The organism is Paraglaciecola sp. (genome assembly GCF_051252315.1).
GTDB lineage: Bacteria > Pseudomonadota > Gammaproteobacteria > Enterobacterales > Alteromonadaceae > Paraglaciecola.
The window spans coordinates 1-54,014 of record NZ_JBPOFP010000017.1; the positions used below are offsets into that span (position 1 = coordinate 1).

48 protein-coding genes and 1 pseudogene are annotated in these 54,014 nt (G+C 39.4%); 24 read left to right on the plus strand and 25 right to left on the minus strand.

Going from position 1 to position 54,014, the window contains the following annotated elements:
- Together ACSHXM_RS05120 and folB are read right to left on the minus strand one after the other, a co-directional pair.
- Window positions 1-224: 2-amino-4-hydroxy-6-hydroxymethyldihydropteridine diphosphokinase (locus tag ACSHXM_RS05120; RefSeq protein ID WP_435687661.1), on the minus strand; the 224-nt coding region annotated here is incomplete at its 3' end.
- Window positions 221-580, minus strand: coding sequence for a dihydroneopterin aldolase (gene folB / locus ACSHXM_RS05125; protein ID WP_435687662.1), 360 nt, complete (start codon window positions 578-580; stop codon window positions 221-223). The genes folB and ACSHXM_RS05120, both read right to left, overlap by 4 nt.
- A 370-nt stretch (window positions 581-950) precedes the next feature.
- On the opposite strand from folB, the gene plsY reads away from it, so the two are divergent.
- Window positions 951-1,541 (plus strand): glycerol-3-phosphate 1-O-acyltransferase PlsY, encoded by a 591-nt coding sequence (gene plsY, locus ACSHXM_RS05130; protein ID WP_435687707.1) that lies wholly within the window; start codon window positions 951-953, stop codon window positions 1,539-1,541.
- Here the strand turns inward: plsY and tsaD are convergent.
- Window positions 1,538-2,551, minus strand: a complete 1,014-nt coding sequence (tsaD, locus tag ACSHXM_RS05135) for a tRNA (adenosine(37)-N6)-threonylcarbamoyltransferase complex transferase subunit TsaD (protein WP_435687663.1) — start codon at window positions 2,549-2,551, stop codon at window positions 1,538-1,540. The genes plsY and tsaD overlap by 4 nt on opposite strands.
- Window positions 2,552-2,756: 205 nt before the next feature.
- On the opposite strand from tsaD, the gene rpsU reads away from it, so the two are divergent.
- From rpsU to ACSHXM_RS05170, 7 genes are all read left to right on the plus strand, one after another.
- Complete coding sequence (rpsU, locus tag ACSHXM_RS05140) at window positions 2,757-2,972, plus strand: 30S ribosomal protein S21 (protein ID WP_006991319.1); 216 nt, start codon at window positions 2,757-2,759, stop codon at window positions 2,970-2,972.
- Between the two features lie 99 nt (window positions 2,973-3,071).
- Window positions 3,072-3,518 carry a GatB/YqeY domain-containing protein gene (locus ACSHXM_RS05145; RefSeq protein ID WP_435687664.1) on the plus strand — a complete coding sequence of 149 codons (447 nt, stop codon included), beginning with the start codon at window positions 3,072-3,074 and terminating at the stop codon, window positions 3,516-3,518.
- Window positions 3,519-3,680: 162 nt separating this feature from the next.
- Window positions 3,681-5,447 (plus strand): DNA primase, encoded by a 1,767-nt coding sequence (dnaG, locus tag ACSHXM_RS05150; protein WP_435687665.1) that lies wholly within the window; start codon window positions 3,681-3,683, stop codon window positions 5,445-5,447.
- A gap of 178 nt (window positions 5,448-5,625) precedes the next feature.
- Window positions 5,626-7,458, plus strand: a complete 1,833-nt coding sequence (gene rpoD, locus ACSHXM_RS05155; RefSeq protein ID WP_435687666.1) for an RNA polymerase sigma factor RpoD — start codon at window positions 5,626-5,628, stop codon at window positions 7,456-7,458.
- Window positions 7,459-7,538: 80 nt separating this feature from the next.
- The gene (locus tag ACSHXM_RS05160) at window positions 7,539-8,051 is read left to right on the plus strand and encodes a hypothetical protein (protein WP_435687667.1); all 513 of its coding nucleotides are present in this window, start codon (window positions 7,539-7,541) and stop codon (window positions 8,049-8,051) included.
- Between the two features lie 102 nt (window positions 8,052-8,153).
- On the plus strand, window positions 8,154-10,469 hold the full coding sequence (locus tag ACSHXM_RS05165) for a TonB-dependent receptor (protein WP_435687668.1): 2,316 nt from the start codon (window positions 8,154-8,156) through the stop codon (window positions 10,467-10,469).
- Between the two features lie 21 nt (window positions 10,470-10,490).
- Window positions 10,491-11,171 carry a Fe2+-dependent dioxygenase gene (locus ACSHXM_RS05170; RefSeq protein ID WP_435687669.1) on the plus strand — a complete coding sequence of 227 codons (681 nt, stop codon included), beginning with the start codon at window positions 10,491-10,493 and terminating at the stop codon, window positions 11,169-11,171.
- 135 nt (window positions 11,172-11,306) lie between these two features.
- Here the strand turns inward: ACSHXM_RS05170 and ACSHXM_RS05175 are convergent, their stop codons facing one another.
- The 5 genes from ACSHXM_RS05175 to ACSHXM_RS05195 form a co-directional block, all read right to left on the minus strand.
- Window positions 11,307-11,654 (minus strand): TfoX/Sxy family protein, encoded by a 348-nt coding sequence (locus ACSHXM_RS05175; RefSeq protein ID WP_435687670.1) that lies wholly within the window; start codon window positions 11,652-11,654, stop codon window positions 11,307-11,309.
- A gap of 36 nt (window positions 11,655-11,690) precedes the next feature.
- Window positions 11,691-12,671 carry an alpha/beta hydrolase gene (locus tag ACSHXM_RS05180; protein WP_435687671.1) on the minus strand — a complete coding sequence of 327 codons (981 nt, stop codon included), beginning with the start codon at window positions 12,669-12,671 and terminating at the stop codon, window positions 11,691-11,693.
- Between the two features lie 234 nt (window positions 12,672-12,905).
- Window positions 12,906-15,431 (minus strand): glycoside hydrolase family 3 N-terminal domain-containing protein, encoded by a 2,526-nt coding sequence (locus ACSHXM_RS05185; RefSeq protein ID WP_435687672.1) that lies wholly within the window; start codon window positions 15,429-15,431, stop codon window positions 12,906-12,908.
- A gap of 123 nt (window positions 15,432-15,554) precedes the next feature.
- Entirely contained in the window at window positions 15,555-18,512 is a 2,958-nt protein-coding gene (locus ACSHXM_RS05190; protein ID WP_435687673.1) for a TonB-dependent receptor, read from the minus strand.
- Between the two features lie 72 nt (window positions 18,513-18,584).
- The gene (locus ACSHXM_RS05195) at window positions 18,585-21,755 is read right to left on the minus strand and encodes a family 16 glycosylhydrolase (protein ID WP_435687674.1); all 3,171 of its coding nucleotides are present in this window, start codon (window positions 21,753-21,755) and stop codon (window positions 18,585-18,587) included.
- 1,514 nt (window positions 21,756-23,269) lie between these two features.
- Between ACSHXM_RS05195 and ACSHXM_RS05200 the strand changes: the two genes are divergently transcribed.
- From ACSHXM_RS05200 to ACSHXM_RS05235, 8 genes are all read left to right on the plus strand, one after another.
- Window positions 23,270-23,923: a hypothetical protein gene (locus tag ACSHXM_RS05200; protein ID WP_435687675.1), complete on the plus strand. Its 654-nt coding sequence runs from the start codon at window positions 23,270-23,272 to the stop codon at window positions 23,921-23,923.
- Window positions 23,924-24,025: 102 nt separating this feature from the next.
- Window positions 24,026-24,451 (plus strand): DUF4844 domain-containing protein, encoded by a 426-nt coding sequence (locus tag ACSHXM_RS05205; RefSeq protein ID WP_435687676.1) that lies wholly within the window; start codon window positions 24,026-24,028, stop codon window positions 24,449-24,451.
- Window positions 24,452-24,558: 107 nt separating this feature from the next.
- Window positions 24,559-25,326, plus strand: a complete 768-nt coding sequence (locus ACSHXM_RS05210; protein ID WP_435687677.1) for a hypothetical protein — start codon at window positions 24,559-24,561, stop codon at window positions 25,324-25,326.
- 116 nt (window positions 25,327-25,442) lie between these two features.
- Window positions 25,443-26,192 carry an SIMPL domain-containing protein gene (locus tag ACSHXM_RS05215; RefSeq protein WP_435687678.1) on the plus strand — a complete coding sequence of 250 codons (750 nt, stop codon included), beginning with the start codon at window positions 25,443-25,445 and terminating at the stop codon, window positions 26,190-26,192.
- Window positions 26,193-26,306: 114 nt separating this feature from the next.
- A complete protein-coding gene (locus tag ACSHXM_RS05220) occupies window positions 26,307-26,654 on the plus strand; it encodes a hypothetical protein (protein WP_435687679.1) in 348 nt (115 codons plus the stop codon).
- A 105-nt stretch (window positions 26,655-26,759) separates the two neighbouring features.
- Complete coding sequence (locus ACSHXM_RS05225) at window positions 26,760-27,020, plus strand: hypothetical protein (RefSeq protein ID WP_435687680.1); 261 nt, start codon at window positions 26,760-26,762, stop codon at window positions 27,018-27,020.
- A gap of 110 nt (window positions 27,021-27,130) precedes the next feature.
- Entirely contained in the window at window positions 27,131-27,664 is a 534-nt protein-coding gene (locus tag ACSHXM_RS05230) for a hypothetical protein (protein ID WP_435687681.1), read from the plus strand.
- 17 nt (window positions 27,665-27,681) lie between these two features.
- Window positions 27,682-28,368 (plus strand): hypothetical protein, encoded by a 687-nt coding sequence (locus ACSHXM_RS05235; protein WP_435687682.1) that lies wholly within the window; start codon window positions 27,682-27,684, stop codon window positions 28,366-28,368.
- A gap of 492 nt (window positions 28,369-28,860) precedes the next feature.
- Here ACSHXM_RS05235 and ACSHXM_RS05240 read toward each other — a convergent pair whose 3' ends face one another.
- From ACSHXM_RS05240 to fdx (ACSHXM_RS05270), 7 genes are all read right to left on the minus strand, one after another.
- Complete coding sequence (locus ACSHXM_RS05240) at window positions 28,861-29,694, minus strand: LytR/AlgR family response regulator transcription factor (protein WP_435687683.1); 834 nt, start codon at window positions 29,692-29,694, stop codon at window positions 28,861-28,863.
- Window positions 29,684-30,811, minus strand: a complete 1,128-nt coding sequence (locus tag ACSHXM_RS05245) for a sensor histidine kinase (protein ID WP_435687684.1) — start codon at window positions 30,809-30,811, stop codon at window positions 29,684-29,686. The genes ACSHXM_RS05240 and ACSHXM_RS05245 overlap by 11 nt, the downstream gene beginning before the upstream one ends.
- A gap of 122 nt (window positions 30,812-30,933) precedes the next feature.
- Window positions 30,934-32,115 carry a GGDEF domain-containing protein gene (locus tag ACSHXM_RS05250; RefSeq protein ID WP_435687685.1) on the minus strand — a complete coding sequence of 394 codons (1,182 nt, stop codon included), beginning with the start codon at window positions 32,113-32,115 and terminating at the stop codon, window positions 30,934-30,936.
- Window positions 32,116-32,329: 214 nt separating this feature from the next.
- Window positions 32,330-32,647, minus strand: a complete 318-nt coding sequence (locus ACSHXM_RS05255) for an AzlD domain-containing protein (protein WP_435687686.1) — start codon at window positions 32,645-32,647, stop codon at window positions 32,330-32,332.
- Window positions 32,640-33,368 (minus strand): AzlC family ABC transporter permease, encoded by a 729-nt coding sequence (locus ACSHXM_RS05260; RefSeq protein WP_435687687.1) that lies wholly within the window; start codon window positions 33,366-33,368, stop codon window positions 32,640-32,642. Before ACSHXM_RS05260 ends, ACSHXM_RS05255 begins: the two co-directional genes overlap by 8 nt.
- A 46-nt stretch (window positions 33,369-33,414) precedes the next feature.
- Window positions 33,415-34,257: an AraC family transcriptional regulator gene (locus ACSHXM_RS05265; protein ID WP_435687688.1), complete on the minus strand. Its 843-nt coding sequence runs from the start codon at window positions 34,255-34,257 to the stop codon at window positions 33,415-33,417.
- A 130-nt stretch (window positions 34,258-34,387) separates the two neighbouring features.
- Window positions 34,388-34,717, minus strand: coding sequence for an ISC system 2Fe-2S type ferredoxin (gene fdx / locus ACSHXM_RS05270; RefSeq protein ID WP_435687689.1), 330 nt, complete (start codon window positions 34,715-34,717; stop codon window positions 34,388-34,390).
- A gap of 240 nt (window positions 34,718-34,957) precedes the next feature.
- Here fdx (ACSHXM_RS05270) and ACSHXM_RS05275 point away from each other — a divergent pair, with 240 nt between their 5' ends.
- The 6 genes from ACSHXM_RS05275 to ACSHXM_RS05300 all read left to right on the plus strand — a co-directional run bounded on the left by ACSHXM_RS05275 (window position 34,958) and on the right by ACSHXM_RS05300 (window position 41,745).
- A complete protein-coding gene (locus tag ACSHXM_RS05275) occupies window positions 34,958-36,349 on the plus strand; it encodes an ATP-binding protein (RefSeq protein WP_435687690.1) in 1,392 nt (463 codons plus the stop codon).
- A gap of 3 nt (window positions 36,350-36,352) precedes the next feature.
- Window positions 36,353-37,039 carry a response regulator transcription factor gene (locus tag ACSHXM_RS05280; RefSeq protein WP_435687691.1) on the plus strand — a complete coding sequence of 229 codons (687 nt, stop codon included), beginning with the start codon at window positions 36,353-36,355 and terminating at the stop codon, window positions 37,037-37,039.
- Window positions 37,040-37,301: 262 nt separating this feature from the next.
- Window positions 37,302-39,203: a CotH kinase family protein gene (locus tag ACSHXM_RS05285; RefSeq protein WP_435687692.1), complete on the plus strand. Its 1,902-nt coding sequence runs from the start codon at window positions 37,302-37,304 to the stop codon at window positions 39,201-39,203.
- Window positions 39,191-39,979, plus strand: coding sequence for a polyphosphate polymerase domain-containing protein (locus ACSHXM_RS05290; protein WP_435687693.1), 789 nt, complete (start codon window positions 39,191-39,193; stop codon window positions 39,977-39,979). The genes ACSHXM_RS05285 and ACSHXM_RS05290 overlap by 13 nt, the downstream gene beginning before the upstream one ends.
- Window positions 39,980-39,987: 8 nt before the next feature.
- Complete coding sequence (locus ACSHXM_RS05295; RefSeq protein WP_435687694.1) at window positions 39,988-40,641, plus strand: DUF4956 domain-containing protein; 654 nt, start codon at window positions 39,988-39,990, stop codon at window positions 40,639-40,641.
- Window positions 40,642-40,644: 3 nt separating this feature from the next.
- Window positions 40,645-41,745: an OprO/OprP family phosphate-selective porin gene (locus ACSHXM_RS05300; protein WP_435687695.1), complete on the plus strand. Its 1,101-nt coding sequence runs from the start codon at window positions 40,645-40,647 to the stop codon at window positions 41,743-41,745.
- A 90-nt stretch (window positions 41,746-41,835) separates the two neighbouring features.
- Here ACSHXM_RS05300 and ACSHXM_RS05305 read toward each other — a convergent pair.
- Window positions 41,836-41,967: pseudogene (locus tag ACSHXM_RS05305) on the minus strand (ISC system 2Fe-2S type ferredoxin); the annotation flags it as partial.
- Between the two features lie 372 nt (window positions 41,968-42,339).
- Here ACSHXM_RS05305 and ACSHXM_RS05310 point away from each other — a divergent pair.
- Window positions 42,340-45,483, plus strand: a complete 3,144-nt coding sequence (locus ACSHXM_RS05310; protein WP_435687696.1) for a G8 domain-containing protein — start codon at window positions 42,340-42,342, stop codon at window positions 45,481-45,483.
- Window positions 45,484-45,574: 91 nt separating this feature from the next.
- On the opposite strand, the gene fdx (ACSHXM_RS05315) is transcribed toward ACSHXM_RS05310, so the two are convergent.
- From fdx (ACSHXM_RS05315) to trmJ, 9 genes are all read right to left on the minus strand, one after another.
- On the minus strand, window positions 45,575-45,913 hold the full coding sequence (gene fdx, locus ACSHXM_RS05315) for an ISC system 2Fe-2S type ferredoxin (RefSeq protein ID WP_435687697.1): 339 nt from the start codon (window positions 45,911-45,913) through the stop codon (window positions 45,575-45,577).
- Window positions 45,914-45,947: 34 nt separating this feature from the next.
- Entirely contained in the window at window positions 45,948-47,807 is a 1,860-nt protein-coding gene (hscA, locus tag ACSHXM_RS05320; protein ID WP_435687698.1) for a Fe-S protein assembly chaperone HscA, read from the minus strand.
- Between the two features lie 47 nt (window positions 47,808-47,854).
- Window positions 47,855-48,382 carry a co-chaperone HscB gene (gene hscB, locus ACSHXM_RS05325; RefSeq protein ID WP_435687699.1) on the minus strand — a complete coding sequence of 176 codons (528 nt, stop codon included), beginning with the start codon at window positions 48,380-48,382 and terminating at the stop codon, window positions 47,855-47,857.
- Window positions 48,383-48,403: 21 nt separating this feature from the next.
- A complete protein-coding gene (iscA, locus tag ACSHXM_RS05330; RefSeq protein ID WP_435687700.1) occupies window positions 48,404-48,727 on the minus strand; it encodes an iron-sulfur cluster assembly protein IscA in 324 nt (107 codons plus the stop codon).
- Between the two features lie 23 nt (window positions 48,728-48,750).
- Entirely contained in the window at window positions 48,751-49,131 is a 381-nt protein-coding gene (gene iscU / locus ACSHXM_RS05335; protein WP_435687701.1) for a Fe-S cluster assembly scaffold IscU, read from the minus strand.
- 76 nt (window positions 49,132-49,207) lie between these two features.
- Window positions 49,208-50,431, minus strand: a complete 1,224-nt coding sequence (locus ACSHXM_RS05340; RefSeq protein ID WP_435687702.1) for an IscS subfamily cysteine desulfurase — start codon at window positions 50,429-50,431, stop codon at window positions 49,208-49,210.
- 12 nt (window positions 50,432-50,443) lie between these two features.
- Window positions 50,444-50,932, minus strand: a complete 489-nt coding sequence (iscR, locus tag ACSHXM_RS05345) for a Fe-S cluster assembly transcriptional regulator IscR (protein ID WP_435687703.1) — start codon at window positions 50,930-50,932, stop codon at window positions 50,444-50,446.
- 111 nt (window positions 50,933-51,043) lie between these two features.
- Window positions 51,044-51,853 (minus strand): serine O-acetyltransferase, encoded by an 810-nt coding sequence (cysE, locus tag ACSHXM_RS05350; protein WP_435687704.1) that lies wholly within the window; start codon window positions 51,851-51,853, stop codon window positions 51,044-51,046.
- A gap of 2 nt (window positions 51,854-51,855) precedes the next feature.
- Complete coding sequence (gene trmJ / locus ACSHXM_RS05355) at window positions 51,856-52,590, minus strand: tRNA (cytosine(32)/uridine(32)-2'-O)-methyltransferase TrmJ (protein ID WP_435687705.1); 735 nt, start codon at window positions 52,588-52,590, stop codon at window positions 51,856-51,858.
- A gap of 248 nt (window positions 52,591-52,838) precedes the next feature.
- Between trmJ and suhB the strand changes: the two genes are divergently transcribed.
- Window positions 52,839-53,615, plus strand: coding sequence for an inositol-1-monophosphatase (suhB, locus tag ACSHXM_RS05360; RefSeq protein WP_435687706.1), 777 nt, complete (start codon window positions 52,839-52,841; stop codon window positions 53,613-53,615).
- Window positions 53,616-54,014: the final 399 nt, after the last annotated feature.

Here is a 54,014-nt window from a genome sequence, read left to right on the forward strand (position 1 = left end):
GTTTTGCATACTTCTTCGATACTCAATGAGGTGGAAGCCTTTACTACCATATTATAAAAGTTATCACCTTCAAACCCGACAGATTCACTTTCATAAACTGAAGATAAAACTAACTCTCCGAAAACTTGATACATTCCTTGTAGGCCAGATTTTGTATGTTTTTCCCGATCAATATTACTGCCAACACTGATATATATTTGATGATGGTTAGTCAATGAGCTCAACCTACTTGTCCTTTGCAAAATTCCACTGCAACATTTTTTGCATTGGCTAAGATATCTGGTTTACTCAATTTTAGTTTAACCACTGAAATTGAGGGAAATTGCTCTAAAATACTATCGATTAAGTAATTAGCTAGCGATTCTATAAGCTTAAATTTTGATTGTTCTGCTGCATGAATGACGGCTGATGCAATTTGTGCATAATTAAGCGTATCTTCGACATTATCAGATTGAGCAGCAATACTAAGATCAGCTTCAATTTCAATATCGAACAATAACCTTTGCTTATTTTCTCTCTCCCAATCGTACACGCCAATCAGCGAATAAGCTTCGAGTTGTTCGATATAAATTTTTTGCATAAGAGATCCGCGCAGTAATTTGTGGAGGATTGTTATATTCTGCACAGATTGTAACTCATTCTATTCTAACGAAACAATTAAGATGTGAAGAGTTATCAAAGTTAAATTAACCTGAACTTGGGATAAGAAGAGTCGCCTAGGTTCAGTTTTCATATAAAATTCATATACTTATAAATTAGCACTTGTTTACGATTACTTTTAGCTCACTCGATGACGAAATTTTTATCGTATAGCAAGGCGGCTTTTCGTGCGCAATAGCTGGCTATTGTTAGAAAACCCAACGCCGCTAGGCGCAAAAAGAGCGTTATTGAGAGGTTCGGCTTATCCCGAGCTCAGGTTAAATTATGCAGAGGCATTCGAGAAACCCAATATGACAGCATTAACAATACTAATGTTTTCGCTAGCCTATTTATTAGGTTCGATTTCTAGCGCTATATTAGTAAGCAGATTATTTAATTTAGGAGACCCAAGGCAACAAGGTTCTGGAAACCCCGGTGCTACTAATATTTTTAGGCTTGGTGGAAAAATTCCAGCTTTTTTGGTACTCACTTTTGATTTACTAAAAGGCACTATACCCGTTTGGTTTAGTTACTACTTAGGTTTACAACCAGTCCATCTTGCCTTTGTGGCTGTATTTGCTTGCTTGGGCCATATGTACCCGCTATTTTTTGGTTTCAATGGCGGAAAAGCCGTAGCTACAGCCCTTGGTGCCACTTTACCACTTGGACTTGATTTAGCAGCCCTACTCATAGTGACTTGGTTTTTAGTGTCCTACTACAGTGGTTATTCATCACTTGCCTCTTTAGTCACCTTTGCGCTTGCACCTTTATTCACCTGGATAATAAAACCCGACTACGCGCTCCCAGTAGCGATATTAAGTACCTTGATTATTGTTAGACATAGAAAAAACATCATTCGTCTTATTTTCAACCAAGAAACAAAAATACGCGACAAAAACTAAACCGCGGCTAATTCCTCTAAAGACCATCTAGGTTGAGCTTTGGTAGACAAGTCCTCTACTTCGTTGGCTTTTAACCTTTGTAAACCCGCGTAGGCTATCATAGCTCCATTATCTGTACAGAATTCTAATCTAGGATAAAAAACCTCTCCCTTTATGGACTTCATCATATCGGCCAACTGCAAACGCAACTGTTTATTTGCACTTACACCACCTGCTATAACTAACCTTTTTAACTTGGTTTGTTTCAAAGCTCTTTTACATTTAATGGCTAATGTATCAACCACGGCTTCTTGAAAAGCAAATGCAATATTAGCCTTAGTTTGTTCACTACCATCAGACTCACGAATAGTATTAGCTGCAAACGTCTTTAACCCACTAAAACTAAAATCTAAGCCAGGTTTGGTAGTCATAGGTCGAGGAAACTTGTAGTGACCTGGCTCCCCTTTCTCAGCTAGTTTTGCTAACAATGGGCCACCGGGATAATCTAAGCCTAAAAGTTTAGCCGTTTTGTCAAAGGCTTCTCCTGCAGCATCATCTACTGACTCGCCAAGCACTGTATATTGCCCAATTCCCTTAACTTCAACCATCATAGAGTGTCCACCAGACACCAACAAGGCCACGAATGGAAATTCAGGTTTGGGCTCATCCAACATTGGCGCTAATAAATGACCTTCCATGTGATGTACACCTACTGCAGGCAAATTCCAAGCGTAGGACAAGCTGCGTGCAACAGAAGAGCCCACTAGCAAAGCCCCTACCAATCCAGGACCTTTTGTAAAGGCAATTCCATCTAAATCCTTGACCGAACAATTAGCGTCTGACATAGCTTGTTTAATTAAAGGCACTATTTTCCGCACATGATCTCGAGATGCTAACTCTGGCACTACTCCACCATAATCGGCGTGCAACTTTACTTGACTATAAAGTTGATGAGACAATATCCCTAATTGCTCGTCATATATTGCAACGCCTGTTTCATCACAGGACGTTTCGATACCCAAAACACGCATATTTTTACTAATTTATTAATTTTGATGCTCGGCATTTTACTGGTCTAGCAAAAAAGCGCCAATTATTTTGAAGATATTCGTTTTTTAGCTTATCAAGGCTTTACTTCTACTGCGGATATGATTAGAATTCCGCACCATTTTTAACCGAGCTGGTCACATTTAGTACTAGTTCGAACAATTATTATATTTTTGAGGTGAGATTTTAATGCCAATCGTTAAAGTTAGAGAGAACGAACCTTTTGATGTTGCATTGCGTCGTTTTAAACGTTCATGTGAAAAAGCAGGTGTACTTTCTGAAGTTCGTCGTCGCGAATTTTTTGAAAAACCTACTTGGGAACGTAAGCGTAAGAAAGCTGCCGCTAAGAAACGTCTTTTGAAGAAGTTATCTCGCGAAAACGCTCGTCGCATCAGATTGTACTAATCTCTCCTTTGGCGCGTTGTATTTCAATTTAGTTGAAACTAGCGCGCCAAAAGAAGTTTTACCACATATCCTTTTTCCGTTTTTTCACTGAGTCATTCCATGTCTGTATTAGATGATTTAAAAAATGCACAAAAAGATGCTATGCGCGCTAAAGACAAAGTTCGTCTTGGCACTATTCGCATGGTTTTAGCCGCTGTTAAGCAGCGTGAGATCGATGAACGCATCGAGCTTAAAGACAGTGACGTTATTGCGATACTGACTAAAATGGTAAAACAGAGAAAAGACGCTGCTAGTCAGTTTGAAACCGCTAATCGCCAAGATTTAGTCGACGTAGAACTTGCTGAAATAACTATTTTACAAGACTTTTTACCACAAGCGCTTACCGATGCAGAACTTGAAGCTTTAATTGCTCAAGCGATGCAAGAATCGGGTGCTAGTGGCATGCAAGACATGGGGAAAGTCATGGGTTGGTTAAAACCTAAAGTTCAAGGTCGTGCAGATATGGGCCAATTAAGCGGCAAAATAAAAGCACAACTAAACGCCTAATATACTGTTGATAGTTATTCACCAAACCGCACTTGTTGCGGTTTTTTGTTTTTTAACCTTTAAAAATCAAGGTTAACTTTTCTAAACTGTTCATATCATGACTATTTATAGAAAAGTGTGGCATCATACTTAATCAATTAATGTAGAGAACATACACTCAGAATGTCAGGCCGTATTCCTCGTGACTTTATAGATGACCTAATTGCTCGAACAGATATTGTCGAAGTAATTGATGGTCGCGTATCACTAAAAAGAGCCGGTAGAAATCACCAAGCATGCTGCCCTTTTCATAACGAAAAAAGCCCCTCTTTTACCGTTAGTCAAGATAAACAGTTTTACCACTGTTTTGGTTGTGGCGCTCACGGTAATGTAATCTCATTTTTAATGGAATTCGATAGATTAGAATTCCCAGAAGCTATTGAAGAACTTGCCCAATATCACAGTATTGAAGTCCCTCGCGAAAAAGGCTCAGCACCGGCTTTAAGCGCTGAACAAAAACAGCAAAAAAATAATGACTATGAACTCATGGAAAAAGTGAGCAAATACTTTTCTCAACAATTAAAGGTTCACGAACAAAAAGATAAAGCGGTTAATTATTTAAAAGGCCGCGGATTAAGTGGCGAGATAGTCAAAGCGTTTGATATGGGATATTCGCCACCAGAGTGGGATTCAATTTTAAAAAACTTTGGAACCGACCCCGCCACACAACAACAATTGCTTGATTTAAAGTTAATTACGGAAAACGATAAAAGAAGAAGATTCGATTTTTTCCGAGATCGCATCATGTTCCCTATTCGTGACAAACGAGGACGAGTGATAGGGTTTGGTGGCCGAGTATTAGAAGATGGGGGTCCTAAATATCTAAACTCCCCAGAAACTCGAATATTTCATAAAGGCCACGAACTTTACGGACTCTTCCAAGCCAAGCAAGCACATAGAAATTTACAACGCGTGATGATTGTAGAAGGCTACATGGACGTAGTGGCATTAGGTCAATTTGGTATCGACTATGCTGTCGCTTCACTTGGTACAGCCACCACTCCTGAACATATCCAAATGTTATTTCGTTCAACCAGCGAAGTCATATGTTGTTATGACGGAGACCGTGCAGGTCGTGAAGCAGCATGGCGAGCATTAGAAAATGCACTAGCGTTCTTGAAAGACGGCGTACAAATGAAGTTTTTGTTTTTACCTGATGGCGAAGATCCTGATACCTTAGTTCGTCAAATAGGCAAAGAGGCTTTTGAACAAAAGTTGAATGTCGATTCTGTACCTTTATCCAAGTTTTTCTTTGATAACTTATTACAGCGCCATCAAATCAGCAGCAATGAAGGAAAAGCCGCTTTAAAAACGGAAGCGTTGCCACTTATAGAACAAATACTAGGTGATAATATACGTGCAAGTTTAATTGCAGACCTCAGCACCCATATGGGTGAGCATAATAAACACAAATTAGAAAACGATATAATCAAGGCCAATCAAAATAAAGAACCTAAAAAGTTAGATTATAACTTACCCAACAAAAGCAACATCTCTCCCGTCCGTATGATGTTACGTTTATTACTCGATGACCCAAGCATAGCCACATCTTGTCCAAATGCAGATCCAAGTTTGTTAGCAGGAACTTCAATTCAAGGTGTCAACATGCTAAACGAGGTGTTTCAGTTGTGTAGGAACAAACCAACTGCCAACACAGGCCAGATACTTGAACACTTTAGAGGCCACCCGCATAGTGGTCACTTAACCAAGCTTTTAACGTGGGAATATGCTGAACAAAATCAAGCCGCAGTGTTTGAAGACAGCTTTGCAAAACTACTCGATTGGCATTTACAAGGCCGCATGGACGAATTATTTGCTAAATCAAGAACCAGTTTTTTAACAGAACAAGAAAAACAAGAGTTAAACCTACTTGTAAAAGAACAAAGATGACCCAACATCTGGTAGTAAGGTAGTTAAGTCTGCTATACTGGCGAATTCGCTAAAGGTTTAGTGTTTATAAGAAGACTAACCAAGTTATTTTTCGGCAAACAATTTATTACGATGTAAAATTTTTCTCTAAGAAGAGTTGTACAGAATTTTTTAATCAATTCAATAAGTGTAAGGTTATATGGTGCAAAGCAAGCAGTCGCAGATAAAACTCCTCATTGCTAAAGGTAAAGAACAAGGCTATTTGACTTTTGCGGAAGTTAACGATCACCTTCCACAAGACATTGTCGACTCGGATCAAATCGAAGACATCATACGCATGATCAATGACATGGGAATCAAGGTAGCTGAAACAGCACCTGATTCTGATGAACTTTTAATGCAAGAAAGTGATACCGATGAAGAAGTAGCTGAAGCTGCGGCTCAAGCACTTGCAACCGTTGAAAGTGAAATAGGTCGAACAACAGATCCAGTGCGTATGTATATGCGTGAAATGGGGACAGTAGAACTTCTGACCCGTGAAGGCGAAATTGTTATCGCTAAACGTATTGAAGAAGGTATCAACCAAGTTCAATGTTCAGTTGCAGAATACCCAGAAGCCATTACTCATTTGTTAGATCAATGGGATTTATTCGAAGCCGAAGAAATTCGCCTTAGCGATATTATCATTGGTTTTGTCGATCCAAATGAACAAGACGTTGCACCTACTGCTACTCACGTTGGTTCTGAATTATCTGAAGAAGAACTAGAAGACGAAGACGGCGACAATGATGACGACGAAGATGAGGAAGAAGAAGACACTGGGCCAGATCCAGAACTTGCTCGTGAAAAGTTTGAAGCATTACGTAAACAATATGAAATTGTTCGTGACGTTATAGCAGCTAAAGGTCGTTCACACCCTGACTCTAGAGCCGTAATTCACGACTTAAGTGAAGTGTTTAAAGAATTTAGATTAACCCCTAAGCAGTTTGATCGCATGGTTAAAAATATGCGTAGCATGATGGATCGTATCCGTGTGCAAGAGCGTATCGTAATGAAACACTGCGTAACAACAGCTAAAATGCCGAAGAAAAACTTTATTAAGGCATTTTCAGGTAACGAAACATCGACCGACTGGTTGTTTGAAATCCTAAATTCTACGCTGCCTTACGCAGAAGAAATGCGCGTACATCAAGAAGAGCTTGAGCGTGCAATCAGCAAAATGAATACAGTTGAAGAAGAAACTGGTTTAATCATTGCTGATATTAAAGACATTAACCGTCGCATGTCTATTGGTGAAGCCAAAGCCAGACGAGCGAAAAAAGAAATGGTAGAAGCCAACTTACGTTTGGTTATCTCCATTGCGAAAAAATATACCAACCGAGGATTACAATTCTTAGATCTAATTCAAGAAGGTAATATCGGTCTAATGAAAGCGGTTGATAAATTCGAATACCGCCGTGGTTATAAATTCTCTACTTATGCAACATGGTGGATACGTCAGGCGATTACACGTTCAATTGCCGACCAAGCACGTACTATCCGTATACCTGTGCACATGATTGAAACGATTAACAAGCTTAATCGTATCAGCCGCCAAATGTTACAAGAAATGGGTCGCGAACCTTCACCTGAAGAGTTATCAGAACGCATGTTAATGCCTGAAGATAAAATTCGTAAGGTATTGAAGATTGCTAAAGAGCCAATTTCAATGGAAACACCAATAGGTGATGATGAAGATTCACACTTAGGCGACTTTATTGAAGACAGTACTATAGTACAACCTTTAGACTCTGCCACTGGCGGAAGTTTGAAAGATGCTACACAAGAAGTACTTGCAGGTTTAACAGCTCGTGAAGCAAAAGTATTAAGAATGCGTTTTGGTATCGACATGAATACTGACCACACACTTGAAGAGGTGGGTAAACAGTTTGATGTAACACGTGAGCGTATTCGTCAAATCGAAGCAAAAGCTTTGCGTAAACTTCGTCATCCAAGTCGCTCAGAACAACTTAAGAGCTTCTTAGACGAGTAACAAAATAGCAGAAATGACAGAAGCCCCACTCGTTAGTGGGGCTTTTTTATTGGTATAAACTAATCTCTATTGAAGAAAAGATGAATATACAATTTACAATTGCATTAATCTTGGCCGTATTTTCCCTATTTACCGCATGTAGCAAAGACATTCCTGCCGATCCTATGTGTAGGATACAAGCACAACAAAAAACACTCCCTCCTGCTCCGGCAGCCTGTTTGATAAAATTGAATGGCAAGTTACTGGCTATAGAAACTCTGAAAGAAAAAACATGGAGTGTACCGATAGAAAAACAAAATAAAGACCAAAGTGCTCAATGTTCAGCACACCAAGCGGCCTGGAACTCAACCGGACTCAATGTAGAAATAAGAGAATTACTTTTTGTTAGCCAGAACAACACTCACTATTTTGCCTGTACCGCCAATAATCCCTTGGGGGAAACGGAAGTACAGTTACCTGTGCCCGCTTGGTCAAAGCATAAAATTAACAAGATCCAATTAGTTAATCCATACGAAACTCGCCCCCAAGACTGGTCTGCAGCTTTTGACCTAGTCAAAATAAGAGACGCTTTTACACGATTACAACCCAAATAACCAAATGCAAATGATAGTAATTATCATTTGCATTATTTTAAGAAGTGTTTATCATCCTTGTTCCTTTTAAGTGAACGAGAAATTTTGGACACATACACTTCTATGAAAAATACAAATAACACAATAGCTTTGGGCGCACAGGCAGTAGCTGCTGCATTAATTTTCAACTCAGGACAAGTTGCAGCCCAAGAAAAAGCACCTAAATGCGAAGAAGACAACACAGTAGAATGTGAAGCGAATCAAACCGATCAAGCCATCGAAAGAATACGTATACATGGCGTACAAGATTCTGTTTATTTGTTTGAGAAGTCAGGCGATCTAAGACGAGTCGCTGATTTAGTAGACACTCCACAAGTTATCACTGTATTAACGCAAGACCAAATTCAAGAATCAGGCAAAACAGACCTTAAAGACATACTAGCCGCTCAAGCAGGCGTAACCTTAGGTACAGGTGAGAACGGTAATGCTTTTGGTGATAGATATATTATTCGCGGTCACGAAGCACGTAGTGACGTTTTTGTTGATGGATTACGAGATCCAGGTATGACAACTCGTGAAAGTTTTGCCACTGAACGAGTTGAAATAACCAAAGGCCCTAGTTCAACCTTCGCTGGTCGAGGCTCTTCAGGTGGTGCCGTTAACAGCGTAACCAAGACAGCGTCAACTGAATATAACTTTGGTCGTGTAGATGCTAGCGTAGGTTCTGATGAGCACACTCGATTAAGTGTAGATTACAACTTATCTTTGTCTGACGATGCAGCAATTCGTCTTAATGCCTTAACGGCTGAGCAAGACAAACCAGGTAGAGAAGGTATCTCTCGAGAACGTGACGGGCTGCAAGTTTCAGCCGTTTATTTACCACAAGACAGCCTATCTTTTATCGCTGATCTATATTATTTAGATGCTAAAGATGTACCTGATTTAGGTAGTTACTTTGATCAAACTACACGTGCTCCACTGAAAAATATTCCTGTATATGCGCAAGAATCCGACATGTTAGATTCTGAAGTCACTACACTTACCTTCAGAACTAAGTACGAAATTAACGAAGATTTTACTTTTTACAACGCAACCAGAGTGGGTAAAACCGAAAATGCCTACATCACCACTGGAATGCGAGGGGGTAATCGTGATGCAACAGACCCTGTCGCACCTAGTGCAGCCACACTTTCTATCAGTACACACCAAGGTTGGCAGGACGTTGATTACCTTAGTACCCAATTCAACCTTTTTTGGAATACTGAAGGGTTTGGCTTTAAACATAAATGGGTATTTGGTGCGGAATTTAGTGATGAGTCAGTTGATAACGGCGTATTTGATATTACCAATAATAATCCATCAAACTGTTTAACAAGTGGCCGTAGAGGCGTCACAGAATCCTACTGTCTATTAGATGGTAATGGCATACAAGTTGATAATATCAGCCAATTAATGGGTCGTAGTTATCAACGAGGCATTACTGACGCCGCATACGATATTAAAACCAGCTCAATTTATGCAATGGACACTGTTGCACTTTCCAAGCACTTAGAATTATTTTTTGGCCTAAGACGAGACAGCTTTGATTTGAGCAATGACACAATTGGCCGTAGTGGCGAGTTTTTATATGACTACTCAGATCAAATGTACAACGGCCATATTGGTTTAGTTTACGACTTTAACCAAGACACGAATGTTTATGTCAATTACAGCACAGCGACTAACATCAATGGCGGTGAATCTGACCTAGGTGCTAGTTGTGGTTATGGAGGATTATGTGGCACGCCTGAGCAAGTTTTGCAATCAGATCCTGAAAAAGTCGAGAACATCGAATTAGGCACAAAATGGATGTTATTTGATGGAAAATTATTGTTCTCCGGTTCAATTTTCCAAATCACAAAAAGTGATGTAATGGAAAGTGTTGGTGATAGCTATTCGAACCTAGGTACGCTAAATACAGGTGAAAATAGAGTTAAAGGAATTGAACTTGGCTTCACCGGAAATATTACTGATGAGTTAAGTATTCAGTTTTCTGCCGCATCAATGAATGCCGAAATAATTAACTCATTTAATGAAGAGAGTATTGGTTTAACCCTAAGTAATTTCGCAGACAAGAGCGCATATTTACAGTTAAGATATCAACTTAGCGACAAATTTGTCCTAGGTGGTGATTACTCTTATCAAAGTGAAATGTATGGGGGTCAACCCGACACGGCAGCTGGTTATGATTCAGAAAATGCTCGATACAGTATTGTTGTACCTAGCTATCAAGTTGTTAATTTATTTGCAAGTTACACACTCACAGAAGACTTAAACTTACGTCTTAATGTGGGTAATGCACTAGACAAAGAGTACTGGACTGCGGCCTATCGCTCAGGATCATTTATGTATTTAGGTGATGCCAGAAATACTCGTCTGACAGTAAATTATCAGTTTTAAAAACTAATTAGGGGCTTCAGCATGATTGTTATTGAAAAATTATTAACCGCAGAAGAAGTAGCTCAATACCGTGGCGCGTTACAATCCCTTCCTTGGGAAAATGGCGACAAAACGGCTATGGGCATGGCGGCTAGCGTCAAAAATAACAATCAAGCTGACGCTAATGATCCCAAGGTACGCCAATTAGCTAACCAGCTATTGGCTAGCGTTGGTAATACTCCTAAAATTGTATCTGCTGCCCTCCCCCACAAAATATTCCCACCTTGTTTTAACCGTTATCAAGAATCGGAAGAATATGGCTATCACGTTGACTCAGCCATAATGCGCCTACCAGATAGTTCAGATGTGATCCGCAGTGACGTATCGATGACGGTGTTTTTGAGTGAACCTGAAGAATACGAAGGAGGCGAACTTGTCATTGCCACAGAGTTTGGCGAACAAGTTGTTAAACTGCCAGCTGGTTATGCCGTGGTATATCCATCAAGCAGTTTACACAAAGTGACAGCGGTCACTAAAGGCACACGCTTAGCGGCAATCACTTGGATGCAAAGCATGGTCGCTGACAGTAATTTAAGAGCAAACCTGTACCAGCTAGACCAAAGTATTCAAACCTTGATTAAAAATGAATCCAGTCGTCGAGAGGAGCTGGATAAACTGCATAACGTTTATCATAACTTGGTTAGACAGTTCGCAGTTATTTAACTCCAAGCTCGGCGCGTACAGATTTTATATGCGTAAACCTGACGTATGACTCGAAACTTTATCGTATCTCAGTTAATTGATAACAGATGGTTTAGTATTCTAAACCTATACCAAACAAGGCTAGAAATACTTTAATCACTTTTTCTTTTTAGGCTTTTTAGGTGGCAGTGACCTTACAAAGGATTCACAAATCCCCACCCAACGAGCCAGTTCAGTATCGCTATCTATTCCCTCAGGTGTAACGTACACCATACCTTTCATGGCCTTACCGGTAAAATCCATTTCTCTGGCATGGGGTTCATTTAAACAGGTTAGGTAATTATCTGGCCCAACGCGGGCCATCAAGGTATCGCCAACTATGCCTACACACATGTGTTCGCACACCATAAAGCACAACCCACCAAACATTTTTTTAGTTTCAACATCTGTATAACTTTCGAAATGTTCGGTAAGCCTATGAGCTAAACCCTGATCATACGCCATATACAATTAAATCCTTTAAGTTAACCCGTGTTCAGGTTATTTATGATCATTCCACAACCAACGCAATCCTTCGGGCAATAAAACCCCAGCATGTTTGTCGTTGTGTACTCCGTCTGTCCAAACATGGGTAACCTGATATCTTGGTCCCTGCACAGCATTTTTGTCTGCTGTACGATTAGCATAGTTGAGAGCCGACAACATTTGTTTGTTCGCTAAAAACCAATTTCCCCATTCATTGTCTAAATCATTGATGCCATCTTGCATAAACATTTTGATAGGGCGGATAGGCTCTCTACGGATCAATGCAGGGTAGTCTTGCCCCCCCAAACGGACTGGTTGGGACTCAGGCTTAAAACCAATAGACACATAACTACCAATTGCACTGTAGACCTTACGGAAATAATCAGGTTTATGCCAAGCAACAGTGAAAGCGGCGATTGCACCACTACTGGTGCCACCTATGGCTCTTTGTTCAGGATCATCCGTCAGATTATATTGTTTGCCCACATGAGGTAACATTTCTTCAATCACAAATCTGGCATACCTGTCGTCCATAGCATCATATTCAGGGGCTCTATGGTTTGGATTGCTCATGCCTAAATTATCTGGGTAATGTTTAGACTTATTGCCAGGAGTAATGAAAATACCGATAGTAGTTGGTATATCACCACTGGCTATTAAGTTATCCAACACATTGGTTATGCGCAGAGAACCCTTTGGATTTGTGGCGCGTTGCCCATCTTGAAACACCAAAACACTTGCTGCTTTGCTTTTTTCATATTGTGCTGGCACATAGATCCAATATCTTCGAACGGTATTTTTTATAATCTGACTATGAAACTCAAACGGCCCAGTTAACTTTCCTTTAGGCACACCTTTTTGTTCAAGCTGCTCTGGCACCATAGTTAAACCAGTACGCACCTCTGACGTTTTTGCTATTAAATTAAATGCCGTTAAATTAAAAGCCACGCACAAGAGTAAACCAATAAACAATCTTTTCGTTCTTAATACTTTCATAGCTAACCAAAATGTAAACGTTTTAGGTGGGTTACATTACGTTTACATAGCCACACAATCAATGGTTTAATTTAAGCAAAGGTAATAAGCCGAATTCGAAATAGTCGACGCTAAAAGGTTAGTTTCCTGAAGTTAGTCTCCGGCGCAAAACTAGATTTAAGACAAACTCATCTAGTGAGCTTATCTTAAACCAAGTTTTATTATTCCAAAGTTAAGGTCAGAGATAATACATCTTTATTCTGTCGGAGTTTCAAACCTTATATCACTGATAAATAGGGAGTTCTTCTGGCTTGAATAAATATACAAGGTGTCCACAATATCATTGAGTGTTAGGCCTTGTTTGACCAACGACTTCATATCAATAGTGATATCCGTATAAACATCAGCAGGTAGATTGGCAATTTGTTTACTTAAATCAAATTGATTAGCACAAGTACTAGTATCTTTTGGCAATAAAGAACAATCCATTTTTACCTGTATTGAAGCCGATTTAGGCTGCGATGTTTTAACGTTTAAAATCAGCGCAGTTGCTTTGGTTAATGTTTGAGAAAGGCTACTGTTTTGCAGCACAAACTTTACACCACCTTCACCCGTTCCCAGAAAATCTAATTTGAACGCATCTTCTTGAATAGTTTTGTCTACAGTACGATAGGCAACATGTGGTAAAGCCAAGGTATTCGAGGCGACATCAATTTCCTGCTGTGCGGAATATAATGTCATCGACCATTTATTATTTAGCTTTCCGTTAAACACAGGTAAACCTGCAGCGTGACTGGCTACCTTAGCTTCTGTTGGCAGACTATTAGATACCTCGACCTTGTCGGTGTAACGTAAACCATATCCATAAGCAAATAGTGGATCGTATTGTGAATCAAATCGATTAGGCATCTGATCTGGCGCACTAGGCCATGAAAATGACAGTTTGCCTATAAAGTCTTGTTGCACATTTTGTTGATTGTCAGCCATTAGAACATCCGCTACGGCTGAACCTTCAGATCCCGGCAACCAAGCAGCAACAAAGGCATCACTTGCATTTAATTCTGCATTAACCCACATAGGCCGACCAGAAATAAACACTGCGACTGTCGGTATACCTTGAGATTTTAGTTTGTTCAGTAAAGCTAAATCAGCCTTAGTGTCAGATTGATAGGCTAAGTGGTCAACATCTCCTTGACCTTCAGCGTAAGGCTCTTCGCCAAATATAACGATTGCCACATCAGGTTTATCTTGAAATTCACCGGTCTCACTTAAGGTAACCTTGCCACCAGCATTTTGAACTTGTTTAGCAATACCCGCGTAAATAGAGCTACCACCAGGGAAATCGGCATTCACGTTACCCGTACCTTGCCAAGTGACACTCCATCCACCAGATTGTTTACCAATATTATCCGCAGCGTCTCCGGCAACTAATACATGTTGCTTAGGTGATAAAGGTAAAATATTTCCGTTATTTTTGAGTAGAACCAAAGACTCTCTAACGGCTTGTTTAGCTACATCTCTATGACTTTGTTGACCAATCAACTCCGTCTTTCCAGAAAACATACGTTCTGCAGGGCTCGGTTTTTCAAATAAACCCGCACGTATTTTTACCCGTAAAATTCGACGAACCGCGTCATCAATACGCTCTTGACTGATTTCACCCGCTTTAACTTGAGCAAGCGTGTTATGAAAAAGAGGTTTCCAAGCATCAGTTGGCACCATAAATATATCTAAGCCCGCATTAATCGCCTGAGGACAACTCTCATTTGTACAGCCCTTAACTTGTCCATGTCCATTCCAATCGCCAACAACAAATCCATCAAAGCCCATTTTGTTTTTTAATACGTCTGTTAATAAGTATTTGTTGCCGTGTAGCTTTTCACCATGCCAACTATTAAACGAAGCCATCACGGATTGTGCACCCGCTGTTAATCCGCCAACATACCCCTGGGCGTGAATATCGTATAAGGCTTGTTCAGAAGCAATGTTGTCACCTTGATCGCTGCCATCTACTGTTCCGCCGTCTCCCAAGAAGTGTTTAACAGTACTGATTACCCGATTATCAGCAAGGAAGTCTTCGCCAGCAGCGCCTTGTAACCCTTTTACGATAGATGCAGCATATGTACGCACAATTTCAGGATCTTCTGAGTAACCTTCGTAGGTTCTCCCCCACCTATCGTCTCTCACTACAGCAACAGTGGGTGCAAATACCCAATCTATTCCGGTAACCATCACTTCAGTGGCCGTTACAGCGGCAATTTTTTCGATTAAATCTGGGTTATTAGCCGCCCCTAAACCAATATTATGAGGAAACAAGGTTGCACCGATAACATTGTTATGTCCGTGAACAGCGTCGGTTCCCCACATAGTTGGAATTCGAATGCCGTCAATAGAATCATCGATTGAAGCTTGGTACATATTTTCTGCTAAGGTTATCCAATCTTGAGGAGTTGATTGTTTATTACCATTAGGAAACGAACCGCCTCCATTAAGATATGAACCAAATCCATACTCTCGCATGTCTTCGACTGTGATATCCCGAATTTCCGGTTGGATCATTTGAGCAATTTTTTGCTTAAGTGTCATAGTGCCAAGCAGAGCATCTATTCTTAGCTCAATTGCGGGATCGGCAACGACTTCCGACTCGATTTTAGGCCAAATTTCACTTTTAGCTTTTACATCTGAATCTGTTAAATCTGGATTAATATTGTCACTGTTACATGCAACCATTAGTAAGCTTAAACCACCGATAATTACTTTAGTATTAGCTAATCTTAACATTGTTAGCACCCATTGATGAAAATGTGTAAGGGGTTAAAGCTTGTTGTTTAGGCTCTACCCTATACCCATTCGGTACATTCAAAAAAAGGATCCACTACACACGCTTAGTGGATCCCAATTACCCTACTTAAAACTATATCTCGCACCTAATATGTATCTTGGACCATATTGGCGAGCAAATAAGAATTGCTCTTTATAGCGACCAAATCCTTGTTCAGTTTCATTGTTTAAATTAATTCCATCAAAGAAAATGGTAAAGTTTTCATCAACGTCATAATTAACACTGACATCCCATTGACCAAATGCCTTCGCAAACTGAGGCGGGTTATCTGATGAACCTTGAGATTGGCCTACACCAATCAAGTACTCATCACGCCATGCGTAGGTTAACTTGACCGATATACCATCTTTCTCATAAAAACCCTGGAAGTTAGCAGAATCACTCAAACCAGTTAAAGGTGTTTGTTGAGTTAAACTGTCTACATCAAATTCAACATCTCCTTCCACAAAAGTAGCGTTAACGCCTACTCCAAATCCAGAGTCTCCAATGAGGTGCTGTACCGCAACTTCAATACCATCAACCGTTTTAGTTTCTGGGCTATTATATGGACGGCTAATATCCCAAGTGATTAAAGGATCACCCGCTTCTGGCTCAATGTAACCTTGCGCATTTAAGCTACTTCCGTTGGCTTGAATCTGTGCAAAAATGGCATCATTAGTGGCTTGTACGCCATCAGCAATTAAATCTGCTTCAGCCTGCTGCCATCTAGGTCCTTGATAAATATCGTTAAACCCTTCAATGGTCGTCGACACAATTTGACTACCAATAAAGTTTTCTACTTCTTTCCTAAAATAACCTACCGCCGCATAACTACCTTCGTCATAGTAATACTCAAGGCTTAGGTCAAAGTTGGTTGATTCAAAAGGTTGTAGGTTAGTATTACCTTCACTACCATTTCTTGAACCTATCTTAGGACTACCCGATAATTGTCTACCACCAGCTAAGTTGCCTAGTGGCGCGCGTGCAATGGTTTTGCCCCAAGATACTCGACCAACTAAGTCGTCAGTTAAATCAACTTTCAAATCAAACATAGGCAGCAAAACATCGTGCTCCCCTTCAAGTTGTAGAAAGTTGCTATCACCGTCTAAGTATTGAGTATGCCATTCGCTGCCACCTTTCCACCAAACGGCTGTAGGGACTTGTTGCAATACACTACTACTCACTTCGGTTTCTTCATATCTCACCCCAACATTTAACTGCATAGGTAGATTGGCTAAATCAAACTCCCACAAAGACTGAATGTAAATACTGCTGGTTTCTTCCGTCACCGAACTTTCGGAGTAGGTTCCCATTGGGTGATAAGCCGTCGTGGCAAAATAATCATCACCGCCCAAAACATCATTGGTTAAAAAAGCTTCGGAACGGGCCACAACCTCATCAAAATCAAAGGTGTAATAATAATTAGGCGTTAAATCAGCCCCACCACCATCAATAGCGTCTAAGAAATTATCAGTACTATTGCGGGTAAACATGCCGTCAGGCAACATCTCGGGCCATGAAGGGTTGAATAAGAATCCACCAATTAAACCACTCCAAGCATTAGACCCACCCATGGTTTGTTCTGTGCGCGCAATACCAAACTTCACGTCGACTAAAGGAATATCAAAAGTGTTATCCCAACGGCCATCTAGCTGAAGCTGTTCAATCTCAGACTTACCAGGAGAATGAATAAACTGACTAAAATGAGTATCTATTTCGCCAGGCGCTAATTCGGTGGTGCCATTATTCCAATAAATTTCAGCACTAGGAACGTCGCCCTCTCTGTAGTCATAGGTTTTAGTCGTTAACTGATCTGAACCTAAAACCAAAGAGCCTTGACTGCCTAAACCTTCATCAGCACCATTGTCATTTTCACTACTTGAGTCATGGTAGTCTAAGGTCAATTTAAGATTATCTGTTGCCTGCCAATCAAAATTGAGACCCACGGACTTTTCTTTCACTTCAGTCGTCACACGAGTGGCTGTATATGAACCATCATTACCACTTATATCGGCAAAAATTACTGTTCCGTTTTCATCTAATTCATAAGCATTAATGTTGCCGCCATAGTCGTTCCACATCCCCCAGCCTATTGAGTTGGTACCCGTAATGGCATTGGTCATAGTGTAATCTAGGGTGATGATTAAATCGTCTATTGGCGCGTACTGTAACGCAAGATGACCATTGGTACGTTCACGTTGTGTATCTTGGCTGGTGTACCCCATATTTCTAGGGAAGAAATAATTTCCTGACGGGTTTCCTTCTGCATCCAACGGACGTGCATCAATCACATTTTCTGCATCTAGATCAGGCAAAGACACATTGGCTTGCCAACCCTGAATTCCAGCTGATTGTTGTTGAAAGTCTCTTCTGTGGTGATTAAAGGAAAAAGCCACACCAAAGGTTTCGTCGGCAAAAGTATTACTGTATACCGCTGATAACTCAGGAGTGATATCTTCACCTGCTTCATTTGAGGTATCCATTATACCTTTAGCGGAAACAGAATATTTTTCACCTGGGCTGGCTAATGGTTTGGTAGTAACAACATTCACTGTTGCCCCTAATCCACCACTAGGCGTTTCTGCTTGTGCCGTTTTTTGCACTTCTAAAGCACTCACACCTTCAGAAGATAAATTCTCTAAACTATAAGAACGAGTGTTACCTGTTCCCGGCATTTGACGGCCATTTAAGGTAATAAGGTTAAACTCAGGACCAAAACCACGAACGGTTATTTGGCTACCTTCACCGTTTGAGCGGCTTACAGAAACACCTGTAATACGCTGCAATGACTCAGCAAGGTTGGTATCTGGGAACTTACCCATGTCTTCGGCAGATATAATATCTACCACGCCAGATGCACTTCGCTTCAAGTTCATTGAGCGCAATAAACTACCTCGAATACCACGTACTTCAATCTGCTCTGTTTGTGCCTCTTGGCTAGGTTCTGCTTCTTGTGCTTGAATGTGGGTACTTACGCCAGCGGTAAGCACAGTAGAGATGCATAATGCGATCTGTGTTTTCGTAAAATTAAACTGTTTCATGATGACCTACTTTATAAAATGAGTTGCTAATATCCCGCTGCCCTGCAGCGGGTAACTTATTTTTTATCCAACCTAAGGCATGGTTATCGCTGCATTATCGATGCGATAAACCGCCCCTTCGCCGGAACCCCAAGCTGGAAAAACCATCACCACGTCAATGGCACTGATATCCAAACCGGCGGCAAATAGGTCGCTCAACATAAAGGTATAGGTTTGCCACTCACCGACTGTAGGCGCAACACCCTCCTGACTTTCAGCAAGGTTAAGTTCAACAGCCGTGTCAGCGTCACCTGATTCAATTTTAAATAACCAAGGTGCACTGCTGTCATTAGGTGCTTCAACCACTTTTAAATCAAAGCGAACAGCGCCACCTTGTAATAATGCACTGGCGTCGTAATACACATTATCAGCCGCCAAGAAGCCCATTACAGTTGGAGAGGCACCAATCACAAACTCTGCTACTTGGCCTCTGCCATCTTCAGCTTGCTCCGAAGGTGTAGAGCCTCCGCAACAATCCCAAATAGACCAATCAGCATGTTGACTATCATCAAACATTGTTAAACCAACAGCAGTAGGCACACTGCTAGGATCATAAATCATTATGTTATCTAATCGATATACAGCACCTTCACCGGCTCCCCAAGCAGGGAACACCATAACTACGTCGATCTGGCTAATATCTAAGCCCGCGTCAAATAAACTTTGTAATGAATAGGTATAGGTTTGCCATTCGCCAACAGTTGGAGTTTGGCCTTCGTCACTAGCTGATAAGTCAAGCTCAACCGCTGAGGAAGCATCGCCACCTTCAATTTTAAATAACCAAGGAGCACTGCTGTCGTTCGGGGCGTCAACGACCTTCATATCAAACTGAACAACACCATTGGCTAATAGATTCGATGCGTCTAAATACACGTTATCATCTGCTAATACGCCCATAACCGTCGGTGATTCACCAATGACAAACTCAGCTGTTAAGCCATGTGCTGCGTCGTCGTTTTCCACCGTTGGGGTAGAACCACCACAGCAATCCCAAATACTCCACTGATCTAAAGCTTGGTCAGCAAACAACACATGTCCGTTGAAACCAGTTGATGCATTAGGATCATAAATTTTAGCGTTATCAACACGGTAAACAGCACCGGAACCGGCGCCCCAAGCAGGGAAAATCATCACAACATCAATGGCACTTGCGTCTAAGCCAGCATCGGCTAAATCAGATAGGTTATAGGTGTAGGTTTGCCATTGACCTTCCACCGGCCCGACACCTTCGACACTGGCTGACAAGGCTAGCTCAACGGCTGTAGCGGCGTCATCACCTTCAATTTTAAATAACCAAGCTGCGCTACTATCACTTGGCATAGAAACGACTTTCATATCAAACTGCACTATGCCATTTGCTAAAATACCTGTTGCATCAAATGGAGCAGGAGTTTCAGTGTTACCCGCTTTAGAAATAAACCCCATAACAGTTGGGCTATCTCCTACTGCGAATTCAGCTACAGCGCCATGTGCAGGATCCTCATCGTCAACTACCATAGGTGTGGAACCACCACAACAATCCCACATTGGCCAACTGCTATTTTCACTGTCTTCAAACAAAACAACAGATGGGGCTTGTGCAGCACCTGAACCAGCAATAGTTAGGTTTGTCATCTGATAAACGGCACCTTCACCTGATCCCCAAGAAGGGAAAACCATCACAACATCAATTGCAGACAAATCTAAGCCAATATCAGCAAAAGCTTTTAATGGAAAACTCAATGTTTGCCACTCACCTTCTACAATTTCTAGGCCTTGACTATTAGCCGTTAAATCTAAAGCGGCTTCAGTCGTTGCTTCCAAACTTTCTACTTTAATTGTCCAACTCGCACTCGCATCAGCAGGCAAAGATACGACTTTAAGATCGAAACTAATGCTGCCAGAGTCAATAAGAGGTGATGCATCAAAAGGAGTAGGAGAACCTGCTTCATCATCAATAAATTCAGAACGAGTAATAAAACCATTAACAGTTGGAGATGCGCCTACATAAAACTCCATTACACTGCCTTTGTCAGCATCATCCACAAGAGTAGGAATAGAACCACCACAGCAATCCCAGGCTGGCCAATTTGGATTTAGTCCACCTGAAAAAATAGTTAAGTCTTGAGCTATGCCTGTAGATGGAGGTGAAGGAATAGGAGCCTTACCTTCAACTAACGCATCATCTAAACTGTCGTATCCGCCTCTAACGGTTTCACAGCCACGTCCGGTATCAGGGTTTTGAGCACACTCATAAACTCGTACGTAATCCACTTCAAACTTATTTCCGTTTTCAAATGCAGTGGTATCTATCCCTAGGTTATCTACATTTTCAGGCCAATCGCCGCCAACTGCGAAGTTTAAAATAAGAAAAAACTTTTGATCATAAGGTGCGTTGCCCCAATGCGTTGTAAGCTCTCCCGTAATTAAATCATAATACTCAGCAAACCAACCTCTGTGGGCTAAACCTACCGCTTGTTCTTTACTGTTGTAACGAACTTCCGATTTGCGCTGGGTAGCGTACAAATAATCATTTACATACCAACGAATTTCGCCTTCTTGCCACTCAATAGCATAAGTATGAAAGTCATCCGCAGGATTTAAACCATCTGGGAAAGTATAAGCTTGACCCGAATTTACATTATCTGGCCATTGTTTTCCGTAGTGTAAAGTGCCATGAATATTACTTTTTACGGCACCTTCGTCATTAACTGTTTTTAAGTTTACTGCTTCTAATATGTCAATTTCGCCTGATCTTGGCCAGCCACCGTAAACACTATCTGTTGGCATCATCCAAAAAGCTGGCCAACTACCTTGTCCACTTGGTAGTTTCGCTTTTATTTCCATTCGACCGTATTTAAAATCAGCTTTGTATTGAGTAATCATCCTGGCCGAGGTGTAAGGCTTTTCAGCGCCTTCTTCAGCTGGCATAGCCACTATTTGTAAAACGCCATCTTGTATATAGGAGTTTTCAGCACTATCGGTATAACACTGTTTCTCGTTGTTGCCGCCACCTTGGCAGTTGACTTCATGGGTCCACTTTTGATTGTCAATTGAGCTGGAATCAAATTCATCACTCCAGACAAGATTCCAGTCAGATACCGGTGCAACCGGGTCAATTACCGTTGGGTTAGTTTTGGTTTCGGCTCCACCACCACATCCAAACAATGTGAGTGCAGAAAAGCCAGCGACTAAGTGTGTAATGTGTCGAGCTGCTTTTTTCATTATGTATTTCTCAAATTTAGGCTAAGCAACAAGTTCAATCTCGAGTACTGACAACAATTTGTTGTCCGAGTATTGAGCTACTCTCCACCTCATGAGCCTTATTTATTATATTTTTAGGCTTGGAACACCAAAAGTGCTCGAGGTGACAATTAGTAAACTAATTAAAATTGATAATGAAATAACAACAAAACGTTAACAATTGAAATGAGATGTTAAGAAATGTAAATGCGACATTGGCGGGTTGTCGGGGTGTTCATCGATGAAAGGAGATAAAAACGCGTTAACGCGTTTTTTGTTAAAAAAGAATGTGTTTTGCACACCAAACATTCACTTCGTGAATAAAAGCATGCGCTTCGCTTACCGCAATCCCTTGCGTTTTTGATGAAGCATCCCTGCTTTACCAGTTACTTTTAAAAAGACTCAAAAGTAAACAAAACGTCTTCTGCTCCAAACAAATTTCTGGTCCACCAAACAATTGCCTTCAAAGTCTAATCGGCACAAATTCGTATGGAACTAATTTGAACATCCGAAGGATGGCCCGAAGGGTGAAATACATGGATGTATTTTATAATAAGCCGCTCCATGCTATAAAAGATTGCCTTGCTCGAACGTCCTTGTTCGGCCATTCGACAAGACAATTGTTAGTTGGGCAATTTGGATTCGCGGGAATCCTAAAGCATAGCTAGGCCACAACAAGTGCTTCGCACACAAGGCACTGCGTTTTTAGAGCAAGTTTAATGAGCAAAAATTGACTTGCCGGAGTGTGCCAATACCTGACATTCAACTTTTGATAAATCAACGTCACTGATCCTATCGATTGAATGCTGTAAGTTTTCATTTTACATATCTATTCTCAGCTGTTTATTTATACAGTGTAGTGCAGTTTCCCCCATATTCAGGAAAATGCGCGAATCGCGCACTTTTGTGGAGTCTGAAGTATCAGAGAGGTTAAGTTTTTCTCTAAGTAGCAATATGTTATGAAATTTGTTAAAAATAGTGAAATTAGGAAAGTGCGCGATTTGTAAATAGAAATATGCGCGGTTCGCGCACTATTAAATTGTTAAATGCCAGTCGAGCTACCGAGAATGAACAAGAGTATCAGGACTATATCAATTGTTTTATTGATTGCAGCGGCAGGCTCAGTTTGCTGGTGGCGGTTATGGATGTATCAGGGAATTTTCGGCCCAATCAATTTTATATCTTCTGTCGTAGTTCTGGATGGGGAGGCGGCATATGATATTGTATTTATCGATATGTTAGCTCAGTTAGCCTTGCTGACAGCTTTCCTTGTATTCTCAATCGATAAATATCGATCAAAAAAAGAATATGGCGCTCATAATTATGGGGTTGGTAGGCTTGCTAATTTCTGCTCTCATGGGATTGGATGGCTTATATGTAGGTGTTTTCGCATCAGAAAGCGAGCTTAATAAATACCCTTGGGGTACTGAGCTAGGTTGGTCTTATCTAAATAAAACTAACTATATGCTGCATGGGCTAGCGATATCGGTTATTTCATGGCTGCCTTTCATTGTTACTCTGGTAGTGCGGCATTTAACAAGGCGGTCAAATTGACAGTTTTTCCGTCGCTTGTTTATGTGGCGGTCGCTACGCTGCCACAACACAACCAACTACAAAGCTGCAAATTACCGCGGCGTTATGTGAATAAGGAAGCATCTTTGAAATTTTTCAGTATCTTTGCAATTTTGTTTTTGCTCGTTGGCTGCCAAACGACAGTAGCTGAATACAACTCACCAAAAGCATTCTCAAATGAGCCAAATTCTGTGGAAGTATGGATGAATGATGACAGTTTAAATAGCGCCGTACTTCTAAATATTAATGGTCAAGAAGCGTGGCAAAGAAAATCTATGCAAGGTGCTGCAATGTCAGTTTTACTTCTGAAAGGTGAAAACAATCTTGTTATCAGAATGCTTTATCAAGAGTTTATGGAGTTTCCAGTCGAGAAAGTACTAACTATCAATCAAACTTTAGACTCTCAATTTAAATATGTTTTCGTCTCAAAGTATGACAAGGACAAAAAAGTATTTTCTTATCGTTTTGAGAAGATAGACAAAAATTCTGTTTGTAAATATGGCCCAACAAATTTAAAAAGAATTATTACAGGTTCTTTATCATGCAGCATCAAAGGCAAGGCGTATAAATTCACATAACAAACGCATCAACGCATGGACTAAAAAAGCTTGGCTTGGTTCGTGCCTGACCAATTATAGCCAAGCCTTTTTAGCCCGTTATGCGGGCGTTAGTGTGAACATATGAAACTTGTGATAATCCTATTAGCCTTATTCATAATTCAAGGCTGCAATGAAATGGAAAGTAAAATGCTATCAAATGGAAGTGAAGTCAAAGAGGCTCTTCAAGGACTTAAATCGCAGAAAAAATTCATTGAAGATATGGCCTTATTATACCCTGGAACACCTGACGAGCTAACACGAATTGCAGCTGAAAATATAATAAATTCAGCGTTGGTTAAACTCATAGAGTCGCCATCGGATAAATTTTCTGAAAAAGAGTTTTGGTCAATCTTAAAAGTCGCGGCAAAGCAACTCGCTAAAATGGACTCTGAAGAAATGGATCGTGGTTTATCATATATGGAAGAAATTATGGATATCTATAAAATAGAATCCTCAGATGGTAGGTTAAATGAGTGGCGTTATGGTTTCGATCCAAGTTCACACTAACAAGTTTATTAAATTTCGTTACGGCCAAAAGACGGCCTTCACTGGACGCGCAAAAAAACGCGCGCCATTTATAAAAAGCGTTAGCTTTTACATGGAGTATCACTCAATTGAGAACATTAGCAATACTGTCAGTACTCGTATTATCAGCGTGTAATACAACAAAGAACAAACCAGCTCATAGAGCTGTCGAAACAAATTTATCACCCGTTAAATCAATTTCAGTTGATCTAGCTGAAAAGCGTGGAGCTGAAATTTATGCTAAAGACATTTATGCTGCGAATGCAACAGATTTACTTTTACAAAAAAATCTTTTAAAAGCTCAAAGCGGTGTTTCTGGTTGGATCACTGAAATTAATAATGATACGCCAACTACGTACTTTATTGGTGGCACTTCACCAGAATATAAAATTATTTTTGAGGTTCAGTTTAAAGATGGTGAAACACCTGAATTGGTTGAATCATCACTTATATCAAAAGAACTATCAGATAAATTTACAATAAGAGAGATGTCTTTACAGTCGATTAAAGCTCCGTGTAGTCGTAACTACAATACTATTGTTATCGAAAATTCTGATGAATATATTGTTTATGCTTTAGCTTCAACAACAGAAAATAATAAGATTGTTGTTGGCGGTCATTATAGGTTTACATATTCAAAGATTAATTCTTCGCTAATAAGTAAAGAACGCTTATCAAACTCATGTCTTGTTTTAAATAATCCTGAAGGCTCAGTACCATTTGCGACACATATTTTAACGGATACACCCTTAGAAATTCACGCATATTTGGGTAAATTGCATGGTGAGTTTTATATCAGTACTAAAAGTGGATTATATAAAGCCAAAAATGGGAAATTGGAATTACTTAAAAAGTAAAAGCTAACAAGTTTATTAAATTTCGTTACGGCCAAAAAACGGCCTTCACTGGACGCGCAAAAAACGCGCGCCATTTATAAAAAGCGTTATGTAATTCATGCACAATGGAGTTGAATTTGAATAAATTAATAATATTACTGATTACTGTTCTGTCTTTTAATTGTTTCTCGGCAACAGAATTAAAAGGAAGTCCTGAAGAATTACAAAAATTTCTTCATCCCTCTGAAAATATAATAACCATTACAAGAGAAGCTGAAGAAACTGTATTTAAAGACGTCGCTGTTGTTAGTGTGGTTGTAACAACAGAAGAAGATAAACTGTCTTTAGCTTTAAAGAAAAACTCAGAGTTAAGAGCTGAAATATCATCAGTATTAACCGAATCAGGAATTTTATTAAAAAACATTAATAATTCGAAATTTTCTACATCTCCAGATTATGGTTGGTTTGGAGATAAGCCCGATAGCTACAAGGTAAGCAATGTTATTTCTATCCGCATAACAAATGAAGGAGGATTAGAAAGTATTGCTAAAGTAGTAGATAACAATAAAGAAGTCACTTTACTTAAAACAGAATACGAGCATTCTCAAAAAGAAGAATATATTGATAAAGTTAAAAATAAAGCTTTAGACAATGTACTAAAAGAAAAAGATTTTTATTCGAAAAAACTAGGAATAAAACTACATACAGTCAGTTTTAGAGATAATAATTCTAACCCTCAGAATGATATTGAAGTTATTGAGGTCATGGGATTCAGGGGAAGTATGGCTAAAAAAAGCTACTCGTCTGTTAGTAAGCCAAGCATTAAACCATCTTTTGAAAAAGTTATTTATAAAGCAAAAGTTTCAGTTAGTTTTAAAGTGGAATAATTACATAACAAGGCATTTAAACGGAAAATTTACAGTTGGCTGTTTTTCGTGCCTCAAACATTTTAGCCAACAGTAATTTTCCGCTTAATGCGGCGTTAGGATGCAGGGAAAGTTTTGAGAGTAATTTTAGTATTAGCGTCGTTATTCTTCACCGGTTGTTCCCCAACATGGAAAGAACTACCGTATGAAGTTTACTATATAGACGGTGCTAAAAGTTTAGGATACTCATTAGGTGAAGGTGCTTACATCGGACGTGTCGATAAGCCTAAATATATTGCTTCAAACAATAAATATCTTTCCGTATACGCCTGTCCAGAAAGTACGTGCTCATACTTTTATATTGATAAAGCTAACGATCATAAGTTCGCTGAACACAATGAGTTTGTTTTCGGCCCTTATACAAAAGTGCAGTTTGCAGGTTTAGAGTCCAAGCTTGGGCTACCAAAATTAAAACAGGAGTAACTAACATGCTAACAAAAAACTCAATCGGAAAATTACTCGCTGGCCTTCGGCCAAAACGCGTCGTATTTTCCGCTTAGCTTAAGCGTTAGTTGCCTAAGGAATTTTGTGTTTTTAATTAAGGAAAATGAGACCACTTTTACTATTTGGTGGAAATTCATTGGTTCAATTATGGTAAGTATTATTGGCATAATTGCTCTTGTTACTGGCACAATTTATATTCCCGCTCGTGATCGCTTTTTAACAGAGCAAACCGATCCAAATATGTTTTGGTTGTTGTTGGTTTTCCTATTTTTGTTATCGGCACTTTCTTTCTGGCAAGGTAGCTATGGAATCTATCAAAAGTATTTTGGTAACAACGGCAACTAACAAGCGCCTAAACTCCGACAATGTTAAGTTGTCATGGTTTTGGCAAACAACGCAAAAAGCCATGCCAACACATTGCGTGTTAGGCGGGCGTTAGACTCCACGAGGAATCGATGAAATATTTTTCAATATCAATTTTTGTTGCTCTTTTGGTCGGGTGTGGGGCAAACATAAAAACCCAAAATCATGGAGTAAGAGAAAGCACAAAGAGCCCCATCATTGAGTTCGTTGCAAAAACGGACATGAAAAAATGGGATGAATATGCTCAAGATGTACGCTGGGGGATTGCGGCCAGTACTTCTAACATAACCACCGTGATAAAAGATGGATGGTCGTACAATGAGCCGGTATACGATATCTCTGAGTACGGTCAATATATCTTAAAGTCAGGGGTCAAAAGTTTTGAAAAGGTTTCTATTCCTGTCAATCCTGGAGTGCATGACTGGCTCATACTTCTAGACCTAGATAATAATGGGACATGGGATAGTTACCTTGGATCAGCCGAAGAGCATATAAAGCTCGATAAAATAGAATTCCAAAATGGCTTCATCTATTCGGTGGTAGTCGGCGAAGATTCTATTCCAAAATTAGAAATTAAGCCTAACAAATTAAGTCAGCAGGACGCCGCAAGCGGCGCCGCTGCTTAAGGCGTTAGCTTCTTAAAATGATCAAGAAAATACTAATTGGAATAATATCTGTTCCCATGCTTTTACTTCTCGTGAAATGTACGTCCGAGAAACTGCGTACTCAAGGTATTGTGAAAGTCGGAGGTACAAAGCTATGTATTCCGAAGGAATATGAGTTGTCGGTAAGCCTCCCTTTTCTATGGTTCGCACAGAATCTCGATGAAGATGCGGCGGGTGGACTCTATATTCTATCTGCCGAAGAGATATTAGATTCAGTACAGGGCTATACCAAAAGCCATATCAACCAATACAAAGTGGATTTATCTCATGACATCACGGGAATTATCTGGGCAAAAAAACAAATAGGAACTCCCGATGGTATGGCTGAAGAGGCTTGGAATTTAAGCACAACAGAAGAGCAGCCTCATCATATCTACAATGAGGAATTAGGATTGTATGAGATTGGGGATAAGCGCTTTATAGATACTTGGTGGAGCTTGGCCCGTTCGGTACCGCTTGGGTCAGCTGAGGATCGTCCCAGCGAGTGGTATTTTGGTTATTGTTCTGGAAAGAAGCCTGAAAATTATAGCTGCGACCAAGCTCTGATTTACAAAGATCTATACTTCACTTACAAAGTAAAGCACCACGACATACCAGTAGCAAAAGAAGTTAAAGACTTTATCTATAAAAAATTCAACCAGTGGGAGCGGGCCTGTGAGAGCTAACAAGGTTATTAAATTGACCCACATTACTACGTTCCTTTTTGCGGTGGCTTCGCCACTTTAGAGCTGTAGCTCTATCATAAACTGAATATCCCCAAGGTCTGCAATTCACTCGAAGCCGTCACATACATCTTGATTTTGTCGCTATAGCTTTTGATTTTCCTGCGAATGAAACTTACGCTAAAAAGAAATGGGCTTGTCGAATGTCCAGATATGGACATCTGGGCAAGGCAATCTTTTATAGCTGGGAGCGGCTTATTGCCGATTCGAAAAATAAGCCTGTTTATTTTTAGATAACGTAAGTTTGTGGAGCGCGGCCCTTTTTGTTTACTTTTTGCGGCTGTTGGGAAAAAGTAAATCGAGCCGCAGGGATGCTGTTTGAAAACTCGTCATGGATGACGATTCGCGTAGCGAATAAAATAAGCATAGCGCATAGTTCGCAAAGCGAATGCTTTAATGGGCGCAGCACATGCTTCTAGCAAAATAAAAAGCCCACTAACCTTTTCTAGAAGCCACAATCCTAGCGACAGCTTCATTATAATTACGACTAACTTTAAGTTTAATTTCATCTCCTAGGTCGAGTAAGCTTTCATTATTTCGTAAAGATTGAATGCTTTTAACAGAATTGATATTCACTAGCGTGGACTTATGAATACGACAAAACATTTTATCGTCTAATTCTTGTTCTAAACGTTTCATGGTAATTCGAACGATAAAGTTTTCTGCGTCAGTATGAATACACATATAATCCCCTGCCGCATCAATCCAATGAATGTCTTTAACTGACACAAAGACTTTTTCATTATCGGAGTTTTTAATCACCAGTTCATGTCGAAAATTACTGGGTAGTGCTTGTTGTGGTTTGGTTAGCCACGCCTCTAATTCTGAAATAGCCAGCCCGGATGATTCGCCTAGAGCTTTAAGTAGCCTGTATTTTTCTTGGTCTCTATGCTGCGGCGTTAAGCGCTCCCTTACACGCTCCATAGTGTTTTGCAAACGACCTAAATTAGCAGGTTTCATAATGTAATCTATGGCGTTTAACTCAAACGCGTCTAACGCATATTCGCTGTATGCACTCACAAAAACCACTAAGGGCATGACGTCAGCTTGCAATACCTGAACAACTTCTAAACCATTTAACCCGGGTAATTGAAGATCTAAAAATAATAGGTCAGGTTGTAGTGATTGGCACAGTTTTATGGCTTGGTCACCATCTTCTGCTTCACCCACTATATCGATGTCAGGAATATTTTGTAAACGTAATCGAAGCCCTTCGATTGCTAAAGGTTCGTCGTCTACTATTACTACCGAAATGCGTTTATCCGTCAAAAGTGTCCACCTGAATCAAGGGAAATAAAATTCGTACCCGAGCGCCTTTATCTATATACGCCATGTCTATTTTACAAACTTGGTTAAACAAAGTATTTAATCTTTGTTCTGTATTTTTGAGTCCAATACCAAATCCTTTTTCTTTGACATTATTTTTAGTGTGCCCGTCATTGACAACAATAATTTCTAACATGCTTCCCACAGGGTTGGCTGAAATACTTATATGCCCACCCGCCTTATTGGTTTCTATGCCATATTTGATGGCGTTTTCAATAATGGGTTGTAAAAACAAGGTTGGCACCTCAGCTAACATTGCCTTGTCGGCAATATCCATATTCACTGACAATTTGTCACCAAAACGCACCTTTTCGATAGACAAGTACAACTCTAACAATTCTATTTCTTTTTGTAATGTTGTTTTAGGTGACGATTTATCATCTAGAGAATACCTCAAAAATGCGCATAATTGGTCTAGCATCTCACCTGCTACATCCGTATCTTTTTTATATATTAAGGTTGAAATGGCGTTCATGGTATTGAACATAAAATGCGGGTTGAGTTGATAACGTAACATTTGCAATTGTGCATCTTTAGCGGATGTTTGAGCCCGCAACAACATTTCATGCTCTTTTTGCAACTTAAGGTTATACAACATAATAAAAAATATAGCAGTCCAGACAAACATAGTTGACAAGGAAAATAAAAACCAACCGCCAAATTCCAACATGCTCCATTGCGCATACCATTCTTGGTTGTATACGATAACTTTATACGATGCCAACTTAATCACATTAAGAATAATGCCCATTAAACTGGCACTAAGGAAACTTAAAAATAGGGTTTTACGAAGCGGTAAATGAACAATCTTTTTAATAATTTGCCACTGAATATAACTCAATACAAAGCCACTAATAACTTCGATACAAAGATTCAGCATTTGCCCTGAAAAATTAAAATCAGGTCTTTCAAACTGTGGGCGAATAATGGCAAAAAACACAACTAAGGTGTATCCCAACCACCCGCTAAACTGTAATGTCCAAAATTGAAAACTGTATTTTGCAAACGCCTGGGTACCTATTTCTAAGGTGCTTTGTTCTTCTATTGTTTCTGTATTCATTTTTGCGTCATCCAAACTTCAAACCAATACAAGGTATTATACATTTTGCAGTTAAACACTATTTTGCGACAAAGCGAAACAGTATTAAGTTGTAAGTATTTTAAGGGTTTTATCTGTTATCGTTAAGACATTGACAATCTTTCAATAGACACTCTATTTTTGCCTTGCGCTTTTGAACGATATAAAGCCTTATCGGCTTGATTTAAAGCATTTGTTACCACGCAGCCTTCTTCTTCAATCGATATTTCACTAATACCAAAACTGGCCTGTACTTTTAGTTCTTTTGGATGAGTCCATATTATATTTTTGTTTAATTCTGTTCGTATTCTTTCCGCTAGTTCGCTAGCAGCTTCAACGCCAGTATTTGGCAGGGTAACACAAAACTCTTCTCCGCCAATGCGAGCCGCCACATCCGACTCTCTAACATTAGAGCGTAGCGTTTCAGATACATATTTTAGTACCTCATCACCAACACCATGGCCGTATGCATCATTTACCTTTTTAAAATCATCAATATCCAACAAAATAACACAACAAGGGAAAGGCTTACGCTCAGCTAACTTTATTAACTCATTTGTTCTACTAATAAAATGCCTTCTGTTGTTTAAACCCGTTAAATAATCAGTGATCGAATCTTGTTTATATAAATTTGATAAATCTCCAAGTAATAACGTTTGAATGGCACCTAACAAAGACGCTAATAACAAAGTAAAGGTAACGGTTAATACGGTAAGGTAAATGTATAAATCTCGAGTTAACACAATCACTACAATCAAAATCAGCATAAAAATTAGTGACATAACAAGTGTATTTTTCATCACCTTCTCACCAAAAGTTCGCTGTGACTTATTGATAAATACGTATTTAAACGTTGAGGCGACAATTAAGGTTAAAATGCCAATGCTTACCCCCGTTCGAATGCCTACTGAATCGGGATTGATTAGATATAAACTACCATTAATTAACGGGCCAACAGCTATGTATGTTAATGACTTTATATCTTTAGTTATCCGGTAACCCTTGCGGCCTTTCCTGAGGACTAATGCTTTTTTCAAAAAACAAAACGACAGGATAAAAAAAGCCTGATTCAAAACAACCGTTATTAGTTTGATCTCGTCTAACGTGACAATAAATAGTAGGAAGCCCATTCCAGAAAGGAAAAAGAATAGTGAAAAAGAAGTCAATATAGGGCGTTTATCTTGGAAGTTACCTAAAGGGCTAAGTAAGAAAAATCCACCAGAAATAAAAGCCAACAACACAGTTGTACTGATATATGCCAGTTTAGAAATCTCTATCTGATCCAAGTGCACGTCTCTTGGTTAATAATCCTAGTTTAATAAACGGTTTTTAATATCCTTATTTACCGACGAAAAATAAACAATTTCAGTGAAACACATTTTTTAGCTTAGTAGACATTACACTTTAGTCTACATTTAGCGCTACAAACTTGGTGTAGCAGTTTATGAAGTTATGCATGAAATACCTTTAACTAAAATAGTTAACCCGAACTCTAGATAGTTAGAGCACCCTTAATATAACAAACCCAGCCATTCCAAGAGTTACGATAACCAAGGCACTTTTTATTTTTAGACTCAGCGCAATCGTCCCTAATCCAGCTATCAAAAAAGGACTTTCAAATAATTGGTAATGAGTACCTTGGTGTCCCATGAACACGATAGGCGCCCACATAGCAGTTAAAACAGACGGAGCCGTATAACTAAGTAATCTATTCGATTTAGGCCCTAGCTCAAAAGGTACTTTTTTAGAAAAGAAGAAGTAACGACAAGAAAAGGTTATCGCACTCATTCCAGTCAAAATCAGCCAAAAGTTATCCAAGCTTGTTCTCCTTAATTGATGACAAATAGCCAAAGGTCATGCCAATAATTGTTGAAACAATTAAGGCATAATCCCTGGCATACACCGAGAGAATGACAACACTTAAGCCACTGGTGATAACCGCCAATAGTGTGGACTTATTCTTAATAGTTGGAATAACTATCGCAATAAATGTAGCTGCAATAGCAAATTCAAAACCTAAGTGCTCTAAGTTTGGAATATATTGAGCCGCAACAATTCCCGTAAATGTGGCCAAGTTCCAAATCACATAAAATGTAATACCAGAAGAGAGTGCATAAACGGCACTAAATACTTTATATCTTTCCATGAAAGAACAAGTCACGGCGAACATTTCATCTGTAAGAAAAAATGCTATACAACAACGCAAGCCTAACGAGGCATCTCTTACTTGCTCCCGAAAAACGGCCGAATAAAGTAAATGCCTCGAACTGATAACAAATGTCGATGAAAAAATAGAAGCTGTGGAACCTATAACCCCAATAATGTTAATAGCAACAAGCTGAGCTGCGCCAGCAAAAACTAACAATGACATAAGCTGAGCTTGGATGGGCGATAACCCCACATTAATCGCTAATGAGCCACATAGTATTCCCCAAGGTATGGTCGCCATTGATAGAGGCAATATGTCTATTACAGCTTGAAAAATAAGCTTTCCATCAGGTGGAATGCCCTCTTCATTATGACTAGTTTTGGTTGACATAAATGAACTCCTTTAAGAAATGCAGGAGATTAAATTAAACTATTTATTAATTCTTGTATAAAACTGCTTGTTTTTGAAACTTACTAGGCGTGGTGCCTAAGGCTTTTTTAAAGTGTCTATTAAAGTGACTTTGATCATGAAAACCGCAATCGGTAGCAACCATTACAGGTTTGACACCTAGCTTTAGTAACGACTTAGCTTTTTTCAACCTTACCTGTATTTGATAACTATGAGGAGCCAAATCAAATAAGTTTTTAAATTGACGGATAAAATGGTATTGGCTCAACCCAGCAATTTGGGCTAATTTGCTTAAAGAAATATCTTCTGCAGGATAACTATCTATGTATTCCTTTACTAAGATAAGTTTACTCTTACTACCTGAAATATCTTTCGGCACATGGCGTAATGTTGAGTGCCCTAGAGTCAATCTCATCAAAATACTGTACATAATAGTTTCGGTTAATAGTCTGGAAGCATTATTATCAACTTGATAGAAAAGTAATCTCAGCTGTTCGGCTAATTGAAGATCATTTACTACTGCCGAATTAAAATAAGGTGCGAATTTTCCTCTGCCATAAAGATCATCAGACACACGTTCAAAGTCGCTTTGTACAGGATACATAGCACGATAAATCCAACCACCCGCAGTAGCAGATTCGCCCGTGTGCACATCGTCAGCATTAACTAAAATAATAGCGTTTTTATCCGCAATATGAACTCCCCCACTGCGATAAAAACGTTGTGCTCCTTTATCAATTACGCCGATTGTGTAACCTTCGTGAACATGTTTGGAAAACGTTTGTTTTTTATAATCAGCACTAACAATCTCAATACCATCAAAGGCATTGGCTATTGAAAAGTTCGCTTGTTCTTTAATATTTATCGTCATACTCAATAATAAATACCGTGTTTAATACAATAAATATTGTACAAAATTGCTGTTACTTTCTAAAAATTAAAAAACGAATAGTACATTAGATAGTGCCATTTTTAGCTGCAAATAAAAAAGTTAAAAAGGATTAGTGCCCTTCAGACCCCATATTCACTGTGTATTTTGGTATTTCAATAACCAAGTCTTCGTCTTGAATAATGGCTTGGCAACCTAGTCTTGAATCAGGCTCTAAACCCCAGGCTTTGACTAACATGTCTTCTTCTAATTCATCACCTTCTGGTAATGAGTCCATCCCTTCGCGAATGATGACGTGACAAGTAGTGCAGGCACACACATTTTCACAGGCATGCTCAACACCATTTTTTAATGCTATGTCGAGTACTGACGTGCCTTTTTCGCCTTCCAACACGGCTCCGTCTGGGCACAATTCTTCGTGAGGTAAAATATGACCCGCCAAGTTTTAAATTTACAATTGCAGCCATATTGTTATATCCAAAATATGGTAACTTTGTGGAGATTACCTTTCAGACTTGAATTAAAGTTAAAATGTGAACAAGCTAACAATGTCGAATACGTCCATAGATATAGCATTACAATGAAACTAAAGCTGCAGCAAAAAATTTTCCTCGCTAATATTTCCATTATCCTTCTATTAGCCTTAGTTATATCTTCATTTAATTATTTAAATTTTAAAAAAATGAGTCAATACCTGATTAACTCAGTGGAAAAACATGAGACCTATTTGGTCACTGATTTGGCGCAAGTATTAAGTAAGTTCTATATAAAAAATAACAGTTGGCAGGAATTTACCGCTGATTCCACTCGGTGGCGATTGTTTGTTCTCCAAGCTATTAACAAGGGTTCGTTACAACCGCCCATCAATAGGAAAAATAAAGGTCCCTTTGATACAAGGTTTGGTGCAATGGCTGAAAAGCCTAATGGTATGCCTATGCCGCCCCCACAAAATAATGGTCCACTTCCTCCACTACGTATGCTTCAGAAAACGTTTATTTCTTCTCGTATCAGCTTATTTGATAGCAACAAAAATAAACTTATTGAAGCTGAAGGTGCCAATGATATCTTTCATTGGCAACCTATTGAAGTTAATGGAAAAGAAGTAGGCTGGCTTGGCCTTGCTAAAGCAGAGATGGCGGAGAAACAGGACAACCTTTTTTTATCTCAGCTTTTTAAGCAAACCATGACTTTGACAATAATTGGAATAGTTTTTTCGGGCGTTGTCAGTTTTTGTTTAGCCCGACATTTTACTGGGCCAATTCGAAGTCTTACCCAAGGTGCGATTAATTTATCTAACCGTCAATTTGATACAAAAATCAGTATAAGTTCAAACGATGAATTGGCAGATTTAGCCCACTATTTTAATGACATTGGTACCAGGCTTTCCAGCTTTGAAACCACTCAGAAACAGTGGTTGCAAGACATTGCTCACGAACTTAGGACCCCCCTTACGGTAATAAGAGGAGAAATTGAAGCTATGGTTGACGGCGTTACCGAAGCAAACGAGAAAAATTTGTCTCTATTAAAAAACGATGTTTTAAGACTAAATCACCTGATAAATGATTTACATGAATTATCGGTGACCGACAATCTTCTATTGGCCCGAGATTTGGAGCAGATAGATTTAAAGCAGGTTTGTGATTGTGCCGCTTATAGATTCAAAGCAAAATTGTTTAAAAACAATATTATACTCAATTTAAATATACAGAATTGTACCATACATGGAGATGCAAGCCGTCTGATGCAGGTAATTGATAACTTGCTAGAAAATTGTGTTAAATATACCGAAAATAGTGGATGTGTGTGGATTGCCTGCTATATAGAAAACAATAAAGCGATAGTAAGCATCGAAGATTCAGGACCTGGTGTAGACAATAAAAATATAGATAAGTTATTTGATCGACTTTACCGCATTGATAATCACAGAAACCGAACCAGTGGTGGGGCAGGTTTAGGCTTAGCAATTTGTAAAAATATAGTGGTTGCACATCATGGCGATATTCAGGCTCTTCCCAGTGACAAAGGCGGCTTAAAAGTATTACTCAGCTTTCCTATTAATAGTGGAGGAGATTAGCCAATGAACAAAAAGCATGTATTGGTGATAGAAGATGAAGAACGTATTGCCACCGTTATTAGTAAATATTTAACCTTAGAAGGTTATGAGTGCACGTGTTTGTATTCTGGTCTTGACGCGATTTCGCAAATCAAATCTATCGAACCAGATCTTTGTATTCTCGATATCATGTTACCAGAGATGAGTGGATTGGAAATTTGCCAGCAAGTCAGAGATTTCAGTGAAGTACCAATTATCATGTTAACTGCACGTGTTGAAGAAGTGGATAAACTCATTGGTTTTAATGAAGGTGCCGATGATTATGTATGTAAACCATTTAGCCCAAAAGAATTAATGGCCAGAGTAGCAGCGCTATTAAGACGAGCTGAGTCTAAACTTTTCCCCAAAAATCAACTTACTTACCAATCACTAACCATAGATTGTGACACCTATGCTGTCGATGTTGATCAGCAAAGCATTAAGTTAACAGGCAACGAATTTAATATTCTGAAAACCTTAATGCAATATCCAGAAAAAGTATTTTCTCGCAAAGAGTTACTTTTAGCCGTTAAGCAACACGAATTAGAAATTTACGAAAGAACGATAGACTCACATATTAAAAACCTTAGAAAAAAGCTAGGACAAGTCTCTGGCGGTGAAAATTTTATAGCCTCCATCTACGGCATTGGTTATTCATTAAAAGCGCAATAATCTCGTAGCATGAAACAGAGGTTAAGAAAGTAAGTATTCGATAATATTACTAGCTACCCCCTAACTCGATACAATACCAAATTTGATGGTGTACGTTCTCGGCTCCCAACCATTAACAACAGATTCCCCCTGTTGTTTTTTAAAAAAATAGTTAATAAATACAACAATATAAAATCAAACATAAGATCACATATTGTCTCCATATTCTGACCATATTTGCTTGCTAACTTTATCCTCACTAAAAGCAAAACGGTATGAAAAGATGAATAAACTAAAAAAAAGTAAAATTTCGTTAGCCTTATTAACGGCCTTATTAGTCTGTGGTTGTGGTAGCAGTGGCACTACAGAAAGTGACAATACAAATATCGAAAACAATGCCCCAGTCGACCCTAGTATTAACTATGCCGGCAAACTAAAAATCACCGAAGTATTAACCAAAGATGAAAATGATGGTAACGACTGGATAGAAATTCAAGTGATTGGCGAACAGGCAGTTGATTTAACTGGATTTACTGTTGCCGACAGTACAAGTGAACCAGCAGCACTACCAGAAATAGTCGTTCAACCTGGAGAATACCTTGTTGTACAAGCAACCGATAATGCACCTGCCGATGGCAGTTATTACGTGCCCTTTAAATTAGGTGATGATGACTCAGTTACATTAACTTATGGTGAACAAGTCATCGATAGCCTTATTTGGCAAGATAGTGATGTGAAAAAAGGGCGTAGTTATGGCGAATATGCAGGCGAACTTCAGCGCCTCTACCCTACTCCTAACCAAGACAATATTCCTTTTAATGCATTTTTAACTGAAGAAGTAGTGAAAGTTGAAATTAACCTAAGTGATGAAGACTGGCAAAATATCCTGGATAACCCTCTTGCCGAAGAATACAAACCAGCCTCATTAATCTACAACGGTATTGAATTAGCTGAAGTTGCAGTTAGAACTAAAGGCAATTCATCTTTAAACGCTGTAGCTAGAGATCCAGATAGCAATCGATATGGCTTTAAAGTAGACATAAATTATTATCAAGATGATCAAAAATTATTAGGTCTTAAAAAGCTAAGTTTTAATAACAATTATTCAGACCCAAGCATGATGCGTGAATATCTATCATACCAAATGATGGATGATATGCAGGTGCCTACACCAAGAATTGCCTATGTCGATTTATACATTGGTGGTGAGCACATGGGACTGTACAACGTTGTCGAAGCGATAGACTCAGAGTTTATTGAACGTCATTTTGATAATGATGAAGGCGACCTATATAAAGCGGATATCGGATCTGATTTAACTTTCGTTGACTATACAGCGCAAAGTTATAATAGCCTTGAATTAAAAGCCAATGAAGAAACCAGTGACAAACAAGCACTGATTAACTTTGTAGATGCCTTATCAAACTCCAATGAACCGGCAAACAATTTAAATGTAGACCTATGGCTTAGGTACTTAGCAGTTAATACCTTCTTAGTAAATTTAGACAGTTATCAAGGGATATTTGCCCACAATTTTTATCTGTATCAAGATATCAATGAACAAGGCGACCAAATCACAATGCTCCCCTGGGACTACAACATGTCTATGGGGGGATTTTCGGGAGGGTGTAACCTTGAAAACATGAGTGACTTTTTAATTGACGAACCGGTAACTACCTCAATAGAAGCTCGCCCGTTAGTGGACAAAATATTAGCTATAGATGAATACAAACAAACTTTCCATAAGTACTTAAATGAATTGGTAACCACAACAGCCGAATATGGAGCGATGTCAACTAAAATAGATAACATTGCCACCCTAATAGCACCTTTTGTTGCGGCTGATCCAACTAAGTTTTTTGATGAAGAAACATGGAGAACTTCACTAGATGTATCGGTAGACAGCACCTCAAATCTTGCTGGAGGAGGTGGCATGATACCAGGTGGTGGCGGAATGATACCTGGTGGCGGCGGAATGATACCTGGTGGTGGTGGAATGATACCTGGTGGCGGTGGAATGATACCTGGTGGTGGCGGAATGATACCCGGTGGTGGAATGGGACAAAGTGGCACCATAGCAGGGATTAGAGAGTTTCTTTCTGCGCGTATAAACAGTGTTTCTGAGCAATTAAGCGGTACTATTCCCAGCACAAGTACAGGAGGCAATGGCGGATGCAGTTCATAACGAACACATCCGTTGAGGGAAATGTCGATGGGATATTATCGACGTTTCCTCGTCATGGACTAGAAGATCTAGACAATTCATCATTAATGAATCGCGTCGACAGCAAGTTCTTAATCGAACAACACCAATTAACTGAAGTGTTAAAACACTGCAAACAGCACTATTCATTACTTGAGATTAACGGCATTAACCATTTTCGTTATCAAAGCTGTTACTACGACACCGACGATTTGTCTTTTTTTAATATGCATCACAAAGGAAAACTCAACCGGATTAAAGTACGCCACAGAAATTATGTAGATACAGGCAGCGCCTTTGTTGAATTGAAATTCAAAAACAATAAAGGCCGTACGATAAAATCCAGAGTTGCAGCATGTGAAGATCCACGTATAGCTCTAAATCAATCTGAGCAATTCTTAAAGGATAAAAATGTTATTGCACCTAGTTCGTTAAAGATTGTGCAAAGTGGCGAATACCACCGTCTTAGCCTAGCCAACGAAAAGCTTGGTGAAAGACTAACGATTGACAGTCAATTGCAATTTTTAGATGTACAAACTTGGCGCTATGCCCAATTAAAAAACGCCGTGATCGTTGAGCTAAAACAGCAACGACATAATCGGCAATCTCCGTTGTATAAAGCGATGAGAGCAATGTCAATTAGACCCCAATCATTTAGCAAGTATTGTATGGGCATGACATTAACTTCAGCGAACAGGTTAAGAACCAACCGGTTCAAAAAAAGCTTTATACAGCTAAAAAAAATAGAAAATATGTGAGTGAAATTATGACTTCAACTATTGATTTACCTTTTATGCAATTATTTTTAACCAATATACTATTTATTTTAATTTTAGTACGAGGTATATATTTTCGATACTCAGGTAACAGAGAAACATTGTTTGGCCTACTGATGTTTGGCTCTGGTGTATTTTTGGTCACCTTCTTTTTACACAATGTCGACATGTCTATGGGATTTGCGTTTGGCTTATTTGCCGTGTTTTCCATGTTACGTTACCGCACCGAATCACTTAATATCAAAGACATGACTTATCTGTTCTTGGTTATAGTCATGTCTTTAATGGCTGCCGTTAGTAAATTACCAATCATGCATCTTATTATGGTAAATAGCATATTATGTTTTATTGCAGCCATTGCAGAAACTAAGTTATTAGCAGCACATCTATACGAAAAAAGTGTGAACTATGAAAACATCGAAAATATTCGGCCTGAAAATCATCACAAATTATTAGCTGATTTACAGGAACGCATTGGTTTAGATGTGGTTTCAGTCAAAATAGGCAATGTCGATCTATTAAAAGATGTCGCAGAATTAACCGTTTATTATCGTACCCAAAATGTCATTCAACAAACTCAAAACCAAGATAATTTACCTCCTACTTATAATGGATTAGTCAAACAAGAAAACGGCGGGAGTTAACTGATGAGCCGTTATATTGTATTCGCTAGCGCGCTAGTCGCACTTTGCAATTCGCACTTTGCAACGAGCAAAGATAGCGACTTAAATTGGCAGGTTGATCACCGACTCATGATTGATGGTGATTACTTAAAAGACTGGTACAACATCGACGAATTTAATAGTGAAGTAAGACGATTTCAAACCAGTATCAAATGGAGTAACCAGTCTTGGTTAGTAAAAACCAAGATTGATTGGGACATCGAAAACAAAGAAGTCGAATTTGATGATTATTATATACGTTATCAAGGTTGGGACGGGGCGCATTTAACTTTAGGAAAACACAAAGAGCCCTTTGGCCTAGAATATTCCACTGGTTCAAAAAAGCTATCGACAATTGAACGTTCGATGGCCACCCAAGCTTTTTCTCCAGGAAGGAATACTGGATTCAGCCTTAATAACACCGGTAACAAACTCAATTGGTGGCTAGGCGCATATAACAACGATAGTTATGACGCCGACTCTTTTGCGGTAACGGGCCGCACAACCTTTGAGATATTCAATCTAACTGACAACATCCTGCATATTGGTGGTTCAATTTCCCATAGAAACCTCGATGGTTATCGAGGTGATATAAAATCGAATGCAGAAATATATACCAGCGAAAATGTGCTGAATACTAAAAAGTATGAGATAGATACGCTCGACTTAATGGGTATTGAAGCACAGTGGGCATCTGGGCCAGTTAAACTTGCTAGCGAGTGGTTTTTACAAAAATTAAGCTTAGCTGAGACAGCGCAACAACCATACGAGTCAGTGACACACCAAGGCGGTTACCTACAGGCTGGATTCTTGTTTGGCGGCGAGATGTACAAGGTAAAGAAAAACAAGCTTGCTAGCCCTAAGCTTGCTAAAAACACAAATATATTTGAACTGGTGGGAAGGCTGAGTTATCTAGATACCACTGAAAGTGATATCGGCCAAGAAATACAAAACGCCCTACTCGGTCTAAACTTCTATAAAGGTAAAAATCTAAAGTTAATGCTTGGGTATACCTACTCCGAAACACTTTCCACCGAAAATCAAGATGGCAATGCGATTTCATTAAGGGCTCAATACCTATTTTAAACACTCAGTTATTTAGACTTATTGACCATGAAAAAAGGTAATAACATTGCTGTTATTACCCTTTCTTTAAAATCATAAAGTTACAAAGAATTAGTGCCCTTCAGACACCATACTCACTGTGTATTTTGGTATTTCTACAACCAAGTCTTCGTCTAGAATAATGGCTTGGCAGCTAGGGCGTAAGTCAGGCCCTAACCCCCAAGCTTTGTCTAATACCTTTTCGAAGGTGTGTTGTTTATCAATATAGTTTTTTAAGATTGTGTTTAAAACGGCTCTGGCCATTATTATTCGCTCACCAAACGCAATGTAAACCATAGTGTGTATGCCAGCTTATTGGCCTACTTCTCGCTACAGCCAAACAAAAATCCTCATAAGAATAATGCTTATCGAAGAAATAAGTTTCGCCATCGTAAATAGATTTTATTTATTAAAAAAACGCTGTGGTTCTTGTTATTTTTTATTTAATTTCTTTTACTGGTTATTTTTTATCTAGTTTCTATTTCTGCATTAAAGTTAGATGTTAACATTTAATGATGTGATGTTAATTAAACATAATATTATGTTAATTAAATATAACGATGTACTGAGATTAAAATGAAAATAACATTTAAGGTTTTTTTATTAGCACTATCAATGGCGCTAGTTGGATGCGGAGGTTCTAGCAGTGAGCCTAACGTGAAAGTTGGAGAAGAAAGTCCACCTCCTATTCCAGAACCGACGCCAACTCCTGAACCAGAACCAACTCCTGAACCTGAGCCAACGCCAGATCCCGAACCTGTTGAAGATATCGTGATGGAAATGGAAGGCTTTATTGATTCCAGTCGCGATCTAGAAGCCTTTGCAGGTGACAGTAATGATGGTTTCTTTAGTAACGGCGACACGATCAGTTGGAATACTAGCGGCGATTGGGGCGACTACCGCGTAGAATTTAATGCGCCTGGTACATGGCGAGCAACAATATACGCCGCAACGCCGATAAATGGAGATACCAAGGTAGTACTTTTTATTAATGGTGTTGAAGTTGCCGAAGGAGAAATAGCGCAAACAGCAACAGGTAGTAATTGGGGAGTTTTTGTTGATTTCAAAATAGGAAAATTTCAAATTGAAACTGCTGGTACTCACGATGTACGAATTCAAAGCCGTGGCAACAGTGCTTGGCAATGGAATGCTGACAATGTGATATTCGAACACAACCCTATAGATCCCATAATTTTAAAGACAACAGCGACTAGTAATGGTGGATGGTCACAAGAATCAACTTGGGATAACGGTATACCCGATGCAACAAAACGCGCTGTTATTCCTCAAGATGTTACTGTCAGCCTTGACGGCATGAATCTGCAAGCCAATGGCATTGTTGTACAAGGACAGCTCAATGTTAACCAACAAAATAATGTTGATATTGAGTTAGAAACGGATTGGGTTCATGTTAACTCAAATGGTGTTTTTGCCATTGGCAGCGAAGTAGACCCTTTTGATCAAGCGAAGTTTACCTTAACACTTACAGGTACAGATCCTCTCGCAGATTGGACCATTGAGACCGCAATGGGAAGTATGGATATTAGAAATAATAATGGTTTTATTATGGCTGCGGGAGGTGGTCGTTTACAATTTTATGGCGATAAAAAGCTCAGCTTTACACGCTTATCCGAAACTGAAGAAATTGGTGCGAGTTCTATTTTTGTTGAGAATATCATCGAACGCAATTTCGACGACGAAACATCTGTTTCGTCAGATGGAACAATTGATTGGGAAGTTGGTGACACAATTGTTATTGCGAGTTCTTCATACGATTATTTAGAACAAGATATACGTACAATAAAAGCGATTACTGATCTCGGAGATGGCCGCAGCGAAATTGAATTAAATGAAGCGTTAACGTTTCGCCATTATGGTGAAACCGAAACTTATGGCGAAGACGATAACACTCGTGTAATGGAAATGCGCTCTGAAGTCGCACTATTAAACCGCAACGTTAAGATTCAAGGGTTAGCTTCACAAGACACGGATGTGAATTTGGGAGATCGCCTGAATTTTGAGTCAGGTTCAAGTCAAGGCGTTGGCGGCCATATCATGATCATGGACACTGCAGGCCAAATGACTATTGATAGTGTGCAGCTAAATGGCATGGGTCAAACCGGCCGTTTAGGTCGCTATCCGATACATTGGCACTTAGCAGGAGATCGTCAAGGCGATATATTACGTGGCGTGGCCATAACAAATTCGAATAACCGTGGAGTTACCATACACGGCACTCATAATTTATTGATTCAAGATGTAGTTTTGCATGATATTCACGGCCACGGCTTTTTTATGGAAGATGCGGTTGAAACGGGTAATACTTTCTTATCAAATATCACTTTTGCAATACACAAGGTAGGTGGCGATACAGAAGAGGAAATTAATGATCCTTTTCTTGTTGATACTCACGATCATGCTGGTCAAAACCCTACTAGGTTCTTAAATTCAGCAGGCTATTGGATGACCAACCCAGATAATACTTGGATTGGTAATGTCTCCGCTGGTTCCGAAGGAACGGGATTCTGGTTCTTGTTTCCCGAACGAGCAGTAGGCGCCTCTGCTGATGATCCGCAATATAACAATGTTCAGCCAGATAGAGTTAACTTGGGTCAATTTGAGTACAACGCATCACACTCATCCCCGATAGGGTTAAACTTTGATCGTGGTAGTGATTTAGAAGTAGCTGTAGGGGCAACGCTGAAAGCTAGATTTGATGGTGATGCATATCGGCCCAGTGTTGAACCACAAGTTTATCATTACACTGCCTACAAACATACAACAGGCATATATCATCGCGGTCGTACTGGTAATTTTGAAAAAATGTTTTTAGCAGATAATTTTACCAGTACTTTTATTACTTTTACCCAGCGCATTACAGACTCTTTGTATGTTGGTCATAGCCGCGGTAATAGTGATTTAAATCAAATAGTCACCGGTCATACTTTTTACGACGGCGCTAATACTTTAGACGGTACTCATTTTGCCGGCTTCACTGCTGAGAACGCATCTATTATGCGCACTACTTCTATTGCTATTCGACATACACATTTTGTCTTTCGAAATACTACTTTTGAAGATGATGGCACCTCAACAAGTATGGCGTTCTCGGATAACGACGGACGGTTTTCAAATTATTCTGCGATAGGAAAAACAATGCCATCAGTAATATTTGATGAAGACGGCACCTTAACTTCCGCTGTAGGTGGCAGCGCAGGTGTCACCGTTATTGCTGATCATCCTTTCTTTTATGATGATGATGACTTCAAACCAGCAACTTACACAAACGCCAGAATATCAGATGATTTGTACGCCACTTTTAGGCTTAGAGCTCCACAAAACCCAACGTTTAAATTAACCTCACCTGATGGTGATCAAGCACAAGGTACACCAGGTACAGGACAGTTTGCTGGTACAAATACTTTGATGAAGCTAAATGATGGTGATTACCAAGTGGAACTGCCAGATGGTAATAACTCAGCTTCAGATGGCTTCGATATTCTGTATTTTGCAGTCAATGGTCCTCGTGATGGCTCAACAGTCGTTCGTTTTACTAAAATGGCCGATGACTTTACGATAAGTAATCGCACGTTTGTTGATGATTTGGACACATTGAGAAATGCTAACCAAACGTCTTGGACAACTGCAGAAGGTCATATATACGTCAAGTTCTTCAGCGTTGACGTTGAATGGGATAGGGTTAGCTTTAGTTGGCGTTAATCATTCTTAAAACCACTCGATTGGTATTAATTATTAAGGTCGAGTGGTTTTCCAAAACTTCATTTCACTTTTATAATCTATACAGAACGAACTAGTGCCCTTCGCTAACCATATTGACTGTATATTTAGGAATTTCTACAACCAAGTCTTCGTCTTGAATAATGGCTTGGCAACCTAGTCTTGAATCAGGCTCTAAACCCCAAGCTTTGTCTAACATGTCTTCTTCTAATTCATCACCTTCTGGTAATGAGTCCATCCCTTCGCGAATGATGACGTGACAAGTAGTGCAGGCACACACTTTTTCACAGGCATGCTCAATACCAATACCATTTTTTAATGCTACGTCGAGTACTGACGTCCCTTTTTCGCCTTCTAGAACGGCTCCGTCTGGGCACAATTCTTCGTGAGGTAAAATAATGATTTGTGGCATATCTGTATTCCTAATAATAAATAATTTGATTCAGTTATATTTGATCGACAGAGTGACCAGAAAATGCTTTTTTGATGGATTGATCCATTCGACGTTCAGCAAATACTTGGCTCAATTTATCAACTTTTTCTATTCCCGTTTTAATGGCTTCTTTGTCTGAACCTTTAGCGAGAGTTTCTAATTCGGTTAAACCCTCTGTTATCACTTGTTTTTCTTGTTCGTTTAATAATGCGCCGTCTGCATTTAAAGCGGCTTGCAGTGTTTCTTGCACTCTTGCAGCTTCAACCTGTTGCTCTTTTAACATACGAGCTTGCATATCTTGTTCAGCATTTTGCATCGAAGACTTTAACATTTCAGCTATTTCATGATCTTCTAAACCATAGGATGGCTTCACTTGAATCTGAGCCTTCACACCGGTAGATTTTTCCATGGCACTAACATTAAGTAGACCATCTGCATCAACTTGAAACGTCACTCGAATATGTGCAGCACCTGCAGCCATGGGAGGAATGCCTTTTAAAGTGAACTTAGCCAATGAACGGCAATCTTGAACTAACTCCCTTTCTCCTTGGACTACATGCACCATCATAGCCGTTTGACCATCTTTAAAGGTTGTAAATTCTTGGGCTTTAGCAATTGGAATAGTGGTATTACGGTGAATAACCTTTTCGGTTAAGCCACCCATTGTTTCAATGCCCAAAGACAAAGGCAAAACATCTAGTAGTAACATGTCACTATCGGGTTTATTACCTGCCAAAATGTCTGCTTGGATAGCCGCTCCAATAGCGACTACCTTGTCTGGATCGATTGAGGTAAGCGGTGTGGTTTCAAAAAACTCTCCAACCTGCTGACACACATATGGAACACGAGTTGAACCGCCAACCATGACCACTTCTAAAATTTCATCTTTAACTAACTCGGCATCTTTTAAGGCTCTTCGACAGGCTCTTAAGGTTTGTTTAACCAAAGAAGCTATTAGGCTTTCAAAGTGATTAACCGTCACTAACACTTGGTGTGTTTGATTATTGTCGTCTTCGAATAGCACAGTGGCGACAGACTCGTGACTTAGGGTTTCTTTGGCTTCTTTAGCCAAATCTAATAGAGTTCGGTGTAAGTTTTTTGAAAGCTCACCAATTAAACCAGTTTGTTCGCGAATAAACTCAACCAATACGGAATCAAAATCATCTCCACCTAAGGCAGAATCACCACCCGTGGCTAACACTTCAAATACACCTTTAGATAGACGTAAAATTGAAATATCAAAGGTACCGCCTCCTAAATCATAAACCGCGATAATACCTTCTTGTCCAGTATCTAAACCATATGCAATAGCTGCTGCCGTAGGTTCATTTAATAGACGTAAAACGTTCAACCCAGCTAAGGTAGCCGCGTCTTTTGTCCCTTGCCTTTGGCTGTCGTCAAAATAGGCTGGAACGGTAACAACAGCACCTTTAAGTTCATCACCTAGCGTTGTTTCAGCTCTTAGTTTTAATACTCTTAATATTTCTGCAGAGACTTGCACTGGATTGACTTCGCCACTCACTACTTTCAAGGTAGGAGATGATGAATCAGTAAACTGATAAGGTAAATTTGGGTAATGCTGGTTTATATCGGCTACAGAGCGTCCTAAAAAACGCTTAACTGAGCTAACCGTATTAACCGGATCTTGACTGGCTTGAGTTTTTGCCTCGTTACCGACTATCACTCCGTCTGCCAAGTAATGCACAACAGAAGGCAAAATATGTTGCCCACTTTCATCAGGTAAAGTGGCTGCTTCTCCACTACGAACCGATGCAACTAAAGAATTAGTTGTGCCTAAATCAATCCCTACAGCGAGTTTACGTTGATGAGGTACGGCACTTTGGCCAGGTTCAGAGATTTGCAATAATGCCATATATAATTCGTTCTTGGTGAATTGGACTAATTGATAATAAAGGTAGGTTAAAAGTCGCTTAAAGCTTCTTCTTTTAACGCTATTTCATCAGACATTTTATATAAAAATTTCAACTTCCGAATTAAATCAGCGGCTTGTTGATCAGCTTGTTCATTTTGATTGTTTAACAATATTTTTAGTTGAGATAATTCACTTGAAATTTCCTTGCGGATTTCATCATCTAACAATTCTAATTCATCTAAAGGTTCAGCTTGTTCTTCTATTTCAGCAAGTTGTTCGCGCCATTCCATTTGCTGCATTAAAAATGCGGTGTCTTTTATTGTTTGCTGCTCATGCTGCAAATCTACACCCCGCAACTGCAACAAATACTCAGCGCGTAACACAGGCGTTTTCAACATAGAATATGCATCATTTACCTGAGAATTTTTTTGAATGGCTAGTAACTTATCTTGCTCACTACTATTAGCAAACTTATCTGGATGAGTTAAACGTTGAAGAGTTTGATAAGTCTGAGACACCTCAGCTAAATCGACCTCAAAGGATGCTTTGAGGTTAAATAATTCAAAATGATTCATTAGCTAAAATACAACACGCTCTTAGACATTAAAACTTTCACCACAACCACATTCGCCATTAGCATTTGGGTTAGTGAACTCGAATCCTTCGTTAAGCCCATCTTTCTTAAAGTCTAGGTGGGTTCCTTCCAGATACACTAAACTTTTTCCGTCAATAATGACTTTAACCCCATTATTTTCGAAAACTTGATCATCGTCATTAACTTCATCTACAAATTCAAGTACATAAGCTAAACCAGAGCAACCAGTTGTTTTAACGCCTAAACGTAGCCCGATACCAGAACCTCGATTTTCAAGGAAAGTACGTGCTCTTTTCGCAGCACTGTCAGATACTGAAATTCCCACTGGTGACTCCTATTACAACTAACTTATTTTTGACGACTTTTATAGTCGTCAACTGCCGCTTTAATGGCATCTTCAGCCAAAATAGAACAGTGAATTTTTACTGGTGGCAATGCTAACTCTTCTGCGATATCCATATTACTAATAGCCGTTGCTTCATCAATAGACTTGCCTTTAACCCATTCAGTTACCAAAGAGCTAGACGCAATTGCAGAGCCGCAACCATACGTTTTAAACTTAGCGTCTTCAATTATGCCCTGGTCATCTATTTTAAGTTGCAGTTTCATTACGTCACCACAGGCTGGAGCACCAACCATACCAGTCGCTACACTCGGATCATTTTTATCAAAACCGCCAACGTTACGAGGGTTTTCGTAATGATCGATTACTTTTTCGCTATAAGCCATTGTCTTTACCTTTTAATTTAAGCCTTGCATTTGTGAGCAACACTTTAAAATTCAATATTCTTTAATAGAAAGAAACTTAGTGGTGAGCCCACTCAACTGTACTCAAGTCAATACCTTCTTTGTACATGTCCCACAATGGAGACATTTCTCGTAACTTATCAATCGCATTGCGGATCACACTGACCACATAATCAATTTCAGCTTCTGTGGTAAATCTACCAATGGTAAAACGAATCGAACTATGTGCTAGTTCATCACTTAAACCCAAGGCTCTTAATACATAAGATGGCTCCAAGCTTGCAGAAGTACAGGCTGAACCTGATGAAACCGCCATGTCTTTCAAGGCCATAATTAAAGATTCGCCTTCTACATAAGCAAAACTAATATTAAGGTTTCCTGCTATGCGGCTTTCCATATCACCGTTGATATAAGTCGCTTCGATATCTTCAATACCTTTTAATAAACGGTCTCGAAGATTACGAATTTTTTCGTTTTCAGTGGCCATTTCTTCTTTAGCGATGCGGAATGCTTCACCCATACCCACTATTTGGTGAGTTGCCATAGTACCTGAACGCATTCCACGCTCGTGTCCGCCACCGTGCATTTGTGCTTCTAAACGAATGCGAGGCTTTCGTCTTACATACAAAGCACCGATACCTTTAGGGCCATAAGATTTATGAGCAGAAAAAGACATTAAATCGACTTTTAATGTTTGTAAGTCAATCTCTACTTTACCTGTACTTTGTGCAGCGTCTACGTGGAACAATATCTTACGGGCACGGCATAATTCACCGATAGCGGCTATGTCTTGGATCACACCAATTTCATTATTGACGTGCATGATACTAATTAAAATCGTATCAGGACGGATAGCTGCGGTTAACTTGTCTAAATCAACTAAACCATTTGGTTCAGGATCTAGATAAGTCACTTCATAACCTTCGCGCTCAAGCTGACGGCAAGTATCTAACACAGCTTTATGTTCGGTTTTTAAAGTAATTAGGTGTTTACCTTTTTTACCATAAAAATTAGCCGCGCCTTTAATGGCTAAGTTGTTAGATTCTGTTGCACCAGAGGTAAATACTATTTCTCTTGGATCAGCATTGACCAAATCAGCAATTTGATTTCTTGCTATGTCTACCGCTTCTTCTGCTACCCAACCAAATTTGTGAGAGCGAGATGCCGGGTTTCCAAACACACCTTCTGTAGTCAAACACTCTGCCATTTTGGCTGCTACTCTAGGGTCTACAGGTGTTGTTGAAGAATAATCCAAATAGATTGGAAGCTTAAGTTCGCTCATTTTTTACTCCGCTTATAACTGCAAGCTGATTGTAATGTCATTTGCCGCTATCTGATTAAGATGTTTACTTTTGTCTTGTCTGTCTGCAATTTCTTTTACCTCATGTTGCTCCATAAGCTCACCTAAGGTAATTCCATCTAAAAACACACTAATTCTATCGCTCAATCCTTCCCATAAATTATGAGTAAGGCAACGTTTACCACCTTGGCATCCGGCTAGACCTTGGCACTTTGTAGCATCTACCGATTCATTTACCGCTCGGATAACTTCACCAATAGATATTTCACCAGCATCGCGACCTAATTTATAACCGCCGCCAGGACCACGCACGCTATCAACCAGGCTTTCTTTACGTAATCGAGAGAACAATTGCTCAAGATAAGATAACGAAATTTCCTGACGCTCTGAGATATCTGCCAATGACACAGGGCCACGTTGAGAATGCAAAGACACATCCAACATAGCTGTTACCGCATACCGACCTTTTGAGGTTAATTTCATAATGTACACTCAAGACAAAACTTGATGTAAATTTTACTTACTTGACTAATTTAGTCAAGTATATAACCAACTATTTTAGTCAAGTACTTATTCCAAAATGATAAATTATATTTAAATTTGCGGATCGAAAGCATCTCGTGCTTTTTGAATATCTTTAACCATTTCTTGATCAGAGAAGTCATCTAACGCTAAATTAGGTAACGTTTCGCCACAAACTTGCCCACCCATTTTGTTGATTTCTTTGCACATTTCTTCCATTTTGGTATCCATTAAATGCACATGATCAACCATGACTCCTATAGCGTGAGCAATTGGATCGGGATTGTCGGTAACCACTGCATAAGCATCAAAACCATATTTTTCGGCTATTTTTTCCCTATGATCATTGTTGGGTGATTTGGGTTTGCTTTGCTGCACAACTACTCTCCCAGGTATGCCAATTACCGTTGCCCCTTCTGGGACATCTCTGACTACCACTGAGTTAGAGCCAACTTTGACTCCTTTATGCATAGTAATTGGACCCAGAACTTTAGCCCCTGCTCCAATAACAACATTATCTTCTAGCGTCGGGTGACGTTTGCCAGCGCTCCAACTTGTGCCACCCAAGGTCACACCGTGATACAGGGTGACATCATTACCAATTTCGGCAGTTTCACCAATGACGACTCCCATACCGTGATCAATAAAAAATCGACGGCCTAACTTAGCGCCGGGGTGAATTTCAATACCTGTTAACCAACGAGAGAATGTGGAAATAGTGCGGGCTAACCAAAACCAATTATTTATCCAAAGTTTATGACTTAAACGATGAAACCAAATGGCATGTAAACCAGGATAATTAGTTAAAATTTCAAAAGTATTACGCGCCGCAGGATCTCGGTGAAATACACTTTTTATATCTTCTTTAATTGTTTCGAACATGATTAGTCTTTTTGTTTTGACACTTTATCTACTGACGACAAAATACCTCTAAGGATATTTAATTCCTGAGATTCAGGGCGAGCCCGATTAAACAAACGTCTTAATTTAGTCATCACCATTCCTGGGTGATTAGCAACGATAAAGCTAGTTTGAGCCAGTGTTTTTTCAAGATGGGCATAGAAGCCTTCAAGATCTTCAGATAAAGGGTATTCGTTTTCATTAGGTTGATCGGCATTTGGATGCCGGGTGGCATTTAAATAAGCCATACGTACTTCATAACTTAAGGTTTGTACCGCCGCGGCTAAATTCAGTGAACTGTAATCAGGGTTAGCTGGAATACACACGTGAAAATGACATTGTTGTAACTCTTCATTACTCAATCCATTGTTTTCACGACCAAAAACTAAAGCCACCGTATAATTAGGTACCTCTGCAATGAGTTTTTCGCCACATTCCCTTGGCTCTAACATAGGCCATGATAATGTCCGTGAACGAGCACTTGTGCCGATAACAAGACCACAATCAGCCACCGCTTCTGCTAATGTTGAGACTGTCTTAGCATTAGCTAAAACATCCCCCGCTCCTGCGGCTAATGCACTTGATTTACCATCTGGAGCCGAAACAGGATCGACCAACACTAATTGGCTAAGGCCCATGGTTTTCATAGCCCTAGCTGCAGATCCAATATTCCCCGTATGAGAAGTATTGACTAACACGACGCGAATATTTTCTAACATAGTAATTAAGTAACCCAAGCCTAATTTTTCAGGGCGCGGATAATAGCACAATTTTATCTATTTTTTGCTATTCCCTTTTTATTGGTTTGTTAAGCCAGGTGCAAAGACCTAAAGTTAATTTATATTCTGATTGCTTAATTTAGTGATTTTGTTAAACTGCGCGGCGATTTTTTGCTCAGCTTTTGTGCTATTTTTAAAATATTACTACTGGGCTATATTTAATGTTCTTTTAAAATTGGTGGTAAACTATGCATCCTATGCTGAATATAGCGGTTCGCGCCGCGCGCGTTGCGGGCAATATCATTGCTAAAGGGTTTGAGAATCAAACCGACCTTTTGACAGAAGCTAAAGGTGATAATGACTTTGTAACTCGTATTGACAAAGAAGCTGAACAAGCAATTATTCATAAAATTAAACAGTCTTTCCCCGAACACAACTTTGTGGGCGAAGAAGGTGGCATAGTTGAAGGGTCTGATAAAGACTTTAAATGGGTTATTGATCCATTAGACGGTACCACTAATTTTATAAAAGGCATTCCTCATTTTTGTGTCTCAATTGCTTTATTACATAAAGGTCGTTTAGATCAAGCCGTTGTATTCGATCCTATCCGTGGTGAGTTATTTACAGCAAGTAAAGGCGCTGGCGCTCAATTAAACGGATTTAGGATCCGTGCAAGTAAAGCTAAAGAGTTAAGTCAAACTATTCTAGCGACCGCTTTCCCTTTTAAAGATAAAGAGAGCTTAGAGACATACCAGCAAGGCTTTAATAAAATATTTATGCAAGCAGGCGACATTAGACGTTCTGGTTCTGCAGCGCTAGATTTAGCCTATGTAGCTGCAGGTCGATACGACGGTTACTGGGAGCGCGGAATAAAACCTTGGGATATTGCTGCTGGCGAGTTGTTGGTAAGAGAGTCTGGTGGATTAGTCACGGATTTTGCTGGAGGCAATGACCCTATGCATAAAGGCGAAATTGTTGCTGGTAGTGCTAAAGTGGTTCAAAACTTAGTAAAACACCTCAAATAACCAAAATATTATTTATAAAAAGGCGATTAACACTCGCCTTTTTTGATCAAATTCCCCCCAACAAATTACTTGCTAGAGTAGTTAATAATAATACCCGTCACAACGAATAAAAAATTCCCTTAATTGATTTCGATCTAATAGTTGATTCTACCCCATCTTTTATGCTTTAGTTATACTCTAAATTACGAAGTAAGTGATTGGTATAAAAAAGTTATTACGAAATTGGATGAGTAATGTCGAATCAAAGTTTCGAAGCAAAACTAAAAGAGTTACGAGAGCTTTTTACCTCAACGCTGCCTGATAAATTATCTGAAGTGTTAACCCTTTGGGAAAACGCATTGGAAACCTGGACAGAAGATAATTGTAAAAAGTGCATGTTCGAGCTGCATAGCTTAAAGG

Bases quoted from the DNA above. Each gene is read 5' to 3' on its own strand.
- trmJ (WP_435687705.1), bottom strand. From the start codon at position 52,590: ATGTTAGAAAATATTCGCGTCGTGTTAGTCAATACTTCTCATACGGGG.
- ACSHXM_RS05165 (WP_435687668.1), top strand. From the start codon at position 8,154: ATGAAAAATACAAATAACACAATAGCTTTGGGCGCACAGGCAGTAGCT.
- ACSHXM_RS05265 (WP_435687688.1), bottom strand. From the start codon at position 34,257: ATGACGATAAATATTAAAGAACAAGCGAACTTTTCAATAGCCAATGCC.
- ACSHXM_RS05275 (WP_435687690.1), top strand. From the start codon at position 34,958: ATGAGTCAATACCTGATTAACTCAGTGGAAAAACATGAGACCTATTTG.
- ACSHXM_RS05280 (WP_435687691.1), top strand. From the start codon at position 36,353: ATGAACAAAAAGCATGTATTGGTGATAGAAGATGAAGAACGTATTGCC.
- rpsU (WP_006991319.1), top strand. From the start codon at position 2,757: ATGCCAATCGTTAAAGTTAGAGAGAACGAACCTTTTGATGTTGCATTG.
- ACSHXM_RS05310 (WP_435687696.1), top strand. From the start codon at position 42,340: ATGAAAATAACATTTAAGGTTTTTTTATTAGCACTATCAATGGCGCTA.
- plsY (WP_435687707.1), top strand. From the start codon at position 951: ATGACAGCATTAACAATACTAATGTTTTCGCTAGCCTATTTATTAGGT.
- ACSHXM_RS05205 (WP_435687676.1), top strand. From the start codon at position 24,026: ATGAAACTTGTGATAATCCTATTAGCCTTATTCATAATTCAAGGCTGC.
- ACSHXM_RS05195 (WP_435687674.1), bottom strand. From the start codon at position 21,755: ATGAAAAAAGCAGCTCGACACATTACACACTTAGTCGCTGGCTTTTCT.
- ACSHXM_RS05145 (WP_435687664.1), top strand. From the start codon at position 3,072: ATGTCTGTATTAGATGATTTAAAAAATGCACAAAAAGATGCTATGCGC.
- ACSHXM_RS05260 (WP_435687687.1), bottom strand. From the start codon at position 33,368: ATGTCAACCAAAACTAGTCATAATGAAGAGGGCATTCCACCTGATGGA.
- ACSHXM_RS05170 (WP_435687669.1), top strand. From the start codon at position 10,491: ATGATTGTTATTGAAAAATTATTAACCGCAGAAGAAGTAGCTCAATAC.
- ACSHXM_RS05290 (WP_435687693.1), top strand. From the start codon at position 39,191: ATGCAGTTCATAACGAACACATCCGTTGAGGGAAATGTCGATGGGATA.
- ACSHXM_RS05295 (WP_435687694.1), top strand. From the start codon at position 39,988: ATGACTTCAACTATTGATTTACCTTTTATGCAATTATTTTTAACCAAT.
- hscB (WP_435687699.1), bottom strand. From the start codon at position 48,382: ATGAATCATTTTGAATTATTTAACCTCAAAGCATCCTTTGAGGTCGAT.
- ACSHXM_RS05185 (WP_435687672.1), bottom strand. From the start codon at position 15,431: ATGTTAAGATTAGCTAATACTAAAGTAATTATCGGTGGTTTAAGCTTA.
- dnaG (WP_435687665.1), top strand. From the start codon at position 3,681: ATGTCAGGCCGTATTCCTCGTGACTTTATAGATGACCTAATTGCTCGA.
- ACSHXM_RS05235 (WP_435687682.1), top strand. From the start codon at position 27,682: ATGATCAAGAAAATACTAATTGGAATAATATCTGTTCCCATGCTTTTA.
- ACSHXM_RS05340 (WP_435687702.1), bottom strand. From the start codon at position 50,431: ATGAGCGAACTTAAGCTTCCAATCTATTTGGATTATTCTTCAACAACA.
- ACSHXM_RS05175 (WP_435687670.1), bottom strand. From the start codon at position 11,654: ATGGCGTATGATCAGGGTTTAGCTCATAGGCTTACCGAACATTTCGAA.
- ACSHXM_RS05190 (WP_435687673.1), bottom strand. From the start codon at position 18,512: ATGAAACAGTTTAATTTTACGAAAACACAGATCGCATTATGCATCTCT.
- suhB (WP_435687706.1), top strand. From the start codon at position 52,839: ATGCATCCTATGCTGAATATAGCGGTTCGCGCCGCGCGCGTTGCGGGC.
- ACSHXM_RS05200 (WP_435687675.1), top strand. From the start codon at position 23,270: ATGGCTGCCTTTCATTGTTACTCTGGTAGTGCGGCATTTAACAAGGCG.
- iscR (WP_435687703.1), bottom strand. From the start codon at position 50,932: ATGAAATTAACCTCAAAAGGTCGGTATGCGGTAACAGCTATGTTGGAT.
- folB (WP_435687662.1), bottom strand. From the start codon at position 580: ATGCAAAAAATTTATATCGAACAACTCGAAGCTTATTCGCTGATTGGC.
- tsaD (WP_435687663.1), bottom strand. From the start codon at position 2,551: ATGCGTGTTTTGGGTATCGAAACGTCCTGTGATGAAACAGGCGTTGCA.
- ACSHXM_RS05300 (WP_435687695.1), top strand. From the start codon at position 40,645: ATGAGCCGTTATATTGTATTCGCTAGCGCGCTAGTCGCACTTTGCAAT.
- cysE (WP_435687704.1), bottom strand. From the start codon at position 51,853: ATGTTCGAAACAATTAAAGAAGATATAAAAAGTGTATTTCACCGAGAT.
- ACSHXM_RS05230 (WP_435687681.1), top strand. From the start codon at position 27,131: ATGAAATATTTTTCAATATCAATTTTTGTTGCTCTTTTGGTCGGGTGT.
- rpoD (WP_435687666.1), top strand. From the start codon at position 5,626: ATGGTGCAAAGCAAGCAGTCGCAGATAAAACTCCTCATTGCTAAAGGT.
- ACSHXM_RS05180 (WP_435687671.1), bottom strand. From the start codon at position 12,671: ATGAAAGTATTAAGAACGAAAAGATTGTTTATTGGTTTACTCTTGTGC.
- ACSHXM_RS05285 (WP_435687692.1), top strand. From the start codon at position 37,302: ATGAATAAACTAAAAAAAAGTAAAATTTCGTTAGCCTTATTAACGGCC.
- iscU (WP_435687701.1), bottom strand. From the start codon at position 49,131: ATGGCTTATAGCGAAAAAGTAATCGATCATTACGAAAACCCTCGTAAC.
- fdx (WP_435687697.1), bottom strand. From the start codon at position 45,913: ATGCCACAAATCATTATTTTACCTCACGAAGAATTGTGCCCAGACGGA.
- hscA (WP_435687698.1), bottom strand. From the start codon at position 47,807: ATGGCATTATTGCAAATCTCTGAACCTGGCCAAAGTGCCGTACCTCAT.
- ACSHXM_RS05160 (WP_435687667.1), top strand. From the start codon at position 7,539: ATGAATATACAATTTACAATTGCATTAATCTTGGCCGTATTTTCCCTA.
- ACSHXM_RS05245 (WP_435687684.1), bottom strand. From the start codon at position 30,811: ATGAATACAGAAACAATAGAAGAACAAAGCACCTTAGAAATAGGTACC.